The following is a 57,671-nucleotide window of genomic DNA, read 5'->3' as shown; positions in this document are numbered from 1 at the left end:
CAGAAGAGCATCGAGAGAGTCGGCTTCCAGCAGATTAGCCCCACTGATCGCCATGTGGATCGATTGAAATAAGGCATTACGAAAAAGAGGATGATCGTCCGCGATGATAATGTTGTATGTCGAATCCATGACAATAAGTTCACTGTTTAAGTAACAATGAACTTATTATTGACTGGTTTACTTTGAGTCTCAACACAGCAAGTACAAAAGTCTGAACCATATCCGACTTTTGTCTAATACGTATCCGTAATGAGTTGGTTTTTGCTCAGATGTTGCAAGAAATCTTGTGCATTCATAAACCCAGTAATACGAGCTTGTGAAAGGTAGTTGCCTTGGGGATCCCAAAACTCGATGGTGGGTAAACCAAGCACGTTCATTTTTTGCATCAAAGCAATATCATCGGCGGTGGCGGCGGTGACATCCACTTGGATCAGCTCAATATTAGCTAATTGAGCGGAGACTTTAGGATCGTGGAAAGTGTATTTCTCAAATTCCTTACAGGCGACACACCAATCGGCATAAAAATCAAACATCACGGCTTTATTGTCTGCCTTTGCTTGTGCCAAGATTTGCTCTAACTCATTCACGGTTTTGATACGAGTAAAGGCGACTTGATTTTGCGTGGTGGCATGGTTGGAGGTCGCAGTCGGTAAGATGCCCGCCAGTTGTAAGCCAAAGTAGGCTGAAAAAACCAATCCAAGGGTCGCAACAATGCCTAACAAGCTTTGTTTCCAATTGCCTTGTTGCATGGTGTTTTTGACATGATAGAGCCAACCAAAGGCGGCGAGACCTAGTATAACCCACAAGGCTTGTGCCCACAGCTCAGGTAAGATGCGTTCTAACAAGAATAGCGGCGCTGCCAATAAAATAAAACCAAAGAAAACCTTCACTCGGTTCATCCATTCGCCAGCTTGAGGCAGTAATTTGTTGCCAAAAACAGCGACCGCAATTAAAGGAATCCCCATCCCAATCGCTAAAGCGTATAAAGCGATGGCACCGGTTAATAGATCGCCACTTTGTGCCACATACAATAAAGCGCCAGACAAGGGGGCGGTGGTACACGGTGAGCACACCAGACCGGAAATAATGCCCATCACAAACACCCCAGTTAAGTTGCCACCTTGCTGTTTATTGCTTTGGTTGTTAAGCCAAGTTTGCAGACGGCTGGGTAATTGAATGGTGTAGAGACCAAACATCGACAACGACAATAAAACAAACAACACACTTAACACAATTAATACTGCCGGTGACTGAAGTGCAGCCTGAAATTGTACGCCAAGCGAGGCCACAACCAGCCCCAGTAGCATATACGTCAGTGCCATACCTTGCACATAAACAAAGGAGAGCTTAAAGGCTTTCTTAGCTTCTAAGCGGCCGCCACCTAGGACGATTCCGGTTAAAATAGGGTACATAGGTAAGACACACGGGGTGAAGGCAAGCCCTATTCCTAAAGCCAAAAAGAGTAATGGAGTCCACCAATGTTGTGCCAGTTGATCGGCAATATTGGCATCGCGTGAGCCCGCCGCTTGAGGGTTGGCCTTGGTAGCTGAAGAGTTTGTGGCACGCGCCGTTGCGGTTGTCGTCTGAGCGTCAGCTGATGGGGTCTGCGCAGTCGAGCTTACTGGCGTCGTATTTAATGAAGCAGTCTCTAGTGGAACTGTCTCTAATGGAGCCGTATCTAACGGAACAATACGAGTTTCAGGTGGGTAGCAAAATCCGGTCGTAGCACAACCTTGATATTGTACGATCAGTTCGGCGTTATCTTTAATGTTATCCAGTTGAATATCGACAGAGACTGGCTCAGTAAAAATATGCACATCACCAAAAAATTCATCGTTATGAAAGGTGCCTTCGGGCAGAAGGGTATTCACGATCTGGGCATCTTTGGTTTGGAATGAAAACCGTTCGCGATATAAGTAGTAACCCGGCTTAACCTGCCAATCTAAGGTAATAGTGGCACCGTGCTGAATAAAGTTGAAAGGAAAAGCTTGGTCAACCGGTACGAAACGATTATTGGTCATTGGGGAAGAGGCAAAATCGGCCAACGGATTTTCTGCTGAGTCAAAATTGACCGCTTGAGCAGAGCTAGCTATTAAGCTCAATAAAAGCATAAACGAAAAGCGTAACAAAGACATAAGGTTTCGAGCTTCCAACAAAAAGAGTGATTGTGAGTGTCAGACCACGGAGATGAGGCTGGGTTTCATGACGAGTATATCATAGCCAGTTTTATAAGAAGGTTTGAAGAGCAGAAACGAAAAAACGAGCCCGAAGACTCGTTTTATTTTTATCAGTCAGTGTATTGAAACATTAAAGAATCAAGCCACCAAATACAAAACCGAAAGCAACGGCTGTCGCAATCGTGATCACACCTGGGATCATGAATGGGTGGTTAAAGACCCATTTACCAATACGGGTTGAGCCAGTGTCATCCATTTCTACCGCTGCTAATAGTGTTGGGTAGGTTGGTAGAACAAACAATGCGCTGACAGCTGCGAAAGAAGCAATCGCCGTTAGAGGTGAAACCCCAATCGCTAACGCCGCTGGCATTAATGCTGTGGTTGTTGCACCTTGTGAGTAAAGCAACATAGAAGCAAAGAATAGAGTAATAGCCAACATCCAAGGGTATTGTTGTAGCAAGTCACCAGCAAACTCTTTGATTTCAGTTAAGTGAGCAGACACAAAGGTATCACCAAGCCATGCAACACCAAGTACACAGATACAAGCACTCATACCAGAACGGAAGGTTGCCGCCGTTGTGATTTTGTTGGTATCCAGCTTACAAAAGGTCACCATCGCAGCCGCTGCGGATAGCATGATCGCCATAATTGCTTGGTTACGGTCAATGTGAGGGTTGGTGATTACCCCAATTGAATCACTGATTAACGTGGCGTAAATCACTACAACCGTAATCGCAATTGCAAAGATATAAACGGACAGTTTGGCACTTGCAGTCGCAGCAACTTGTTTTGATTTTTTCAGTTGAATTTGACCTTTTGCCATTTTCTCTTGGTAAACCGCATCATCTTTTAGTTCACAACCCATGAAGTTGGCAACAAAGGCACCGACCATACAAGCAAGGAAAGTGGTTGGGATACAAATAAGAAGTAGGTGTAAATAGCTAACGCCAAAAGGTTCAAGCAAACCGGCAAAGTAAACAACGGCCGCTGAGATTGGAGAAGCGGTAATCGCAATTTGTGAAGCGATAACAGCAATTGAAAGCGGACGAGAAGGACGAACGCCTTGTTCTTTAGCTACTTCAGCAATAACAGGTAAGGTTGAAAACGCCGTATGGCCTGTCCCTGCTAATAAAGTCATAAAGTAAGTTACGATAGGCGCATAAAAGGTGATACGTTTTGGATTCTTACGTAAAAATTGTTCAGCTAACGTGACTAACCAGTCCATACCACCAGCAACTTGCATGGAAGCAATGGCTGTGATCACCGATGCGATGATCAAAATAACATCAATTGGAATCGTACCAGCGTCTAAACCAAAAATCATGGTTAGTACCACCACGCCAGCACCGCCAGCAAACCCTATGCCTATGCCACCCATCCGGGCTCCGAGATAGATAAAGAGAAGTACAATAAAAAGTTGTATGAGCATGTTATATCGCCTTTTTTATATTCTTAAAATTAACCTGAAATAGAGATGCGTCTAATGTTGGGTAGGCATCTCTATCTCACGTTAATCTTTGTGTCGTTCAAAAGAGAGGGAACGCTTAACGTTCCCTCTTTATAATGATAGCGACGATTAGTTGTAACGTTTCGCTTTGTATTGTGGGTGCATTAGGTTTTCAGGTGAGAAGATCTCGTCAAGTTCTTCTTCAGTTAGCAAGCCACGGTCAAGAACGATTTCACGTACACTCTTACCAGTTTCAGCACAGATTTTACCCACGATGTCACCTTGGTGGTGGCCAATGTATGGGTTTAGGTAAGTGACGATACCGATAGAGTTGAATACGTATGCTTCACACACTTCTTTGTTCACTGTGATGCCGTCAACGCATTTATCACGTAAGTTAACACAAGCATTCTTCAGGATTTCTAGTGATTCAAACATACATTGTGCAATCACAGGTTCCATTACGTTCAACTGTAATTGACCGCCTTCAGCTGCAAAAGAAAGAGCAGTATCGTTACCTAGTACTTTAAAGCACACTTGGTTAACGACTTCTGGGATTACTGGGTTTACTTTTGCAGGCATGATTGAAGAACCAGCTTGTAGCTCAGGTAGGTTCAATTCATTTAAGCCAGCACGAGGGCCAGAAGATAATAGACGTAAGTCATTACAGATTTTAGATAGTTTAACTGCAAGACGTTTTAGCGCGCCGTGTGCCATAACGTAAGCACCACAGTCAGAGGTTGCTTCGATTAAGTCTTCGGCAGGTACACACTCAAGACCAGTCACTTCTGATAGGTGTTTTACGGCTAATGCTTGGTATTCAGGTGCTGCGTTTAAGCCAGTACCGATAGCAGTTGCGCCTAAGTTCACTTCAAGCAATAGTTTTGAGATGTATTGTAGGTTACGCACTTCTTCTTTTAACGTAACAGACCAAGCGTGGAATTCTTGACCCACTGTCATTGGTACGGCGTCTTGAAGTTGGGTACGACCCATTTTAATAACGGTGTCGAACTCAGTGCTCTTAAGATCTAAAGAACCACGTAGGTATTCTACGGCATCAATAGTTTTCATGATGCTATTGTAAACTGCTACACGGAAACCAGTAGGGTAAGCACAGTTAGTTGATTGGCTCTTATTGACGTGATCATTTGGGTTGATGAAGTCATATTGACCTTTTTCTTTACCCATTAGCTCTAGTGCTAAGTTGGCAATCACTTCGTTAGCATTCATGTTCACAGAAGTGCCTGCGCCACCTTGGAATACGTCAGAAGGGAATTGGTCCATGCATTTGCCAGTGGTTAAGATAACGTCACAAGCTTGAATGATGTAATCACTGATGTCTGCTGGTAAAACGCCGATTTCTTTGTTTGCAAGTGCAGCGGCTTTTTTAGTCATTACCATGCCACGAACGAATTCTGGTACATCAGAAATAGTGGCCGTTGAGATATTGAAGTTCTCTACAGCACGTACAGTGTGGATACCGTAATATGCTTCAGCTGGTACTTCACGAGTACCCAATAAGTCTTCTTCAATGCGGAATTGTTGGACAGGTGTATCAATAGTTACTGTAGTCATTGGATGGATCCTATAAGCATGAATGCTAATAAAAAAAAATCTTTGGTCAGTTGCTAGAATCCATTCACTGCAGACTGGCTTGCTTTTATGTATGGCGGTAATCATACCCCTTTAGAGTTAGAAAAATAGATCATAGATCAAGTTTTTCGCCCTGCTTGAAATCTTAATAATAGATTCCCTCTATTTGCAAATGAAATGTATCTTAGTTGTTTGTTTTTCCAAGATGGTTACGTTTTGAGATGGTTAAAATTTGAGGTAAAAAGGAGGAAAGCCTACACTAAGGTATAACTATTGGAGGTGTTTGTGTTTCCTATTCTTGTGATTCTATTTATTTGTGTTCCGATCATTGAAATCGCGCTATTTATTCAAGTCGGTGGAGTGATTGGTCTGTGGCCGACAATTGCGATTGTATTATTAACGGCATTTTTCGGAGCCTCATTAGTCCGCTCTCAAGGGATTCAGACAGTAATGTCGGTTCAATCTCGTTTACAACAAGGTGAATTACCCGCGCAACAGATTATTGAAGGCGTCATGCTGGCCGTCGCTGGGGTGCTGCTACTGACTCCTGGCTTCATGACTGACTTATTGGGGATGATTGTGTTATTGCCTGCGCCCCGTGCTTGGTTAGCTCAACAAGCAATGCAACGCGTGAAAGTTAATGCGTCATCGACTCATTTCCATAGTCAGTATGGTGATAACCCATTCCAAAACTCAGAACATGATCAGCAAGGGGATATTTTTGAAGGCGAGTTCGAAAAGCAAGCCGATGAAGATAAGAGGATAGATAAATAAAGGGTTTCTAGTCCCTAGTTTCTAGGAAGAGCGTTTTCGGATTTCGTGACTCGGGCGCTCTGCTGCTCGTGGCTTGAAAGAGTGAGAAGATGATAACGAGATGCGTGAACGCTTCGCTCCGAGTCCTTCATCTGAGCGATGATACTTTCGCTCTTACGCGCAACCCGAAACTCGTCACCCGCAACAAAAGCGCTTTTCGGCTCTCGAGCGAAGCGTCCTCGAGTCTCGTTTCTTTCTTTTCTTAGCTCTTGTCTTTTGCTTCTCCTAGGGACCAGGAACCAGCAACCTAGTTCCCTTTACTCTTAAACCGCCCCTTCAAATCCCATTTGTCGCCACGCTTCAAAAGCAATAATAGCAACCGCATTGGACAAGTTTAGGCTACGGCTTTCAGGCATCATAGGAATACGGATGCGTTGTTCCATCGGTAAAGCCTTGATTAAATCAGCTGGCAAGCCTCGGGTTTCTGGCCCAAATAATAACACATCGCCTGGTTGATATTGAGCATCCACATGATGGCCTGTGGTTTTAGTGGTACAAGCAAAAATACGGAAATTGTCACCACGTTGTTGGCGTAAGTATTCTAAAAAGGCGGCGTAATCTTTATGGCGCTTTACTCGCGCAAGATCATGATAATCCAACCCAGCTCGGCGTACTTTCTTTTCTTCTAAATCAAATCCCAGCGGCTCAATCAAATGTAAGTTAGCGCCACAGTTTGCGCATAAGCGAATGATGTTGCCTGTATTAGGCGCGATTTCGGGTTCATATAAAGCAATATCAAACATGATGAGCCTGCATAGTCAGTAATAGAGTCATAAAAATGGAGCCAGTATCATAGCAGCAACCGCCTAGAGGTTGAATTACAAATCCAAAGGCAAGGTAATTTGGACGGCTAACCCGCCGTGTTGACTGCGCAGGGCGGTGATTTGTCCATTATGTTGGGTGATCACGCTATGAGTGATCGCCAGTCCTAAGCCTGCTCCTCCACTGTGCCGTTCTCTGGCGGTTGAAACTCGATAAAAGGGGCGGAAAATAGCTTCTAGTTCTTCTTTGTCGACTCCAGGGCCATCATCTTCAATGGTAATAATTAAACTCGATTGTTGCTTCACAGTGACCTGTTTAAAGTCAACCCATACGGAATGCTCACAATAACGAATGGCATTGCGGATCACGTTCTCGACCGCGCTGATCAATAAATTTGGATTGCCAGTCATCACGGCCTTGGGAATGGCGCTACAAATGAGGCTTTTCTTTTGTTGCTCGGCTTCAAATTTGCCATCTTCAATGGTTTCCGCCCACAATTCGGCGACCGAGAGATTTTGCTGTATTTGGTGTGAGTCGATTTGCTGACGCGATAATTCCAATAATTCATTGATCATCAATTCAAGGCGCTCGGCTTCCATATCAATGCGAGCAAGTTCGGCGCTGTCTCCTTGTTTACGAATTGCGAGTGCGTTAGCCATGCGTAACCGGGTTAAGGGAGAGCGTAATTCATGTGAAATATTGGACAATAAACGTTGCTGCTCAGAAATCTTGTTATTAATCGCCATCACCATTTGATTAAAACTGGCACCGGCTTGTTTAAATTCGCTAGGGCCTTTTTCTAATTCGGGATCCAATTCAATGATGCCACGAGCAACTTTTTGCGCTGCCTTTTCTAAGCGCATGGCCGGTTTACTTAATGCCCAAGCAAGCCAGAGTAAGAGTGGGGTGCTGGCGAGCATTACCGCCAATAATAATTGTAAAGGTCGATCGAGCAGTTGTAATAAAAAGGGCGGCGGCTGATGCCAGCGAATAGCAAAGTACATGTTCAGTTCATGTTGAGCAATCACGACCGGTAAGGGGCCTGCAATCATCAAGCGTCCATAAAGGCGTTGCTGAGGAAAGTTGGACTTATCGGATTGAGTAATGAAGTTGTTTAAGGCGCGCGCTCTCATGCCCGAGGGTGGGTTTAACCAGTGACCTTCCGTATCGTTAAAATAATAATTTAAGCGGCCACTATCGACATTACTACGCTCAATTTGTTTGATGCTAGCTCTGATGGATGAACTATTTTGGTAGTTACTGGTGATGGTTTGGGCTTGATTTTGCAAGTCTTTCAACGAGTTTGCAGGGACATCATGCAGCTGTCTTGGGTCAAGTTGAGAAGCCGCTAGAACGGTAATGAGCACCAAAAGCATCGTCAGCCAAAAAATGGCAAAGATTCGGCCATATAAGCTAGAAAACTTCGGCAGGTTCATTATTGATCCTCAATCATTAAATAGCCTTTACCACGTAAGGTTTTGATTAAATTCAGCTCGCTGTGTTCTGATAATTTTTTACGTAGGTTAGAGACATGCATATCAATCGCGCGATCAAAAGGACTGAGGCGTTTACCTAAAACTTCTAAACTGAGATCTTCTTTACTGATCGATTGTCCTAAATGTTCCAAGAAATACTGTAATAGAGAAAACTCCGTAGTGGTCAAATCCAGTAACTGCTCGTGGTAATAGGCTTCTTGTTTGCCCGGAAAGAGTTTTAAACCATGTGGGCTCAATCCTTCCTCGTCCTCTTGTTTATGCGGCTGAGTCCGACGCAAAATTGCGCGGATGCGTGCCATTAACTCTCGATCACTAAACGGTTTGGGTAGATAGTCATCGGCCCCGAGTTCTAAGCCGATCACGCGATCTACTTCTTCGCCTTTGGCGGTCAACATCAACACCGGAGTCTGCCAGTGCTGTCTTAATTGCTTGAGCATCTCCATTCCGTTCATTTTCGGCATCATGATATCTAATAAAATAAGGTCGATATCAGCATTAATGGCATCTAACCCTTGTTGCCCATCATTGGCTTGAGAAACGGTAAAACCTTCTAAGGTGAGGATATCTTCAAGTAATGCTGTTAATTCAGTGTCGTCATCGACTAAGAGAATATGTGTCATAAGTAACCGCCTTATAAGGAGGATAGGAGTAATCTAAGGATAACATTATCTCTGTTTTTTAGAGAAAAACGACATCGCTGACACGGATTTACATTGTTTTACGTACTCGATACACCCTTTTACATTCCATCCTCTATTCTAAATAACATCATTGAAGCGCAGCAGATAATAAGTTGGCTGCAATTAACCTCCAAACAAAGGTAGAACATTATGAAATCATTAATCAAAAAAAGTGCCCTAGTATTATTAGCCGCTCCTTTAGCATTCGGTTCAGTGTCTGCCCTAGCAGCAGGCATGGGTGGTCATGGTGATAAAGCTCCTATGCATGGTAAGTGTGGAATGGGTATGGAGCGTGGTATCTGGAAAAAATTGGATTTGACGGATGCACAGAAAACACAATTAAAAGAATTGCGCCAAAAAGATCGCGAAGCGATGAAGACGGGTTTTAAAGCGAATATGCAAGAAATGCGTATTGATCGTCAGGAAATGCAAAAATTAGTAATGGCTGATAATTTTGATCAAGCGGCGGTTCAAAAACTGGCACAAAAAATGGCGGATCAACGTGTTGAAGGCCAAGTAAAAATGGAAAAATCACGCCATGATATGTTCAGTGTATTAACCCCTGAGCAAAAACAAGAATTTGTTAAGCTACAAGGTGAAAAGCATCAACAATGCATGGAAAAATGGGAACACATGAAAGATCGTATGGATAAAAAAGCCGCCGATAGTGATGTGATGCCAAAATAAGATAATGAGTATGCTTGATATCATCATCAGCGAGTAAGGAAGAGGCAGCGAAAGCTGCCTTTTTGCTTAAGCCTTTTGCTACACCATTTCTGACTATCTACTGAGTGTCACCCTCTACTCAGTGTCATTGGTATGAAGTTTATCCACGAGAGCAACGTTTGTCAGAGATAAAAAAGAAAAACCCCGAGGGCAAAGCCCTTCGGGGTTATAGTCTTACTCGCAGCAATCCGGCTACTATAAAGTGCTCCATGCATCAAATCCTTGATAGCAGTGCTGTATCCTTCAGCGTATTCCTTTTCATCGCCATCCTAGCGGTGTCCTTGGCCTTATCCTAGCCTGCTAATTGTTCCTAATTAGCTCGCATCACTTGTTCCCTGAGCGGTGTCCCTTACATCATCCTGATGTTTGTTCCTTGCCTCTATCCAGAGGTGTCCATTGTCTTTCCTTAGTCATTACCATCCTAGTAATGATTGCGTCCATTCAATGTCCATTCGCTCCATGCTGATTACCCATCCTAAGTAACCAAATCTTCTTCCTGAAGATGACCAATCCTTGGGTCTTTCCTGTTCCTGTCAGCATCCTTCCGACAGGGTTAATATTACCGATAAACCGAACATCGACAATGGAGTAAGTTCAATTTAATTTATGAAAAATGATGAAAAAATCACGTGATTAGTTATTTTTCAAAGGGTTATGATTATTTTGAGTGCTATTTCTTATTAAAATATAGGGATTTTCCTAATGATTTGTGCGAGATCTCTTACACGCTGTGGGTAGGAAGTCTGCAAGCTTTCTTTAGCCTGTCATCAATATCATTATAAAACAGCTTATGGAGGCAAATAAGAAAGGCGAGTCATCGCAGTAAAAAGCTCACGAGATGGCCTTTGTGAGCTTTAAAACTTGCCGAAAAAATTGATGAAAGACAACCGGTAAGCGTAAAAACACTTGTGAGTGGTTAGCGCGTTTGGTTTGTCTGGGCCAAGCGTTTTTTATTATTGGCATTATTTTTTAATCCATCCCAAGTGAACGCAATTAACGCCGCCCAAATACAGGCAAAAGTGATGATTTTGTCGGCACTAAAAGTTTCACCATAAACAAAGACGGCCAGTATGAACATCAAACTGGGGCCAATGTATTGGATAAAACCAAGAGTGGCTAAACGTAACCTTACGGCCGCGCCAGCAAAGCAAAGTAAAGGCAATGTCGTCACGATGCCCGCGGAGATTAGCAGGAGGTTTAAGGTCATTGGATTGCTGGTCAAATGGCTGGTGGCGCTGTCTGCCAAGAACAACAAATACAGCATGGCGACCGGTAATAATACTAAGGTTTCAATAAATAGCCCGGTGAAGGCGTCTAAATTGACTTTTTTACGTAATAAACCATAGAGACCAAAAGTGGTGGCAAGGAGAATCGCAATAATTGGTACCGAACCAAAGACCACCAGTTGCACGATCACGCCAGCGGTGGCTAGAGCGACTGCAACCCACTGCAATCTTCTTAGTTTTTCATTTAAAAACAGCATCCCCAGCACGACATTAAACAAGGGGTTAATGTAGTAACCTAAACTGGCATCCAGCATGTGACCGATGCTGATGGCCCAAATAAACACCAGCCAATTAGCGCCAATAGTAATTGAAGTAACGAGTAAATACAGTACTTGAGTCTTATTGGTTAGAGTAGCTTTCACTCTAGGCCAGCCTTTGGTGACGTATAGCAGTGCCGCGAGGAAACCAAAAGACCAAATGATGCGATGGCAAAGAATCTCAAACGGGGGGACTTCACCTAAGGCTTTAAAATAAATTGGGGCAATTCCCCACATCACATAAGCAAGAACGGCGAATAATACGCCTTGTTGAGTACGCTTTAATTCATCTTCCATGAAGGATTTCTTTTTAATTGGTTTAACAAGAGCCGAGTATAAAATTCTCGCTATGATTTAGCTAATAAATTCACTGAATATCGTTAAGGGATTCGATTTCTAACTAGGGTTTTATTCTCGTTGAAACTCGCATCTTAAGGTGACTTGGGTATACAATGGGCGGCTATTTTTTCGCGCCCTTTAACCACATTGAGATGACATGTTTTCCACTGAAGCAGCACAAACATTGACGCCATCGATAGCCACTCCGGCGCAAATCCTGCGTGAGGTATTCGGTTATCAGGATTTTCGTGTGGGCCAACAACCGGTCATCGACAGTGTGTTGCAAAACCAAGATAGCTTGGTCATCATGCCAACTGGTGGCGGTAAATCATTGTGTTATCAAGTGCCTGCATTATTATTGCCGGGGCTAACCATTGTCATTTCTCCTTTAATTTCGCTCATGAAAGATCAGGTGGATCAGCTAAAAGCGAATGGTGTAGCAGCGGAATGCATCAATTCCAGTATGCCAAGAGAAGACTTGATCCGTGTGTATAACCGCATGAATAGCGGCCAACTTAAAATGGTGTATATCTCACCTGAACGCATTCTCAGTCGTGATTTTAGTGAGCGCTTGGAGCATTTATCCATCAGTATGATCGCCGTCGATGAAGCGCATTGTATTTCTCAATGGGGGCATGACTTCCGCCCGGAATATGCTCAACTCGGACAAATTAAGCAACGTTTTCCACATGTTCCGGTGATGGCCCTAACCGCAACCGCCGATGATGCGACTCGCAAAGACATCATTGCTCGTCTGAATTTAAACCAACCATTTGAATATCTTGGCAGTTTTGATCGGCCTAATATTCGTTATACCTTGCTTGAAAAGCACAAACCAATTTCTCAAGTGATCCGATATTTAGCCACTCAAAAAGGTCAATGTGGGATCATCTATTGCGGTAGCCGCAAAAAAGTCGAAATGGTGACGGAGAAGCTGTGTAATAACCACATTCGTGCCGCTGGCTATCATGCTGGTATGGATAATGATGAACGGGCGTATGTGCAAGAAGCGTTTCAAAAAGACGATATACAAATCGTGGTGGCGACCGTCGCCTTTGGCATGGGGATCAACAAACCCAACGTACGCTTTGTGCTGCATTTTGATATTCCAAGAAACATTGAATCATATTACCAAGAAACAGGCCGCGCGGGGCGTGATGGTTTGCCAGCCGAAGCCGTCATGCTATATGACCCTGCGGATATGGGGTGGCTGCGTCGCATGCTGGATGAAAAAGAAGAAGGACCACAAAAACAAGTGGAAACCCATAAGCTCAATGCGATGAATGCGTTTGCTGAAGCGCAAACTTGTCGCCGCCAAGTGCTGTTGAATTATTTTGGTGAATACAGCCATAAGCCTTGTGGGAACTGCGATATTTGTTTAGATCCACCCAAGCATTTTGATGGCACGGAAGCGGCGCAAAAAGCGTTATCCTGCGTGTATCGGGTAAATCAAAGTTATGGTGTCGGTTATGTGGTGGAAGTGCTACGTGGCATGCAAAATATCCGTGTGCGAGATAATGGTCACGATAAAATCAGCACCTATGGCATTGGCAAGGAACACAGCCATGATTACTGGGTGAGCATCATGCGTCAGTTGATTCATAAAGGATTATTGACGCAAAACATCACACGTAATTCCACTTTACAATTGACCGAAGAAGCTCGCCCCTTATTGCGTGGGGATATGAGCATAGAACTGGCGGTGCCACGCTTGGATACGGCGGCTCGAGCAGCCAAAAACGACAAACTGGTGACTAAAAATTACGATAAAAAGCTCTTTGCCAAATTGCGTAAACTGCGTAAAGCGATTGCCGATGAAGACGGTTTACCACCTTATGTGGTGTTCAGTGATGCGACCTTGGTGGATATGGCCGATATTTTACCGACTTCTTATGGCGAAATGTTGGCAGTTAATGGTGTCGGCCAGCGTAAGTTAGAAAAGTATGCCGATGCCTTTTTAGATTTGATTCAGGAGCACCTAACATTAGGTGAAATATAATCATGTCGATGTATGGTTTAAAAGAATTTGATGTACAAGCCGGCCGCCTTATTTTGACTCATCCTAGCTTTGATTTTGATTCTTTTTCTGAGGTGGCTAAGCCTTTGGTGAATTTATTATCGGCCACAGTGACAGAGCAGCAAACCGATGCGGATTTACATTCGTGGTTAATTGATTTTGAAGGTTGCCCACTCTTTTTGCGTGGTGAGCACTATTCAGAAACGATGTGGATAGAAACCTTGTCGCCACAAGAAGGTAACGAAGAGCTGCAGTATTTAGCGAAATTATGTTCTTTAGGGATAGGCTAGTGCTATTTTTGCGCTAAAAATGCACAGTTGAAGTGACTCGACATATCTGTATAATCGCCCACCTCTGATGTTTAGCTGACTGCGAAGTCAATAAGCGAGTTGTCATCAACTCAGTATAAAATCAGACATAAAACTTACGTCATTATGGGTTCCCTCGCCCCCATACATTAAAAAAAGGTCACAATATGACTCATTTAAATTCTGCTCCGCAGGCGGCATTATCGTCTGTTCAATATACTCGACCACAACAAAATAAGGCCTTGTTTTGGTTGGTGATCTTTCACTTGATCGTGATCGCATCTAGTAACTACTTAGTTCAAATCCCTTTTACTCTGTTTGGTTTACATACCACTTGGGGCGCATTTACTTTTCCATTTATCTTTTTAGCGACGGATTTAACGGTACGTATTTTTGGTGCGGGCATGGCGCGTAAAATTATCTTCTGGGTCATGTTGCCTGCTTTAGCGATTTCTTATCTGTTGTCTGTGGTGTTCTTTGAAGGGACATTCCAAGGCTTTAACCAATTAAGCGTATTTAATTTATTTGTTGCTCGGATTGCCATCGCCAGCTTTATGGCTTATTTGTTAGGTCAAATCATGGATGTGCATGTGTTTAATCGTCTGCGCCAATTGAAACAATGGTGGGTAGCTCCAACTTGTTCAACCTTATTTGGTAATGCACTTGATACGATCGCATTCTTCTCGATTGCTTTTTACATGAGCAGTGACCCATTTATGGCGGAGCACTGGACCGAAATTGCTTTAGTGGATTACAGCGTAAAACTGATTATCAGCTTAGGCTTGTTTGTGCCTATGTACGGCGTGCTGCTTAATTACCTGATGAAGAAGTTAACCACGGTAGCCGAAATTTCCTCTCAACAGGAAGTGAAAGCGTAAGCGTGATTCGTTGCTCGGGCGCTGCGCTTCTTGTTTCTTGGAAAAGCGAAAAAGCAAGCGTACCTCGTCTTATTCTGTTTCAAGCCACGAGCTTTCTTTTATATCGAATCTCCTACCACATATTAGACTCAAACCGTGGTGGGAGATCCTGAACTGCGCTCCTTCGTCGCTTTCAGGATGATGATTTTTTATCACGAACTCAATCCTTTCCGAGTAACGAAACTCCCTTTCCTAGAAAGCAGCTACTTTTAACTAGAAACCTATTTTCTTTTTCGAGTTACGAGCAGCGTAGCGCCCGAACCCCGAGCAACGATAAAATGCCATCTAGAACCCAAAGATAAAATAATAATAAAAATCAAAACCTTAATTTAAACTCTTCACTTTTTTCTAAAATAAATGATATTTTTTCTCATTTAGGGCTTGAACATTCAATGAGAATGATTATTATTAACCGTGTCGAAGGGAAAAAGAATATCTTGTTAAGCACTGTATTCTTCGCTTCTTTAAGACACGACATTGCTCACATTGCTTCCAGTGTATTTAAGCTTTCATGGTAGGTGAACTTGTTTTACATCTCACCATATTTTGCTAAGCGACATCGATTCGGTGTCGCTTTCTTTTTATCCTGCACCGAATTATTAACTTCTCATTATCATTTTTAACGAAAGATCCCCTGTTATTAATTGTTTTCCACAAAAGATCTTACCTGCCACATTTTGTCTCGCATGATCCTTTATTTGCTATCTTATTGTTTTTAAAAGTATTGTTTATTTTTATGATAATGATCTTGATTTTTTATTTTTTTTATTGAAAAAGTTAACAACAAAGTTATCCACAGAAGGTTCAACGGAATCTTGCCAGTTATGAATAGATTCAAAAAGCCAGACGTGGCATCCTAGGCAGATCATAGGTTCTCCTTAGCTTAGGTATTAGACATTATGGCAACAATTGCTGACAACTCATTGATTCTTATTGATGGATCTTCTTATTTATATCGCGCTTTTCATGCTTATCCTGAAAGTATGAATAATGGCAATATTCAAACCAATGCAGTGTACGGTGTAGTGAATATGCTACGCAGTATGATGAAACAGTTTGCTTCTGAGCGCATTGCTGTGGTGTTTGATGCCAAAGGAAAAACCTTCCGCGACGAGATGTATGCTGACTATAAAGCGAACCGTCCATCGATGCCGCAAGAATTACGCGATCAAATTGAACCGCTACACAACATCATTCGAGCTATGGGGTTGCCACTGATTTGTGTGCCAGGTGTGGAAGCCGATGATGTGATTGGCACCTTAGCGTCACAAGCTTCAAAGCAAGGCATGCCGGTGTTAATCAGTACGGGCGATAAAGATATGGCGCAATTGGTGGATGAGCACGTCACCTTAATTAACACCATGACCAACGTGGTGATGGATCGCCAAGGCGTGATTGATAAATTTGAATTACCACCAGAGCTTATCATCGATTACTTAGCCTTAATGGGCGATAAAGTGGATAACATTCCAGGTGTGCCTGGGGTAGGTAACAAAACGGCGGTCGCGTTACTGCAAGGCTTAGGTAATCTTGAAACCATCTATCAAAATCTTGATAAGATTGCCGATTTATCCTTCCGTGGTGCGAAAACCATGGCTAAAAAGCTGCAAGATAACCGAGAAAATGCCGAGCTGTCTTATCAACTGGCCACTATTAAATTAGACGTTGAGCTTGAGTGTCAGCCAAGTGACTTATGCAAAGCTGAGCCAAACAAAGATGAACTGATGAAGTTGTTTGGTGAATTAACCTTTAAATCTTGGCTAAATGAATTGTTAGAAGGCGCAGATGGCACCATTGCCGCAGTTGATGGTTTAGCTCAAGTGAAAGCCGAACAACGTGCAGAGACGACGAAATCGGCGACAACGGCCGATGCATTGCAAGTGGATATGAGCCCAGCCAATATTGATCGTAGCCAGTATGAAATCATCTTTGATAAAGACACCTTTAATGCCTGGTTAGATACACTGAAAGCTTCAGAGGTATTTGCATTTGATACCGAAACCGACAGCTTAAATTACATGGAAGCGAACTTAGTCGGCTTATCTTTTGCGGTGGAAGAAGGCAAAGCGGCGTATGTTCCAGTCGCTCATGATTATTTAGATGCTCCAGCTCAGCTTGACCGTGATTGGGTACTGGCCCAACTCAAACCGATTTTAGAAGATGAGCAACAAGCTAAAGTGGGCCAAAACCTGAAATACGATGCCAGCGTTTTAGCTCGTTATGATATCGATATGAAAGGGATCAAGTTTGATACCATGCTAGCTTCTTATGTCTTTAATAGCGTCGGTGGTAAGCATGATATGGACAGCTTAGCATTCCGCTTTTTACAACATAACTGCATCTCTTTTGAGTCATTGGCGGGGAAAGGGAAAAATCAACTGACCTTTAACCAACTTGATATTAATGAGGCGGGTCCTTATGCGGCAGAAGATGCGGATGTGACTTTGCGTTTGCATAATCGTTTGCAAGCAGCGTTAGAGCAAGATGCAGGGTTAAAATCAATTTATCAAGATATTGAAGTGCCTTTAGTTCCGGTGTTATCTCGCATTGAACGTACTGGCGTGATGATTGACGATATGCTGCTAAATGCGCAATCAAAAGAAATTGAAGCGCGCTTAGAAGAGCTAAAAGCCAAGGCATTCGAAATCGCAGAGCAAGAATTTAACCTCAATTCACCGAAGCAATTACAGGCAATTTTATTTGAAAAAATGGGCCTTCCAGTAGTGAAGAAAACCGCCTCGGGCGCACCTTCTACCAATGAAGAAGTGTTGCAAGAATTAGCGTTGGATTACCCGTTACCTAAATTGATTTTAGAAAACCGTGGGTTGGCTAAGTTAAAATCAACCTACACAGATAAATTGCCTAAAATGATCAACCCACAAACGGGTCGAGTGCATACCTCTTATCATCAAGCGGTGACGGCGACCGGACGTTTGTCTTCTACCGATCCAAACTTACAGAATATTCCTATTCGTAATGAAGAAGGGCGTCGTATTCGCCAAGCATTTGTTGCGCCACATGGTTGGAAAATTTTGGCCGTCGATTACTCTCAAATTGAACTGCGGATCATGGCGCACCTATCAGGGGATAAAGCCTTATTAGAAGCTTTTGCGCAAGGTAAAGATATTCACTCAGCAACCGCAGCCGAAGTTATGGGTTGCAGTATTGAGCAAGTAACCTCGGAGCAGCGTCGCCGTGCTAAAGCCGTTAACTTTGGTTTGATTTATGGCATGAGCGCCTTTGGTCTTGCCAAGCAACTGGGTATTCCTCGTGGGGAAGCGCAGCAGTATATGGATGTGTACTTTGAGCGTTATCCAGGTGTAATGCAATATATGGAAGACACTCGCGCGAAAGCAACGGAACAAGGTTATGTAGAAACGCTCTTTGGCCGTCGTTTGCATTTGCCTGAAATTAAGTCGAGCAATGGCATGCGTCGTAAAGGCGCTGAACGTGCTGCCATCAACGCCCCAATGCAAGGTACCGCTGCCGATATTATTAAGAAGGCGATGTTGATTGTTGATGAATGGATTCAAGCCGAAGGTAACGATGAAGTGAAATTGCTTATGCAAGTACACGATGAATTGGTTTTTGAAGTTAAAGAAAGTGAATTAGCGCGTATTGAAATAAAAATACAGTCTTTGATGGAATCGGCCGCAGAACTCAATGTGCCTTTAGTGGCGGAATTTGGTCATGGTGATAACTGGGATCAAGCGCATTAATACGATTGGTATCATTAACCTCAGCTGCGGATAACGAGAAGTCACCTTAAGGGGTGGCTTTTTTTTATGATAAATAAAGTTTTGATTTCATTTGCCAATTCGTTATTTTCATAAAAAATGTGTAAATAAAGAACAAAAAAAACTTGATCTAAGTATCATTTCCGGTAAATTAAGAGGCGTAGGGTACAGAGGTAAGATGTTCTATCTTTTAGACCTTTTGTTTCACGTTATTGGATTAGGCTGTTTCAGCCGCCCCAGTCAGTTTTTGACTGGGGCGTTTTTTATTGGGAAAAATAAAAACCAATAACCAGTTTAACTTATTGATTTTAAATTAAAGTCACTTCTTTTTTAGCTATCCTTTTCTCACAATCAACCCCGCTTTTATTTCAGCTTTGATCAGCAAGTTGTGCTTGTTAGAGTTGTCTTTTATGACCCTGTTGTAAAATAACGAAAAAAATAGTCCTGTAATCGCCAGTTATAAACCGATTCATTCAAGCTTAAAAACAAGCTTGTGAACTGGTACGCGATTTTTCTGTAATGCGTTTGTAATCGGGAGTGGATTTGGTCGCAATGAGATGAGATTGCCGGAGTGGCAAGAAGATGAGGTTAATGAAATATTTGAGTTTTTGGTTATCATCGTCAATGCTTAAAAAACATTAATTAGAAAAAAGTGAAACCTCCATTTCTCTCCGATTGTCCCCATTGGCCGCCAAGCTGCTGGGGATTTTTTTTAACTTAACCTCAACTGCGGGTAAGAGTGTCACAATAACAAGCCTAACCTATTGATATATAGTTGATAAAAATATCTATCAGGCACCTAGGATTGGTTACTTTTTCTCAATGCTGCAATTTGGGATGGATAACAAGGCAAAATCATAAGTCAATAGCTGGCCTATTGCGTTGATTTTAACGAAGTTAGACGCCCAAAGTGCGGTATTGAGTGACTTCTAGTTATCCGCAGCTGAGGTTAACTTAAGTTTTTGAGGGAATCATTGATAAAAAAGAAGGGAATAAGTGAGATAAAAAAGCAGCGGCTTGACCACTGCTTTTATCATGATAGAAAGGGGTTACTCTGAGTCTTCTTGATCTGAGTGGTTAACGATCTCATCTTCTAGTGCAAATTGTTCTGCGAGTTCTTCACGACGAAGCTGGGCTAGTGTTTCTTCTGTCGCTAAAGCTGGGGCAAACCAGCTATCTAATTTTTTACGCAGTTGATCAACGCCAAGGCCTTTTAAGGAAGAGAACACATCAACTTGAACATCACCACAAAACGCCATAGAAGCTTCACGGATTTTTAACAATTGAGCCTTGCGTGCGCCTTGTTTTAATTTGTCCGCTTTAGTGAGTAGCACTTGTACTGGAATATTGACTTCAACAGCCCAGTAAATCAGTTGTTGATCGAGGTCTTTCATTGGGTGACGGATGTCCATCAACACCACTAATCCCTTTAAACATTCACGTTTTTGTAAATATTCACCGAGTGATTTTTGCCATTTCTTTTTCATCTCAAGCGGAACCTGAGCAAAACCATATCCTGGTAAATCAACAATATGGCAGTTATCAGTGACTTTAAATAAGTTAATAAGCTGAGTTCGACCCGGTGTTTTACTGGTTTTCGCGAGGTTCTTCTGATTCGTTAATCTATTTAATGCGCTGGACTTCCCGGCATTGGATCGACCAGCAAAAGCAACTTCGATCCCTGCATCTTCAGGAAGGTGGCGAATATCGGGCGCACTCGTAATAAAGTGGGTATTTTGATAATGGATTTTTTCCATATTTGTTAACTCCATCTCCACTTTTGTAGAGGAATGATTGCTTTTTTGTATAATTGTGTACAATTAGTTTACTTATCTGGGCGAGACTAAATAGAAAGAATGCCCAATTCACTTGGACATAGTGTATCACGAACCTGAGCGTATCGTGGTATTGGAAGCAGATAATTATAAATGGAATGTCATGAAAAGATTAGTCCTCCTTATTAGTTTAGTTGCCAGTAGTTCGGTATGGGCACAAGGTAATATCGATGCTGGGAAAGAAAAGTCGGCAACCTGTGCGGCCTGCCATGGTGCTGACGGCAATGCTCTGATTGCTCAATACCCCAAATTAGCGGGTCAGCATGTTAACTATCTTGAGAAACAGCTGCACGATTTAAAGTTAGGCATGAGTAGTGGTGGTAAACAAGGTCGCTACGAGCCAGTGATGAGTGCGATGGCGATGCCATTAACGGATCAAGATATAGCTGATTTATCGGCTTATTATGCTTCTATCCCTCAAACGGATGGTTCCACTCCTGAAAATGTTGTCGACCAAGGTAAGGCTTTGTATTTTGCTGGTGACGCAGAAAAAGGATTAACGGCTTGTGCGGCTTGTCACGGGCCTCGTGGACACGGTATGGAGTTAGCTGGTTTCCCTAAAATCTCTGGTCAAAATGCTGATTATATTAAAGCTCAACTAGAGAAGTTCCGTTCAGGTGAGCGCAATAATGATATGAATGGCATGATGCAAGATATTTCAAACCAGCTAACGGATGATGAAATCGACATTTTATCGAAGTATGTTGGTGGTTTACATTAATGCGAATGTTTTAACATCAATTTCTTTTAGACCCTCAATTTATATCAATTAAATTGAGGGTTTTTTCTATTAATGGAAAATCTTATTAGAATTGATTAATAAAACTCCACTCCTAACGCCATTTCTGGTATGTTGCGCATCCTTAAGAATAAGGGGATGTATAATGCTAAATTGTCCATTGTGTGAAAGCAAAAAAACGATCCGTTATTATGCAGACAGCCGACGTCAATATTTACAGTGTCAGCAATGCCAGTTAGTGTTTGTTCACCCTGAACAACGTGTTGATGCTGTTGCCGAAAAAGCAGTGTATGATCTGCATGAAAATAATCCACAAGACGCAGGTTATCGTCGTTTTTTATCAAGAATGGCCGACCCTATATTGCAGCGTATTGCCGCAAACTCACATGGATTAGATTTTGGTTGTGGCCCAGGCCCAGCTCTCGCGATGATGCTTGAAGAACAAGGGCATCAGGTGGCGTTGTATGATCATTATTACTACCCTGATAAACAGGTACTAAATCAACAGTACGATTTTGTCACTGCTACGGAAGTGATTGAGCATTTATTTACTCCAAACCTAGTCTGGCAACAGTGGCTTGAGATGCTCAAACCCGGTGGTTGGCTAGGCGTCATGACCAAATTAGTCAAAGATGTTGATGCGTTTGCCACTTGGCATTATCGCCATGATCCCACTCATGTGGTGTTTTTCAGTCGAGCAACGTTTGAATTTTTGGCTCAGCGCGATCAATTACAACTTGAATTTATCGGTAATGACGTCATGTTACTGAAAAAGGCTGAATGATAGAGTCAGCCTTACCATAGGAAAAAAAAGAATGTCACGTAAGAAAAAATCGAGAAAACCGGGTTCAGCGGGTGCCGATGAAGTCATTGTTACTCGTAATCGTTCAGAATCAGATGTAGAAGGTCGCTTACGCAAGCGCCTCAATAAACGTAAAGGTTTGAAATCTGGTAGCCGTCATTCAGATGGTTCTGCGAGCAAACAAGCGCATGCTCAAGGTGGCGCAAAAGATCCTCGCCACGGCAGCAAGAAACCGATTCCTTTGATTGTCGACACCAAAGCGAAACCAAATAAGCAACAACGTCGCTTAAATGCCGAGCAAGAATTAGAAGCGATTCAAAATGATGCGCAACTAAATGTCTTGATTGACCGTTTAGACAATGGTGAAAAATTAGGGGCTGGCTTGCAAGCTTATGTCGATCAAAAACTGGATCGCTTAGAAGCATTAATGAAGCAACTTGGCATTTTTGAAGAAGAGGAAGTGCTAGACTCTGAGCCCGAGCTTGAAGTGAAAGCTGTCTCTGAGAAAAAAGCGAAGAAATCGGCTTCAGATGATGATCTATTATCTCAATTTGAAGATTTGGATCTCAACGATTTTAAATAATCCGGACGCCAATTAAGGAGTGTTATGCCTATCGTATTGTTAGCCATTGTTGGTGCCATCATTATTGTTGCTTTAGCCAGTTATGCTGGATTTTTATTGATCAAAGTAAAAAAGCAAAAGCAACTGATTGAAATTCAACAACAAAGAGCAATTGAAAAGCGTAATGCCAATATCTTTGATAACGTTCATACACTATGTATGGCGGGCATTCATGAGCAGTGCGATTTATCTGAGATCGTAATTCGTGTGTATTGCATTATGGATTACGTTCAAGGTGAGGATCGCATTGATTTTAGTCGTGATTATCCTGCCATTTATGAACTGTATGAGATCGTTAAAGATATGGCTCGTGGTGAGGAAAGGCAGAAGCTTGAAAAGCAGCTCCGAATGAAACAAACCTTAGCACGTCAAAAAGCCGAAGCGCGCCTAACGGACAATATCATCCAAGAATTGACGCAATTAAAAGAGCGTATTGCGCCATTGAATCAACAAATACCGATAAAAATGATGTAGGACAAGATAAGTGCCGTTCTAGCCTTTATGGGTATTTCAATTGTGATACAGAGACGGTATTTATCTGCTCCTTAGAATGAATATCGTCGTAACAGATAAGTGGAAATCATGATGTCAAAAGAGCAAATTGTGTGGGATCAAGCAATGCTGGAGAAATATAATTACTCTGGGCCACGTTATACCTCTTATCCAACGGCAGTTGAATTTCATGAAGCGTTCACGATTTCCGATTTGGATATGGCGTGCGCAGATCATCCTGAACGGCCACTGTCTTTATATATTCATATCCCTTTTTGCCATAAGCTTTGCTATTACTGTGGCTGTAATAAAGTCATTACTCGTCATCAACATAAAGCCGATGACTATCTACAAGTCTTGATTCAAGAAATTCGCGAGCGCGCTCCGTTAATTCAGCAGCGCCAAGTGACTCAATTGCATTTTGGTGGGGGAACGCCGACCTTCTTGACCAAGATTCAAATGACGCGCTTGATGACGGCCTTACGTAGTGAATTTACTTTTACTCCAGATGCTGAAATCAGTATTGAAGTGGACCCTCGTGAAATTGAGCTTGATATGCTTGATCATTTACGTAAAGAAGGGTTTAACCGCTTAAGTATTGGGGTGCAAGATTTTGATAAAGAAGTTCAGCAATTAGTGAACCGAGATCAAGATGAAGACTTTATCGTGGCCATGGTTGAGCGAGCTAAGCAACTTGGTTTCCGCTCTACGAACTTAGATCTGATTTATGGGCTGCCTAAGCAAACCTTAGCGACGTTTTCGCATACCTTAGAGAAAGTGTTGACGATGAAGCCGGGGCGTCTGTCTATTTTTAATTACGCCCACATGCCGCAACTCTTTGCTGCACAAGCGAAATTAAAAGAAGAGCACATGCCGTCAGCCGAGCAAAAAATGGCGATCTTGCAATACACCATTAAAACGCTGACTGGGGCGGGCTATCAGTTTATTGGCATGGATCACTTTGCGTTACCAGAGGATGAACTGGCTGTCGCGCAACGAGCAGGAGTACTGCATCGTAACTTCCAAGGTTATACCACTCAAGGTGACTGTGATCTGATTGGTTTTGGCGTGTCTGCCATTTCTATGGTCGGTAACAGTTATGCTCAGAACCAAAAAGAGCTGAAAAAGTATTACGCACAAGTGGATGAACAGCGTCATGCTTTGTGGCGTGGTGTAGTCTTAAACCAAGATGATTTAATTCGCCGTGAAGTGATTAAGCAATTTATCTGCAATTTTACCTTAGATAAAGCTTGGGTAGAAAAGACCTTTAATCTGAATTTTAACCAATATTTTGCTGAAGATCTGGCGTTACTAAAAACCTTTATTAATGATGAATTAGTCGAAGAAACGGCTACGACCATTAGCGTCACCTTACGTGGGCGTTTATTGATTCGTAATATTTGTATGTGTTTTGATACCTATTTGCGTAACCGAGCACGACAACAGCAATTCTCACGAGTGATTTAAACTCCTCGCTTAACGATTAACTTGTTTATCGATTAGGATGCCGCGTTCTCTAAAAAGAGATCGCGGCATTTTTATTCCAATAACACCAAATAGACGACTAGATAATGAGTGCGATATCTATTCGGTTTACGCTTGAGGTAATTGAAGCTGAGTGGGCCATTGTTGAATAGGGCTAGGGCGACCAAAATAATAACCTTGCCCTTGAGCACAACCAAGAGAGATGAGGATATCCGCTTGTTGTTTGGTTTCGATGCCTTCTGCTACAACCGTGACGCCTTGCATATCTTTGGTTAAAGATAAAATAGCGGCAGTGATCGAGTTGTCATTATTATCTTGGCTTAGCGTGCGGATAAAAGACTGGTCGATTTTTAAATAGTCAAATGGGATGTTTTGTAAGTAAGATAGCGATGAGTAACCGGTACCAAAGTCATCAATGGCAATGCTGACTCCTAAATCGCGAATATCATTAATAGTCGTTAAGACCGTATTATTATTGATTAAATCACTCTCGACCACTTCTAATGTAAGGTTGTGTGGTGGAAGTTGAGTTTTCTCTAATATGTGTTTTAAATCGTCAATAAATTGCTCAGAAGCCAGTTGTATGACAGCGGTATTCACATGCAGATGGAAATCCTCAGGCCAGCGACCGGCTTCAATTTCATTTTTAGTTTCTTGGCAGGCTTGCATTAAAATTTGCTTGCCAATCGGAATTATCAGTCCAACTTCCTCTGCCAGTGCAATAAAAGACATGGGTGAGATTAAACCTTGGGTAGGGGATACCCAACGAGCTAAAGCTTCGGCTCCAACGATGGTATTGGTTTTTAAATCAACCAATGGCTGGTAATAAGGGCAAAATTCTTTCTTTTTCAATGCTTCGGTGATTTGCACTATGGTCTGAGTACGTTGCAATGAAACCGTCTCGAGATCACTGGAGTAAGGCGCTTCTTTTTGCTGATTTTTCTTCGCATGGCTTAACGCAATACTGGCTTGACGTAGCCATCGTTCTATTTCTGGTTTGCCTTGTGCCATACAGGTTCCAATCGCTGGAGACAATAAAATGTTTTCCAGGCCGAGAGATACAGGGGTGGAGAAAACTTTTAAGATCACTGCGACTAAATAATTTTTCGCTCGCTCACTGGTGTGCGGTATCACAATCGCAAACTCACTGCCACCAATTCTAGCCAGAAAGCTACTTTGTGGAGAAAGGTGTTTGATCTTTTGTGCCGCAATGGTTAACAATTGATCACCCTTTAAATAACCTAAGCTGTCGTTGACATCGCGGAAGTTATCAAAGCCAATTACGAGGATAAAACCATTCATGTCTTTTTCACTATGAAGAGCTTCGATTAGACCTTCACGGCTATATAAATGCGTCAGAGAGTCAAAGGCTAACTGTTGGTGTAAATTGGTAAATGCGGCTTGTAAATCATTGGCCATTTCATTAAATGATTTTACTAAGCTATAGGTTTCATAGGTTTGGCCTAAAGTGGGTAGGTTGGTACTCCAATCACGTTGTGCCAACTTTTGTGCAGCTTTAGCCGTTTGTGTGATGGGAGATGTAATACGCGTTAAGAAAATAAATCCACCAAAACAGAGTAATAAGGTACAGACTAAAATGAAGCTATTCATCATTGATTGATGAGTGGAGAGCTTTGCTAAGACCTCTGATTCCGGAATAGATAGCGCAATATGCCAATCTAGGCCATATTTATCTTTAAAGCTGGTGACATAGGCAAACTGCTTTTTATTCCCAATCATGTAACTAAAAACGGTATCTTCTAATTCATTATGTTGAAAATAGGCTTGAGCCGTCGCTTTGATTTCAGGCGAATGACTTTTGAAGATGCTGCGACGGCCACCAAAGGTAGACAAGGGGTTTTTGGCATCGGTTTTAGGGGCATTTTCACTAAATAAGTTATTAATGTTTTCAGACTGAGCGATAAGTCTTTGCTCTGAATCAAAAATAAAAACCGTGCGATCGTGTTTCTGTTTTTGCTCAATCAAAAAACGGTTAAAACTAGAAATTCGAATATCAGCAGCAATCACCCCAAATAATTGTTCTTTATTGAAAATGGGAGTAATGGCTGACAACGTGACTTCTTTTTTCTCGTCGTTATTAATATAAGGTTCTGACCACATTTGTTTACGAGCTTCAACGACTGGGGCATACCAAGGTCGTAAATGCATGTCGTAATCTTTCAATTTATAAATCACAGGGCTATCGGGGGTCGAATCTTCATACACAATCAGTGCGTTATCAGTAGTTTCATCTTTTAATAGCAGTGATAAGGTGTGATCGGCTTCGCGACGATATCCATAATAGTAGCCACTTTCATCTAGTCCAATATTCAGTGTATCGAGTTGTGGTACTTGATCTTTGATGCTGTTGTAGGCATCAAACAAAAAATTAGCCCGAGTTTCAGAAGTGCTATTTTTATTAATAAATTGATGTTTGATGGATTGGCTCAATGCTGAACTGATCATAAAAGTAGGGTAAAGGTAATCACTTAAGTTCACTTTGATGGTTTGCGACATCGTGGTGAGTTCTTTTTGGCTCAGTTCTTCTAAAGTGTTTTTATAGGTGATCGATTGAGTAATAAAGATGACCACGCTCATGATAAGAAATATCAAAGCGAGAGGAAGAATAATCGCGGTACGGAGCGTTAAACGAGGTGCGGTCATTTTAATCAACAGTATTAAAAATAATGTTAATTATAGTGGAAAAGAATCTAAGCTAATAATAAAAATAAAGAAATATGCGCTCTTTAATAGCGTTTTTATTTTTATTCATGAAGTAATGAGATCTTGTCAGGGTTTTTTATATTTAAAAGGTTATCTTTTTTATTTTTTATGTCCTATTTTGTAGATATGTTTGTTAATTATAGGAAAAGGTGAATGGTTTAAATATTCACCTTATGCATGTTGGCGGTCTAAATATTCTTTTTAATAAGGTTATGAGAGGCTTACTTTACTCGATATTTAACTCTTTCAGTTTACGGGTTAAGGTATTTCGCCCCCAACCTAAAAGTTTTGCTGCATCTTGTTTATGGCCGTTGGTGTGTGCCAATGCCGTTTGCAATAGGGTCCGTTCAAATTCCGGCTGTGCAATATTGAGGAGCTCTGACTCGCCAGAGGCTAAGGCGGCTTGTGCCCAGCTTTCTAATTGTTGTTGCCACGAACCCCCAGGGCCGTCTGTGGGTTTGTTGCGTTTTTCTTGGGTTAACTCTGTCGGTAAATCATTGGGCAGCACTTCGCTACCACTGGCCATGACGGTGAGCCAACGACAAATGTTTTCCAGTTGACGGACATTGCCCGGCCAAGGGAGGCGATTTAGTGTTTCAATGGTTGTCGGGTGTAGGGTTTTTACATCCACTCCCAATTCGTCAGCCGCCCGGGCGAGAAAATGAGTCGCTAGTTTTTCAATATCCTGACGGCGCTCTCTCAGGGCGGGGATATGGACGCGAATCACATTCAGACGGTGGAATAAATCTTCGCGAAAATCGCCTTTATTTACCAATTTTTCTAAGTCTTGGTGGGTCGCGGCAATAATGCGTACATCCACACTTACCGGAGCGTGGCCACCAACACGATAAAACTGCCCATCGGCCAACACCCTTAATAAACGAGTTTGAATATCTAAAGGCATGTCGCCAATTTCATCTAAGAATAAAGTACCGCCATTGGCTTGTTCGAAGCGGCCTTGTCGTACGCTGTTGGCTCCTGTAAATGCGCCTTTTTCATGGCCAAATAATTCCGATTCAATCAGATCTTTGGGAATCGCTGCCATATTCAAAGCAATAAAAGGATTTTTTGAGCGTGGGCTATGACGGTGTAAGGCGTGCGCTACTAACTCTTTACCCGTTCCTGATTCACCATTAATCAGTACTGAAATGGAGGAGCGAGATAAGCGGCCAATAGCTCGAAATACTTCTTGCATCGCCGGGGCTTCGCCAAGTATTTCTGGGGTGACTGTTTTGATGCTTTCTTCTGGATTGGCGGTTTGTTTTTGCTCATGGCTATGAGTGATTGCGCGTTCCACTAAGGTCAGTGTTTCATCAATATCAAAAGGCTTAGGTAAATATTCAAAGGCCCCTGTTTGATAAGCGTTAACGGCTGCATCGAGATCTGAGTGTGCAGTCATGATGATAACGGGTAAATCAGGATGGCTAGTTTGTACCTGTTTTAATAAGGTTAAGCCATCCATGCCCGACATCCGAATGTCAGAAATTAACACATCAGGCGTTTCTCTTTCTAAGGCTAAGAGCACGCTTTCTGCATCGGTAAATGTTTCACACTGTATGTGAGCCGATGATAAGGTTTTTTCTAATACCCAACGGATTGAGCTGTCGTCATCAACGACCCATACAAATCCTTTACTCATATCCTGATTCCTTGCGCAAGTAGAATAAAATTAAATAACATAAGGACATACTCCGAGAGCCTCTAGGCTGTTTGAATCGGTAAATAAATCGTGAATACCGTGTGTCCAGGCCAACTTTCAACGTCAATTTTGCCGTTGTGTTGGTCAATAATATTTTGTGAAATGGATAAACCTAGCCCAGTACCGCCTTCCCGACCACTGACCATAGGGTAGAAAAGGGTATCTTGTAATTCACTAGGAATACCTGGGCCGTTATCCATGATCTCAATGCGAGCAACCAGTTTATGTCGATGACCATGAATATTGGCCTGATAAACGGTTCGCGTTTTAATGGTGATTTTGCCATCAGGTTGCGTGGCGAGAATTTGGGCCGCATTGCTGGTGATATTTAAAAATGCTTGTTCGACTTGATCCGCATCCATCACGATATGCGGCATGCTAGGGTCGTAATCTCGCTCAATGAGTACTTGATTACCAAATTCAAGTTCCACTAACTGACGGGCTTTTTCCAATACTTCATGTAAGTTCACTGGAGATTTCTTGCCTGGCTTTTGCGGGCCGAGCAGGCGATCGACTAACGCTCGTAGTCTATCGGCTTGTTCAATAATAATTTGTGTGTATTCATTGAGGTTGGGATCGGGCAGCATGCGACCTAATAATTGCGCCGCTCCCCGTAAGCCACCTAAAGGGTTTTTGATTTCGTGAGCTAATCCTCGCACCAGCAATTTAGCTGCTTGTTGCTGTGCATGTTGGTTTAATTCTTGGCTTAATCGCCGTTGATAATCAATTTTACGCACTTCCACCAACAGCATTAATTGCGAAGGTTTTGTGGATTTAATCGAGAGTGGGCTGGCGGTGACTTCTAATAGCATGGGCTTACCATTAATCACAAAGGTCACGTCACTGTCGGTAATACTTTGGCCACTTTGTAGGGGTTGTGTAAATAGGGCTAAATCCATAGAAGCATGCTGGATCAGTTGAGACAATGGGGTTTTAATTAACCGTTTAGCACTTTGCGAAAATAATTGTTCTGCCGCTGGGTTTGCATAGTGAATGGTTAACTTGTCATCTAATAACAATGTTGCCGTCACCATATTACTTAAAATCGTGGTGGATAGGTCATTATTGTTAAGGTTGCTGTTTGGCATCATGCTAAAGTCCATTTTTAATGCACCAATATAGTGCACCTGAAAGTTTCAGTATGGGGCATGATAAAATTCAACACAAATAAAATAGGCTGGTTACTGGCTCGAAAATAAGCCTATGGTGGCTATTTTGCGATTATTACCGTCTATTTGCTGACTAAATACTTCATCATGCAACTACTTTACTGTGGTTCTATGCAGGTGCACTGTGATTGTTTTAGATGATGCAATAACCTTGCCGTTTTCGACGAGGTTGATCGAAAAAGTGTGTGTGCCTCGGTCGATATTGGTCAATTCCCACAATGATTGAGTTTGTGGTGCACCATAAGGTTGCGCATCCATGAGCAATTGTAATGATTCTCCGATTTGGAGTTTTCGATTAAGTGTCGCTTGCACGGTAATGAAGCCTCGATTACTGCGAATCGTTTGATCATTTTGTAGATTATCAATATGAATGGTGACTGGTTGTGAGTGAACAGGTAGAGCATTTGAGGGCAGCGTTTCTGTTGCAGGTTGAGTGAAAGCGGCAGGTCGCGTTTCATTTGCGGTTGCGGTTGCGGTTGCGGTTGCGGTTGCTGTCGCTGACCGTTGAGCTTGGTCTGGTGATGGAGCGCCATATTGAGGTTGAGGGGCGGCAGATTGAAGGTTAGGTAGCGATAACTCTTCGCTGTGGCGGGCATTTTCTGGTGGTGGCGTATCACTAAAATGCACGACACCATTTGGGTCCGTCCATTTATAAATTGAGGTGGCGAATGCTGTGGGTCCAAAGGTCAAGGTAAGCCATAAGATTGAGAGATGCAGCCATTTCATGTTGTATACCATTCCATAAAGCGTGATGTATTTGTCGCCAGATAAGTGGTATTAGATTAGTTGAGGATGGCGTAACAACAATCAAAAAAAGGCTCACCTGAGAGGCGAGCCTAAAATTTTCTTATGATTTACACTGTTACAGAAAAATTCTGAATCCAGTCATCATAGTTTCAATTAGAGAGTTTGAATTAGACTGAGTAGTACAATTCAAATTCTAATGGGTGAGTGGCCATGTTAACACGCTCAACATCTTTCGATTTAAGTGCAATGTATGAGTCGATGAAGTCATCAGAGAATACACCGCCAGATGTTAAGAACTCACGATCTTCGTCTAGTGCTTTCAGAGCGATTTCTAGAGATTCTGCTACTTTTGGAATCTCAGCCGCTTCTTCTGCAGGAAGGTCATACAAGTCTTTATCCATCGCATCGCCAGGGTGGATCTTGTTCTTAATACCGTCAAGACCAGCCATGAGAAGTGCGGCAAACGCTAAGTATGGGTTTGCAGCTGGATCTGGGAAGCGGGCTTCAATACGGCGCGCTTTCGGGCTTGGTACTACTGGGATACGGATAGAAGCAGAACGGTTACGTGCAGAGTATGCCAGCATAACAGGAGCTTCGAATCCAGGAACGAGACGCTTGTACGAGTTAGTCGATGGGTTAGCAAAGGCGTTGATAGCACGCGCATGCTTGATGATACCACCGATGTAGTACAGTGCCATTTCAGAAAGGCCGCCGTACTTGTCACCCGCAAATAGGTTTACGCCATCTTTCGATAGAGATTGGTGAACGTGCATACCAGAACCGTTGTCGCCAACTAATGGTTTCGGCATGAAGGTCGCGGTTTTGCCATAAGCGTGAGCTACGTTATGAACCACATACTTGTAGATTTGAATCTCATCAGCTTTTTCAGTTAGCGTGTTAAAGCGAGTCGCGATTTCGTTTTGACCTGCAGTTGCTACTTCGTGGTGATGCGCTTCAACGACTAAGCCCATTTCTTCCATGATTAAACACATTGCAGAGCGAATGTCTTGTGATGAGTCAACCGGAGCCACTGGGAAGTAGCCGCCTTTCACGCCAGGACGGTGACCTTTGTTACCTTCTTCGTATGATGTGCCTGTGTTCCAAGCTGCTTCTATGTCATCGATTTTGAAGAAAGAGCCAGAAATGTCATTACCGTATTTGATGTCATCAAATAGGAAGAATTCTGGTTCAGGACCGACAAGAACCGTATCGGCAATACCAGTAGAACGCATGTAATCTTCTGCGCGTTTTGCAATAGAGCGAGGGTCACGGTCATAACCTTGCATAGTTGCTGGCTCTAGGATGTCACAACGGATGTTAAGTGTGGCATCTTCGGTGAATGGGTCTAGTACGGCGCTGGCCGCATCAGGCATCATCACCATGTCGGATTCGTTAATGCCTTTCCAGCCTGCAACAGAAGAACCATCGAACATTTTACCGTCTTCAAAGAAGTCAGCATCGACTTGGTGAGCAGGGATTGAGATATGTTGTTCTTTACCTTTGGTATCGGTAAAGCGTAAATCAACAAATTTAACTTCGTTTTCTGCGATCAGAGAGAGAACATTTTCTACTGACATCTTGGATAACCTCCGGTGTTAACAATATGGTTTGAGTGATCAAAGCGATTTCAAAAGGAATCTAGCTTTAAGCAACTTCGATTAAAAATAAAAATCAACGTTATTAAAACTAAAGCTAAAATCGTGCCAAAAATATAAATCCTTGAAAAACAATAATTTAAAGTTATTAAGACCAATTAAGTGCATTAGGATGCACCATTTTGGAATCGCTTTGCACTAATTTGGTGCGTAATGTTCCATTGTGATGCAAACGGTTAAATAACACTACCTATTCAGCCGAGAATTGCCGAGTTTGTCAATATGATTGATTGGGAAAGCGGATCAGAGAAGGAGAAATACTCGCTATTTGTTGGGGCTTTATGACAAGGTTTGAGGTGGTTAATGGTCACGAAATCGCGTAGAGGTTTGTTATGAATTACACTAAAAAGGTCATCCTAGGGTAATATTTGTCCGTTAATGTGACATATTTCTAGGTTTTTTTCCAAAATCTGGTACATTTACGACCGTTTTTTTAATCAAGTTCGTCCAGTATCTGGGCGTCTTTAATAAGTGAATCGAATTCCATGACTACTCCACAGATTGATAAGTTAAGAAATATCGCGATTATCGCGCACGTTGACCACGGTAAAACGACATTGGTTGATAAGCTTTTACAGCAATCGGGTACCCTTGAATCTCGTGGTGAAGCTGAAGAGCGCGTCATGGATTCAAATGATATTGAAAAAGAACGTGGTATCACCATCCTGGCGAAAAACACTGCCATTAACTGGAATGATTACCGCATCAACATCGTAGATACTCCAGGACACGCCGATTTCGGTGGTGAAGTTGAGCGTATCATGTCGATGGTTGACTCGGTTCTTCTTATTGTTGATGCGGTTGATGGTCCAATGCCACAAACTCGCTTCGTAACGCAAAAAGCCTTTGCTCACGGTTTAAAACCAATCGTTGTTATCAACAAGATTGACCGCCCTGGCGCTCGTCCTGATTGGGTTATGGATCAAGTATTTGATTTATTTGATAACCTAGGCGCTACTGATGAGCAGTTAGACTTCCAAGTGGTTTACGCTTCAGCATTAAATGGTTGGGCAACACTAGAAGAAGGCGCAACGGCTGAAAACATGGAAGCACTATTCCAAGCAATCGTAGATAACGTTGAGTGTCCTAATGTGGATATCGACGGCGCACTACAAATGCAAGTATCGCAGCTAGATTACAACTCTTATGTTGGTGTTATCGGCGTATGCCGTGTTACTCGTGGTAGCGTAAAACCAAACCAACAAGTAACGATTGTCGGTGCTGACGGTAAAAAACGTAACGGTAAAATTGGTACTGTATTGGGTTATCTTGGTCTTGAGCGTCATGAAGTTGACCAAGCAAATGCAGGCGACATCATTGCTATCACAGGTCTTGGTGAGCTTAAAATCTCTGACACCATCTGTGATGTGAACAATGTTGAGCCAATGAAACCACTGTCTGTTGATGAACCAACAGTGACAATGACGTTCCAAGTAAACACTTCTCCGTTCGCGGGTAAAGAAGGTAAGTTCGTGACGTCACGTAACATCCTTGAGCGTTTAGAAAAAGAATTAGTGCACAACGTAGCATTACGCGTTGAGCAAACTGACGATCCAGATAAATTCAAAGTATCAGGTCGTGGTGAACTTCACCTTTCTATCTTGATTGAAAACATGCGTCGTGAAGGCTTCGAGCTAGCGGTATCACGTCCTGAAGTTATCGAGAAAGAAATTGATGGCAAACTAATGGAACCGTTTGAAAAAGTGACTATCGATGTGCTTGAAGAGCACCAAGGTGGCATCATGGAAAACATCGGTATCCGTAAGGGTGAGCTAACTGATATGGCTCCTGATGGTAAAGGCCGTGTTCGCATGGACTTCTACATGCCTTCTCGTGGCTTGATTGGTTTCCAAACTGAATTCCTAACACTGACTTCAGGTTCTGGTCTTCTTTACCATACGTTTGAGCGTTATGACAACCATAAAGGTGGCGTAATTGGTCAACGTAGTAACGGTGTATTAATCTCTAATGCAACCGGTAAAGCACTGACATACGCCTTGTTTAACTTACAAGACCGTGGCCGTTTATTTGCAGAACACGCTGATGAAGTTTATGAAGGTCAAGTTATCGGTATCCATAACCGTAACAACGACTTAACAGTTAACTGTCTAAAAGGTAAGCAGCTAACTAACGTTCGTGCTTCTGGTACTGATGAAGCTCAAACGCTTTCTCCTGCTATCAAGTTCACTCTAGAGCAAGCTTTAGAATTCATCGATGATGATGAACTAGTAGAAGTAACGCCAGAAAGCATCCGTATCCGTAAGCGTTATTTGACTGAAAATGACCGTAAACGTGCAGGTCGTGCTCCTAAGTAAGCCATGCTAGCTTGAGCGCTTATAAGTAATTAAAGCGTTTATACATAATTAGAGCCGATGCTATCAACGCATCGGCTTTTTTTATCCAAGTTATATACTCAATACAGTTTATGGTATAAATAACGCAGCAAAATTTATTAAGAAAATCAAAATATTTAATACCAAGCATACTCGTTATCCGCCGCTGAGATTAATTAGAGAGTCAGATAATTGGTACGATTGGTATAAGTCATTTAGAGATACTTGTTGGCGCTATCGACGTTTCTCCCTTTTCATTGCGCTAACATCAATAGGGATTCTTACTCTATATCTGTAGAGGGATGGTGGTTATGGAAAAAAAACTCAGCGTATGCATTCATTATTTTCTGTATTTAAAAAATCGGATCATCTTGGACCGATTGACAGTCAATGCCGGCTATATGGCGTACATTTCTTTGTTATCACTGGTGCCTTTGATGACGGTGCTGGTGACTGCACTTTCAAAGTTTCCAGTGTTTGAAGGCATTACGGAACAAATTCAAGAGTTTGTGTTTCTCAATTTTATGCCAGCGGCCGGTGATGCGGTCAAAAATGCCTTGAACACCTTTGTGGCCAATACCTCGAGTATGACCGCCATTGGGGGCGCTTTTGTATTTGTTACTGCAATGATGCTGATTTCTACAATCGACAAAAATTTAAACTTTATTTGGCGGGTTAAGCGTAAACGTCGTCGTGCTTATTCTTTTTCTATGTATTGGATGGTATTGACCTTGGGGCCTATTTTTATGGGGGCCAGTTTAGCGTTAAGCTCCTATATCACCTCCGAACAATATTTAAGCAAAGAAGTGGTCAGCGGGATATATCGAATCCTGCCAGTACTGTTGTCGATGTCTGCCTTTGTTGGCCTCTACATGCTAGTGCCGAATATTAAGGTAAAACTGCGTCATGCGTGTGCAGGAGCGTTGGTCGCAGGCTTATTATTTGAGTTATCTAAGAAAGGTTTTGCGATGTACATTACCGCATTTCCTTCTTATCAATTGATTTACGGCGCCTTAGCTGCGATCCCCATTTTATTTGTTTGGGTGTATTTGTGTTGGTTCATTGTTTTGGTTGGAGCGGAAGTCACGGCCAGTTTAGGTGAACGAGAGCATTGGTATAATGAACAGCCTTATCACCCATTAACACGTTTATTGGATAAAAAGAAAAGGAATGATGAGTGATTGCTTTGATTCAAAGGGTCAGTGAAGCCAGTGTAAAAGTCGATGGGCAGATTGTTGGCGAAATAGGGGCTGGATTATTGGTCTTACTTGGGGTTGAAAAAGGCGACGATGAAGCGAAAGCCAAACGTCTGAGTGAGCGAGTACTTGGTTATCGTATTTTTGAAGATGAGCAAGGAAAAATGAATTTGAATGTGAAGCAAATCGAAGGCCAAGTGCTGGTAGTTTCACAATTTACCCTTCCTGCGGATACGGAAAAAGGGATGCGGCCAAGTTTTTCTAAAGGGGCCGAACCTAGTGAAGCTGAAAGGTTGTATGAATGTTTTTCTCAATATTGTCGCCAAGCTGAAGTTCATACGGAAAATGGGCGATTTGCTGCAGACATGAAAGTTGCCTTGGTCAATGACGGACCGGTGACATTTTGGCTGCAAGTATAAAAAACTTTGCTTAGTGTTGAGCGAGGTAATTCAATTTAATCAGTAAGGGATTTACATGTTTAAGTTAGTGACGCCGAAAACCGAATCTGACTTGCAGCAATATTATCATTTTCGTTGGCAGATGTTGCGCGAGCCTTTTCACCTTCCACCTGGCTCTGAGCGTGATGAATACGATGAAATGAGTGCTCACCGTATGATTGTCGATGGTCGTGGACGGATCATGGCAGTAGGGCGAATGTATTTAACCCCCAATAATGAGGGCCAAATTCGCTATATGGCGGTGCATCCGCATCATCGAGGCAAGGGCTTAGGTTCACTGATTTTAGTGGCACTAGAGTCTTATGGTTTGCAGGAAGGGGCCAAGCGCTTAGTGTGTAACTCGCGGCAAGATGCTATTCGCTTTTATGTCCGCAATGGGTTTGAAAGCCAAGGCGAATTAAGTGATGAAGTGGGGCCGGTACGTCACCAACAGATGGTTAAGCGTTTGAAAGCGAGTGCCAATGTGTCTCGTCGTCCAGAATGGTGTGATGAATTACAAAAACGCTGGCGACAAGAAATTCCAATTTGTGCGGCGATGGGGATTCGGATCAGCCAATATACTGGCTATCAATTTGAATGTTCTGCGCCGTTAAATCCAAATATTAATCCTCATGAAACCATGTTTGCAGGCTCGTTATTTACCTTAACCACTTTAACCGGTTGGGGGATGGCGTGGTTATTGATGCGAGAAAAAGGGTTAGAAGCAGACATTATCTTGGCCGACAGTAAGGTACGATTTCGGGCTCCAGTAACAGAGAGTCCGGTTGCGGTCACTTCTCTTGATGGCATCAGTGGAGATTTGGATCGCCTCGTCAATGGCCGCCGTGCACGAATTATCGTCAAGGTCACCGTGTACAGTGGCGAGGTTGCGGCGGTAGAATTTACGGGCACCTATATGCTAATGACCGACTTTTTGGGAGAAGATCCTGTGGTTCGTTAGTGCCTGTTATGACGATCTCTAAACGCCATTGATGTTTTGCAATGGCGTTTTTTTATGTGCGTTTTTCAGGGTTAATGGCAATTATTTTCCACTTGCACCGCATCTTTATTGCCGAGTAAATTAAAAGTCAGAGCTTGGCATTTCCCTTCTAAACGATAATGTAGATTGCCTTTACTCGGAAATAAGAAATCGTAATCGCCACCGAGATGAGCGGAAAAATCAGTTGCCTCAATAGTAAAAGGTTTCAGCGATAATCGACCGCGGTCAGCGACTAAGTGAATATCACTGATAGTGACAGGTGCGGCTTTTTTCTGGTCTTTTGCTTCGGCAGCACGACGCTTATCATTCGCAGCTTTATCCTCTGGTGTTTCTCCTTGATTGCCCGGTTTAGGGGGCGCAAGGGGAGGTAATTCAATGCCTTGATTGCGTAACCATAAGGTTTGGAAATCATCTTGGCTGGTGGCTCGGGTTACGCTCGCGCTTAACTCACCAGTAACGCTATGCTTAAAGATCAATGGATCGCCGTATAAACCTTCCCCCTTGAGGGTAAAGTCGGTAATGCCATCGAGGTGGAGCGGTAAATTGAACCAACGTGAAAAAAAGCGTAATGGGATCCCAGAGGCTTCTAAGTTGAGCTTCCAAGGTTGGCTAGTTTGAGCAAATGCAATATCACCGGTTCCCTTTACCAGTCCGTTATCTAAGGGTACAAACAGCTTATCTAACCAAAAGTGGCCCTGTTCACTGTGCATAGTGAGCAAGGGGTTCTTACTATTGACGCTATCGTAAGTCGCGCTGCTGGCACTGAGGCTGAGCTTGCCTTTCCATAGCCCCCAATGCTTATCTCGTTTTAATTGTACTTGGTCGCCTTCAATACTGAGCCCAGTTGTTTGTAGCGGTGGCGTGGTGGTTAAATCGATAAACTGTAAGTTATTTAACGTTAGCATTTGCGCTTCAATATCATCAAGCTTATCTAAGTAATGCCAGACGAGATGTTTGGTTTCTGGGGTGGGAAACCATTTCATATTATTGATATTAAGCTGATTGAGCATGAGGCTTGAAGGTGTGACCGTACCTTGTAGGTGAAGGTTACCTTGCAGCATTTCTAAAGAGATATCATGAATGGTTGCCCGGTTTTTTTGTAAGCTAAGATCAAGTGCTGGTGCATTTATCGCTTGCCCAAAGAGCCCCATATCCTCTGCTGTGACAAAAATGGAGGCATCTTGCTGTTGCCATAACTGAAAAGGTAACTCGAGATTACTGGCGGTTAATTGGATATTGTTCGCCGTAAAGCGAGGAGTATCTATGCTGGATTGGCGTAGATCCAAATCATGGATTCGCATGGCAAGAGCTTTAAATCCGTCAAGACTGGTTTGGCTAATGCTCTCGAAATCGGCTTGTTGTAAGCGTAATCCGCTAATGGTGGCATGCGGGACTTGCCATTCTTGCTCGTTTTGTTTTTTGGTGGCCTGTGCGGCAAATTGCCCTTGTCGCCAGTGAAAGCGAAGATCGTAGAAAGTGGTATGGGTTGGCGTGATATCGCCATCAAAAAAGACGTTATTTAGCGCTTCACCTTGCCAATAAAGTTGCTCGGCGGAAAGGCGAATTTCACCATAAAAAGGGAATAAACGAGAATCGCGTTTTTGTGGATGCTTGATTTGTAGGCTTACATCTCGGCCAACCCAAGCATCATGCGCAAAATCGAGGTGTGCCAGCGTGATTTGATTGATGTGTAGATACTGGGAGAGGTGGATTTCAGGCCAACCGTCTTGAAGCGTGAGTCCATCGATGATCAGGTTATCGATTTGGAGTTTATTTTGTTGCCACAGCGATGGATGAAGCCAAATATCCATTTGTTCGATTAAAGTTGGCTTAGTTGCTTGGGGTTTAATTAATACCCCATTTAGCTGTAGATGGCTTGGGTCTTGGTAAGAATACTGGACGGAACGGACTTGAACCTTATCTTGATAAGCCAACTTGAGCGCGCCATTGACGACATCCGCCGCATATTTGGTATGTAAAGCCGCATAAGAGGCAACCATAGCTATGATGGCTAAGCATAATAACCCAATGATAATCGCGAACAGTTTTCTCATCTCACATCCTGTTAATTACAAATGATGTCGGTGTAGAGCAATGAAGTATAAGCAGTTATGTGTGTCGGTACAATTTCCATATTAATATCATACTAATCGTACTTATTATCTGATCATCTCATGAGTGTGAGCGCTATAACAGCTTTGAATTGAGGCTATTGGTAAGGCAGTTAAAAAAACGAGAAACCCACTATAGGTTTCTCGTTGTATTAAAGGATATAGGCCTAGTTAGCGGGCTTGAGGACCGGCTTTGACTAAGGCTTTGCCTTCCTCGTTGTCGGTGTATTGAGCAAAATTATTAATAAATAATTGGGCTAATTCATCGGCCTTGGTTTGCCATTGTTCACTGGAGGCATAAGTGTCTCTAGGATCTAAAATGGCTGGGTCGACCTTAGGTAAGGCCGTTGGCACTTCCAAATTAAAGGTTGGAATGATCTTGGTAGGCGCTTGGTCGATAGAGCCATCTAAAATCGCATCAATAATGCCGCGAGTATCTTGGATCGAGATACGTTTGCCACTGCCATTCCAACCGGTATTGACTAAGTAAGCTTCTGCTCCCGCCGCTTCCATACGTTTCACCAGCACTTCGGCATATTGGGTTGGGTGCAGAGTTAAGAACGCAGCTCCAAAGGCGGCAGAGAAGGTCGGCGTTGGCTCAGTAATGCCTCGTTCTGTACCAGCTAATTTGGCGGTAAAGCCGGATAAGAAATGGTATTTCGTCTGCTCTGGAGTCAGTTTCGAAACCGGAGGCAGAACCCCAAAAGCATCCGCAGTTAAGAAAATCACTTTTTGTGCATGGCCGGCTTTCGAAACCGGTTTGACGATATTTTCAATATGATAAATAGGGTAAGAAACACGAGTGTTTTCGGTTTTAGAGCCATCATCAAAGTCGATTTTACCTTCTGGTGTCACTGAAACGTTTTCTAACAGCGCATCTCGACGAATGGCGTTATAAATATCAGGCTCAGCTTCTTTGGACAGTTTGATGGTTTTGGCGTAACAGCCCCCTTCAAAGTTGAAGACCCCATCATCATCCCAACCGTGTTCGTCATCACCAATTAATTGACGTTTAGGATCGGTTGAGAGCGTAGTTTTTCCGGTTCCTGATAAACCAAAGAAAATTGCAACGTCGCCTTGTTCACCGACGTTGGCAGAACAGTGCATCGATGCAATGCCTTTGAGCGGTAAAAGGTAGTTCATCATGGCAAACATGCCTTTTTTCATTTCGCCGCCGTACCAAGTTCCGCCAATGATTTGGATACGTTCGGTTAAGTTAAAAGCAACGAAGTTTTCAGAGTTGAGACCTTGAGCTTGCCAATTGGGGTTGGTTGCTTTCGCGCCATTCATGACCACAAAATCAGGGGTGAAATCTTGTAGTTCTTCTTCACTTGGGCGAATGAACATATTTTTGACGAAATGAGCTTGCCAAGCCACTTCCGTAATCACGCGAACTTTTAAGCGAGATTCGGGGTTAGCGCCACAAAAACAGTCCACCACAAAGACTCGTTTATTCGACAACTGTTCTGTGACTAAGGATTTCAACTCACTCCAGATTGCTTGGCTAATCGGCTTATTGTCATTTTTACCTTGATCAGACCACCACAAGGTTTCTTTGGTGATGTCATCTTTTACGATGTATTTATCTTTTGGCGAACGGCCGGTAAAAATGCCTGTATCGACAGACACGGCACCGAGTTCCGTTACGATGCCTTTTTCGTAACCGGTTAAATCAGATTGGGTTTCTTCAATGAACAATTGCTCATAACTTGGGTTTCTCACAATATCGGTGACATTGTGAATACCGTAAGCGCTGAGATCTAGCGTAGTGTGAGCCATAGCCGTCATAGATGCTCCTTAATAGGAAATTTGTAGGGATAGTTATAATTGTTAATTTATGCACACTTTAACCACTTTATAGGTATGGTTTTTTGATCGTGTATACAACTTTATATTAACAAATAAAAAAATCAGAAAAGTTGTGATCAAGAGCAATATCATTATTATCCAGAAGAAAATAAGTGTTTGTAATGGTGGAGGATAAGGGGAGATACGTTGGGCTGGAGACAGAAAAAAAGCCACGTTTCCGCGGCTTTATCAAAAAATTCTATGACTTATTGTATACAATAAATTAATGAAGGTTTTTCTTAGCTTCGGTAATGATTTCATCAACTTGAGCGGCATCGAAAGCGTAAGTGCTACCACAATAGTCGCAATGTAATGCCACTTCGCCTTCAGAAGCTAAAATATCATCGAGTTCTTCTTTGGCGACCGTCGCAATGGCACCAGCACTGCGTTCACGTGAGCAACCACAGAAAAATTCCACAGGATGAGGAGCAAACAATTGGACTTTTTCTTGGTTGTAAAGACGATACAACACTTCGTTCGCTTCTAGTGAGAAAAGCTCTTCATTTTTGATGGTTTCTGTCAGTTTTTCTAAGTGCTCAAAATCATCTGCAGAACCTGTACCATCAGGCATGACTTGCAATAGCATTCCCGCGGCATGCGCTTGACCTTGATATTCGCCAGTACGGATCCATAAACGGGTTTTTAATTGCTCAGAGCGTTCAAAGTAACTTTCTAAAATGTCAGAAAGAGTATCGCCTTCAAGGCCAACAACACCTTGATAACGCTCTCCTTTATTAGGAGAAATAGTGATCACTAGGTGACCATTGCCAATTAATTCGTGCAGGTTTGCTTCAGCATTAATTTGACCTTTATAACGCGCGACGCCACGCATTTTTTGGTTATGGTCGCCATTGATCACTACCAAGGAGACAGGGCCATCACCTTGTAATTGCAAAGTGATTGAGCCTTCAAATTTTAAGGTGGCTGTGAGCAAGCTGGTGGCAACGAAGAGTTCACCCAATAGAGCCTGAATCGGTTGTGGGTAATCTTTATTCGCAAGAATGTCTTGATACGCGGTATCTAGTTGAACAAGTTCGCCACGAACGGACAAATCTTCAAATAAGTAGCGGTGCAAAAGGTTATTTGCCATGAGTTTAGGACTCCTTCGGGCGGTTACTGATGTTTGAATTTAATGAGATTACGGCGTTGCTTTTTATCTGGACGTCGTTCTGGGCTTGGGCTATATAACGCGTTAAGTTTATGTTTTTGTGCATTTTCTTCACGTTTTTTCACACTAGCTTCAGTTTCTCTATATAATGTTTGGGCCTCAGGGGCACCACGGCGCTGATCGGAAATTTTTTCTATGACAATGGTTTTTTCTTCATTCCCTTGTCGTAAGCGAATTTCAGCACCTAATTCGACGATTTTACTTGGTTTAGTTCGTTGATCATTATAGTGAACTTTACCGCCATCAACCATGCTTCTTGCAATTGAGCGTGTTTTGTAAAAGCGTGCCGCCCAAAGCCATTTATCTAAACGTACTGTTAAAGTTGGTGAGCTCATGTTGAGTTATGGCCTTCAAAATAATCGTAAGGCCGCTTATTGTTTTGTGCGGCCTACCTGAAAATGACATCCAAGCATGCTATCAAATAGCATTTATTGGAAACAGAATGTGTCTGGAGAGAAAATGGTGATGAGAAGCAGAAAATTCAAGTCAATGAGAGAAAAACCCTCGTTAATGGGATTTTTCTTGTGATTTTGTAGTCTGTTAGTGGGGCCTTGTTCAAGCAAGGTGTGTTTGATTGAGATGGATTAAAAAAGTACAAAAAGCTCATATTAGAATAAAACAATCGAGATAGGCTCAAAAAAGTCAATTTTGTTGGTGGGAAGAAGGGATTTTATTTGGTTTAATCCTAGTTAGCCTTTAAGGTGAGTATGTTACAAATAACACTGAATGGAATCGAATAAGGTATCATTATACATGATGTTAAAAGGCAATTGGCCGCAGCACTGGTCACAATTATCGAACCGATGGGTACAACATCAGGCTCAACTTAGCTTTTTGTGTACTTTGATGTTGGTAGCTTTAAGTGCATGGCTGGTTGGTATATTGATTTGGTCATTATTTTCAGCGCCACCGAGTGTTGCTCGATGGTCTGCACCGCAAGTCTCTCATCAAACGTCTAACACCTCGTCATCCTCGGATCATGTGTCGTCACTGCTCAGTGCTAATTTATTTGGTTTGTATAATCAAACGGAAGTCAGTCAGCCGGTGGCGAAAGATGTTCCGCAAACGCGCTTGAGCTTAACCTTAGTGGGAGCGGTGGCAAGTAGTAATGACAAATTGAGTTTGGCGATCATTGCTAATCAGGGTAAACAGGCGACCTATGGTTTAGGCGAAACGATTGAGAATACCCGAGTCACGTTACAAGCGGTGTACGTTGACCGCGTGATTATTCGTAACCAAGGGCGAGATGAAACCTTGATGTTGCAAGGTATTGATTACAGCGCTTCTCCGCAATTATTAAGCGATAACAGTGGCAAACAAGCCACCGAAGAGTCTGCCGATTCGCGCAACGATTTAGATGAGGTTCGACAAGAAATCGCCGCGGACCCACAAAAGATTTTTCAATACATACGTCTTTCGCAAGTGATGGACGATGGCCAATTAAAAGGTTATCGCGTTCGCCCCGGTAAAGATCGCGCTTTATTTGATCAAGTGGGGTTGAAAGATGGTGATATTGCGACCGCTTTAAATGGTCAAGATTTAAAAGATTCCTCGCAAATGGCACAACTGTGGAAAAGTGCCTTAGATTCTTCTGAGTGGAATCTAACGGTTGAACGAGATGGTCAGCCTTATGATATTTATATTCAATTTTAAAGCGAATGTGGCATTTGCTTTCAGGACAGTACAATCACCTCGAGTGAGCAGGAGCATGGTGTGAAAAAGTGGTTGAGCAAAGTCTCACTAATCGTAATGACCAGTTTTGTGTCGATTCCAGCGTCAGCGGAAGATTTTAGTGCCAGTTTTAAAGGTACCGACATTCAAGAGTTCATTAATATTGTTGGGCGTAATTTAAATAAGACGATCATTGTTGACCCGACGATTCGTGGCAAAATTGATGTGCGCAGTTACGACGTGCTCAATCAAGAGCAATATTATAAATTCTTTTTAAATGTCCTTGAAGTTTACGGTTATGCGGTCGTGGAAATGGACGATGGCATTTTAAAGGTCATTAAAGATAAAGACGCCAAAACTGCGGCAGTGCCTGTGGTTGGTAATGATTCTAAGATTACAGGCGATCAAGTGATCACCCGCGTCGTGCCGGTAAAAAATGTTTCAGTACGCGAGTTGTCACCTATTTTGCGTCAGCTTAATGACAATGCTGGTGCGGGTAACGTGGTTCATTATGACCCTTCTAATATCATCTTGCTGACCGGCCGTGCGTCCGTGGTTAATCGCTTAGCGGAAATCATTAAACGTGTCGATCAAGCGGGCGATAAAGAGGTGGAAGTCGTTGAGCTGAAAAATGCTTCTGCCACCGAAATGGTGCGAATTGTCGATGCGCTAAATAAAAGCGCCGATGCCAAAAATACTCCTGAATTATTGCAGCCTAAATTGGTGGCCGATGAACGCACCAATTCTATCTTAATTTCTGGTGACCCTAAAGTCCGTCAACGCTTGAAAAAACTGATTAGCCAACTTGATGTGGAAATGGCCACCAAAGGTAATAACCGAGTGGTGTATTTACGCTATGCCAAAGCGGAAGACTTGGTGGATGTGCTAAAAGGAGTGTCAGATAATCTGCAAGCGGAAAAAGATTCAAAATCAGCCACTATTAGCACCAGCACTAACAAGGTGATGATCACAGCAGACAAAGGCACTAACTCCCTAGTGTTAACCGCTCCGCCTGACATTATGCAAGCGTTGGAAGATGTGATTAACCAATTGGACATTCGTCGTGCTCAAGTGCTTATTGAAGCGCTTATCGTTGAAGTTTCTGAAGCCGACGGGATTGAGTTAGGCGCGCAATATGCCAACCTAGAAACCGGCTCTATGGTGCAATATTCCAATGCCAATGCGCAAATTGGTCAAGTTGCAATTGGTATTGAAGAAGCCAAAGACACCACTTCAACCACCGCAGTCTATGATGATGACGGGAACTTCTTGCGTAACGAAACCACTACTGAATCTGGTGATTATTCGACCTTAGCTTCAGCATTAAGCGGGGTTAATGGCGCGGCGCTGAGCATTGTCAAAGGAGACTGGGCGGCGTTAATCAGTGCGGTTGCCACCAATACCAGCTCCAATATTCTTTCTTCACCGAGTATCACGGTGCTTGATAACACCGAAGCTTCATTCATTGTAGGTGAAGAAGTGCCAGTAGTGACCGGGTCGACGGCAAGTTCTGATAATTCAAACCCATTCCAAACGGTTGACCGTAAAGAAGTGGGTATCAAGCTGAAAGTCACACCTCAAATTAATGAGGGTGACTCAATTCAAATGAATATTGATCAGGAAGTGTCGAACGTCTTAGGGGCGAATGGTGCGGTTGATGTTCGTTTTGCTAAGCGTCAAATTACTACGTCGGTCATGGTACAAGATGGTCAAATGATCGTGCTTGGCGGCTTGATGGATGACCGCGCTCAAGAAAGTATTTCTAAGATTCCTTGGTTGGGAGATATCCCGTATTTAGGCACCTTATTCTCTTATACTTCAACCAGTAAAGAGAAAAAGAATCTGATGGTCTTTATTAAACCAACCATTATTCGTGATGGGATGGCGATCGATGGTCTGTCTCGCCGTAAATATAACTATATTCGTGCAGAGCAATTATACCGCGCGCAAAAAGGCTTAAAATTGATGCCAAATACTGAAACACCGGTATTACCAAAATTTGGCAATGAGGCACGTCAACCTGCCGAAATTCAAGCCTTTTTAGATCAGATCAGCCAACATGAAACACAAGGTGATCAAGAATGATGTCGCCGCTCGAACCATCATCACATCACGCCTATCAGGATGTGGAGGCGCGGACGATATTTCGTTTACCCTTTGCTTATGCCAAGCGTCATCAAGTGGTGTTGGAGCAGCAGGACGCTCAGTTAATACTGTATTTTGTGGGCACATTGACGCCACAAGTATTACTCGAAATTCGCCGAGCCTGTGGGCAAGCTTTTAAGCCGCAACCGTTAACCGCGAGTGAGTTTGAAAATAAACTCACTCAAGCCTATCAGCGTGATTCTTCTGAGGCGCGTCAGTTAATGGAAGACATTGGCGCGGATGACGATTTCTTTTCGTTGGCAGAAGAATTACCGGAAAATGAAGACTTGCTTGAATCGGAAGATGATGCGCCGATCATTAAATTGATTAACGCTATGTTAGGTGAAGCGATTAAAGAAGGTGCCTCGGATATTCATATCGAAACCTTCGAGAAAGTGTTGTCGATTCGCTTCCGCGTTGATGGGGTGTTACGAGAGGTGTTATCGCCAAGTCGTAAATTGGCTCCGATCCTAGTATCTAGGGTTAAGGTAATGGCCAAACTCGATATTGCTGAAAAACGCGTGCCACAAGATGGACGTATTTCCTTGCGCATCGGCGGACGTGCGGTGGATGTGCGGGTTTCGACGATGCCTTCTTCTCATGGCGAACGAGTGGTTATGCGTTTGTTGGATAAAAATGCCACCCGTTTGGATCTACACAGTTTAGGCATGACCAACAAAAACCACGAAGCATTCCGTCATTTGATTGCCCGTCCACACGGCATCATCTTGGTTACTGGCCCAACTGGTTCGGGTAAATCCACGACCTTATATGCTGGGCTGCAAGAGCTTAATAGCAGTGAGCGCAATATTCTGACGGTTGAAGATCCGATTGAATTTGATATTGATGGTATCGGCCAAACTCAAGTCAATCCTAAAGTCGACATGACCTTTGCTCGAGGTTTACGCGCCATTTTACGTCAAGACCCAGACGTGGTGATGGTTGGGGAGATCCGTGACTTAGAAACTGCGCAGATTGCAGTGCAAGCCTCGTTAACCGGTCACTTAGTGATGTCAACGTTACACACCAATACCGCGATTGGTGCGATCACCCGTTTGCGTGATATGGGTATCGAGCCATTTTTAATTTCTTCTTCTTTATTAGGAGTTTTGGCTCAGCGATTAGTCCGAACTCTTTGTCCGAGCTGTAAGCAACCTTATCAAGCGGATAAGCAACAAAAGAAACTGTTTGGTTTAAAGAAAAGTGATGAATTAGAACTCTTTAAGCCCCAAGGTTGTGAGCATTGTAATTATAAAGGCTATCGTGGTCGAACCGGTATTCATGAGTTATTGATGATTGATGATGAAACTCAAGCATTGATCCATTCAGAAGCGGGAGAGCAAGCCATTGAACACGCGATTCGCTCGAAAACGCCGAGTATCCGTGATGATGGTTTAGCAAAAGTACGCCAAGGCATTACGACGTTAGAAGAAGTGCTGCGTGTGACCAAGGAAGGGTAAAGCATGGCCGCATTTGAATATAAAGCGCTGGACGTAAAAGGAAAGCTGAAAAAAGGGGTTTTGGAAGGCGATAATGCTCGCCAAGTTCGCCAACGCTTAAAAGAAAAAGGGTTAATGCCCACAGAGGTGATTGAAACCAAAGCGAGATCCCAGCGCAATCGTCGCTCTGGCTTGAGCTTTCAGCGTGGGATCAGCACCAATGAATTGGCCTTAGTGACTCGCCAGTTGTCCACCTTAGTGCAAGCGGGAATGCCTTTAGAGGAGTGTATTCGCGCGGTTGCTGACCAAACGGAAAAACCACATATTCGCAATATGTTGGTGAGTATTCGCTCACGAGTGGTGGAAGGCTATACCTTATCGGACAGTATGGCGGAATACCCAGCCATTTTTGATGATTTGTTTTGTGCCATGGTAGCTGCCGGGGAGAAATCAGGGCATTTAGATGCAATTTTGGATCGCTTGGCTGATTATGCTGAAAATCGTCAAAAGATGCGCTCTAAACTGCAACAAGCCATGATTTACCCCATGATGCTGACCATTATTGCCATTAGTGTGGTGGCTTTCTTGCTGGCTGCGGTAGTTCCTAAAATTGTCGATCAATTTGTTCAAATGGGCCAAGGGCTGCCGATGTCGACCCAGTTCCTATTGCTGGCGAGTAATTTTGTGCAGCATTGGGGATTACTGGTGTTGGCTTTACTGGTCATCACGGTGATCTTGCTTAAATTGGCTTTGAAAAAACCTGATTTTAGAATGAAGTGGGACCGACGGATTTTATCCTTACCCGTTATAGGCAAAGTCGCCAAAGGGCTGAATACCTCGCGCTTTGCTCGTACTTTAGCCATCTGTTCCTCCAGCGCCATTCCGTTATTAGATGGGATGAGAGTGGCAGCCGATGTCATGAGCAATCAGTATTTTAAAGCCCAAATTTTAGAAGCGGCCGATAAAGTACGTGAAGGGACCAGCTTACGTAAGTCTTTAGAATATACCAAGCTATTCCCCCCTATGATGTTACACATGATCGCCAGTGGGGAACAAAGTGGTGAACTCGAGCCGATGCTGATTCGTGCGGCGGATAACCAAGACCGAGATTTTGAGTCGCTCGTGAATATGGCATTAGGTATTTTTGAGCCATTATTGATTGTGTTTATGGCTGGTATTGTCTTGTTTATCGTTACCGCCACCTTAATGCCAATCTTGGAGTTGAATAATTTGGTAACGCAGTAGAAGAGAGGTTCCTGGTACCTAGTCCCTAGTTTCTAGGTAGAGCATTGAATCGAGACTCTACGACATTACTCTCGATAGTCGAAAAGATTATGAGGTGTTGCCAGTCTGGTGTACAAGAAATAACGATCACGGTCCGCTTTTTCTAGGGACTAGGAACTCGAAACTAGGAACTCTTATTTGCATCACGAGAGACGCAATACGAATTACGAAAATCAAAATTTGAGAAACGAACTCATCTATGTAGGAGTCACAATGACTAGAAAATTGAATTTATCAACAAATAAACAACGCGGCTTCACCTTGCTTGAAGTGATGGTCGTGGTGGTGATCTTAGGTATTTTAGCCAGCTTTGTTGTTCCTAACCTATTGGGTAACAAAGAAAAAGCCGATCAGCAAAAAGCGGTAACTGACATTGTGGCATTAGAAAATGCTTTAGACATGTATAAGTTAGATAACAGTGTTTACCCAACGACCGATCAAGGGTTAGAAGCGTTAGTGTCTAAGCCAAGCGGTAGCCCTGAACCACGTAATTATCGTGATGGCGGCTATATTAAGCGTTTGCCGAAAGACCCTTGGGGTGGCGATTATCAATATTTGAGCCCTGGCGATCACAGCACAGTGGATGTGTTTACTCTTGGCTCCGATGGTCAAGAAGGCGGTGATGATGGCGCACAACGCGATATTGGTAACTGGAATATTCAAGATTTTCAGTAAGAGCAGGGTTTTTAGTTGCTAGGAGATGAGGTGCTAGGCTCTGGTTCCAAAAGAGGGGCCCTAGTTCCTGGCTCCTAGTCCCTAGGTGGCTGACGCTGAATATTTTTCGTAATAAATAGATGTTTGCACTTGCTTTAATATGGTTGTCACAGAAAGCTGTTCTTCAGGAACCAGGAACCAGGAACCAGGAACCAGGAACCAGGAACCAGGAACCAGGAACCAGGAACCAGGAACCAGGAACCAGGAACCAGGAACCAGGAACCAGGAACCAGGAACCAGGAACCAGAAACCGACTTTGCTCTTATTCGCGTCACGAAGCGGAGCGCTCTCGCAACCCGTAACAAAACCTAAGGAACACAATGCAGCGTCAGCGTGGTTTTACTTTATTAGAAGTGCTTTTAGTGGTGGTGTTAATGTCACTGAGCGCCTTAGTGGTGGTGCAAACCTTGCCGCAAAATAAAGAGGATCAAGCGAAAGAGCAATCTCAGCGTTTTTTTCAACGCTTGCAACTGCTCAGTGATGAAGCCATGTTAAGTGGTCAAGATTATGGGTTGTTTATCGACACTCAAAAATCTCATTATCATTACATGACGCTCACTCAAAAAGGCTGGGAGATTATTCAAGAGAGCCGATATTTTGTGGCAACTGATTTGCCCGACGAGGTGAGCTTAAATGTCGAGTTAGGCAGTGAAGCTTGGAATCATAAAGACTCCTTATTTAAACAAGAAAGCTTTTATGCCGACCTTTTTGAGGATGACGAAGACAAAGCGCAGCCACCGCAAGTCTATGTATTGTCTAGTGGAGAGATCACGCCTTTTACTTTGGGGTTTATGTCGACTTCGAATCAAAACATCACTCAAAGCTGGCGAGTTCAAGTTACCGAAACGGGTGAGGTGCATATATTGGCACCAGGAGAGGTGATGGATGAAACGCCTTAACCGTCAGCGTGGCATGACACTACTTGAGGTGCTGATTGCCTTAGCGATTTTTGCGACTGCGGCGATCAGTGTGATTCGTGCCGTGACGCAACACATCAATACCTTGACCTATTTAGAAGAAAAAACCTTTGCCAGCATGGTAGTGGATAATCAACTGGCAATGGTGCATTTATCATCCTCGTTTACGGCCACGAAAAAAGGTGTAGAAGAATTTGCCGGACAAAAGTGGTATTGGACGGCGACACCGGTGAAAACGGGAGTGAGTCTGATTCAAGCGGTGGATGTCAGTGTCTCGCTCAATGAAGATCGCAAAAATAACCTGATGACGGTGAGAACCTATGTTAGACCATAAGGTGCGATTCACCGTAAATCAAAGCCGTAACAAGCGCCGCACTGGCTTTACCTTGATTGAAGTGTTGGTGGCGATCATGGTTTTTGCCAGCCTGAGCATTGCGGCTTACCAAGTAGTGAATCAGGTGCAGCGCAGTAATCAACAATCGGCCGAAAAAACTCAGCGTTTACAGCAACTCCAGCGGGCCATGATTGTATTAGAAAATGATTTTCGCCAAATGGCTGGACGAACCTTTAAAGGGGATGCAGACGCGAGTCACTCACGCTTTTTGTATGTGGCTGAATACTTATTAGATTCCGATACTGATGGGATCGTATTTACTCGCCTTGGATGGCAGAACCCCCAACAGGCTTTTCCTCGAGGAGAAGTGTTGAAAGTGGGCTATCGACTAGTGAGTAATCAATTACAGCGAGTATGGTGGCGTTACCCAGATACGCCAACCGGGCAAGTGCCGTTACAGAAAACCCTGCTCGATAAGGTCGATAAGATGTCGTTTCGTTTTTATGATGACGGCCAATGGCAAGCCTCGTGGGAACAAGATAAGCGCTTACCGGCAGCGGTAGAAATAACGCTGACGTTACAAGATTATGGCGATATCCGGCGAATCTTTTTAATCGCTCAAGATACCTCGTCAGCTAATGTCAGTAGCGAGGATGAAAGTAGCGATGAGGTGACGCAATGAGCCTGCGACCTCAACCTAAGAAACCTTTTAAACGTCAACGAGGCGTAGCGTTGATCTTTGTTTTACTGTTGGTGTCGGTCTTAGTGGCGATGGCGGCGACCATGACCGAAAGAATGTCGACGCAGTTTTATCGCGCCAGTCACTTATTGCATCATCAACAAGCGTATTGGTACAGCATGGGGGTTGAAGCATTGGCTCAAGCGGCGATTGAAGAAACCTATAAAGATAACCCAGACACCATCAACTTAAGTCAAGCTTGGGCGATTGAAGGTAACCAATACCCATTAGAAAATGGTATGGCGTTGGGGAGTATTATTGATAAGCAAGCATGTTTTAATATCAATGCGCTGGCAAGCTTAGCCGAAACCAACAGTGCGCAACGGCCTTATTTATTAAAGGCGCTAGTGTTTATTTTACAAGAGCAAGGTCAGGCGATTGGCTTGGACAGTTATACCGCCGAAATGATTGCTGATTCCATGAAAGAATTTGTTGATAGCAATGATCAAGTGAGCACCCCTAGTGGTGTTGAAAGTGCAACTTATGAAGGCTTGCAGCCAAGCTATGCCGCGCCCGATGATTTGATTATCGATAATAGTGAGCTTAGAGCGGTGTATCAAATGACAGCACCGATGATGGCGATGTTACAACCGATAATGTGTGCCTTGCCAACCACGGACTTGTACATCAATATCAACACACTAAAACCTAATCAAGCGGTACTGTTGGCTGGGTTATTTCAACCGTCATTAAGTGTTAGCGATGCGCAACAATTGATAGAGAATCGCCCGCAAGATGGTTGGGGCAGCATTGATGAGTTTTTAAATGAAGGGTTATTGAATAAAGTGGCGGCTAATATTAAAAGTGACGCCACGGCATTTTTGGCAGTAACCAGTCAATATTTTGAATTAGATACCCAAATTAAAGTGGAAGATTCACGAGTGAGATTACGCAGTTTAATCTACAGTGCAGATAAAAAAACGACGCAAGTGATACGTCGTCGTTTCGGAGGGATCAGTGAACGAGTTTCTGACAATCAAGCTGAGCAGTAACCCAACCGATCCAATACCTTGGTTAGTTTGGTCAAATAGCTTAAATGACATCATCGCCTCAGGCGAATTAGCAGACCGAGATCAGCTCTCGGAGTTGGTTGATTATAGCGTGCAGCGTCAAGTGATCGCTTTATTGCCCAGCAGTGACGTCTTGATCACTCCGATCAAGATCCCAGCTGGAGCAGGCCGTCAACTGTCGGCGATGCTGCCATTTTTAATGGAAGATGAGTTGACGCAAGATATTGAAAAAATGCACTTTAGTGTGATTCAGCGTCAAGGCGATCAAGCGATCGTGGCAACCGTGTTGCATCAATATCTTGCCGATTGGCTGTCATTATTTAAATCTCATGGCATTACGTTGAAGAAGGTATTACCCGATTGTTTAGCGTTGCCATTAAAAGATAATCACATCAGCGCCATGCAGATTGATCAGCAATGGTTATTGCGCAAAAGTGATGTTAAAGGGGCGGCGGTTGATGAAGATTGGCTCGACACCTTTTTAGCATCGGGTTGGTTAGCACCGGATGGTGATGCGCTGCATTTTGACGATCTTTTACAAGACCATCGCCAAGCGGGTGAGCCTGCTCAAGACCATGAAGGGCTAAACCCTGATTCTGAGGCAATAGATGCAGCACGATTAAGTACTCAATCTTTGAATAGCCAAGCCTTGAATAACCAAGCTTGGGATAATCAAGACTTGACCACTCAAGCGACTGACAACGATGACGCGCCCCTTTTGGATGGGAGCACCATTTATTGTTACAGTGACTTGCCAGAACATCATCAGCACTTACCGGGGAAATGGATTGCTGCTCCGCAAGAGATGATGATGAAGGTGCTGTCTCAAGGAGCAATTGCTGCGCAAACCAACTTATTAACTGGGGTATTTAAGGCTCAATCTTCTTGGTGGAAGCATTGGCGTACCTGGCGTAAAGTGGCTGTAGCTGCGAGTGTTTTTTTGGTGTTATTGTTTATTGAACAAACCTTGCAAGTGCAAAAAATGGAAGCGCAAACTCAGGCTTACCGTATGGAAAGTGAACGGGTTTTTCGTTCGGTATTTCCAGATCGGCAACGCATTCCAACCGTGAGTTACCTCAAGCGCATTATGCAAGATGAAGAGCAAGCTTTGGCCGGTGGAGGGGATCAACAAACCTCGGTTTTAGGCTGGGTAGCTCAATTGCCTGCAGCTCTGGAAAGCACCAAAACGGTGTCGATTCAAAGTATTCAGTTTGATGGTAATCGCCAAGAAATTCGCCTTAATGCCCAAAGCCGAGACTTTCAATCTTTTGAGACATTCCGAACTGAACTGGCTAAGTCATTCGATGTCTCTCAAGGTCAGCTCAATAAACACGGTGATGTCGTCCAAGGTAACTACGTGATTAAAGCGAAAGGGGCGGGAAATTAATATGAATGAAAACATCAATGCCGCCTTCAAAACCCTCACTCAACGATGGCACAGCATTTCCAGTCGAGAGCAACGTTTATTGTTAGTGTGTGGCGGATTACTAATCATTGGTTTGTTGTATTGGGGGCTGTTGCAACCTTTGCATGCACGTACCGAGCAAGCCCAGATGCGTCTTAATACTGAAAAACAGTTATTGGCTTGGGTGCATCACTCCGCCGATAAGATTGTGACCTTACGTGCGCAAACAGGTTCGAAAGGGGTACAACGTCATCAACCGATGAATCAGGTGATTTCGTCTACCGCCTCACGTTACCAAGTGGAATTGATCCGCATGCAACCTCGAGATGAGATGTTGCAAGTGTGGGTACAGCCTTTACCGTTTAATACCTTGATTAATTGGTTAGCTCAATTACGTGATCAGTATGGTTTGCATGTGCAGTTTTTAGATATTAATCGTGCTGAGCATTCCGGTACGGTTGAAGTCAACCGCTTGCAATTTAAACGAGGTTAAAAGGAATATGAAAGGATTAAAATGGTACCTCACTGTTTTTATATTAATCTTAGTGGTCAGTTTGGTCGCACATATTCCGGCGAGTTGGGTTTATCAACAGCTTCCGCAGCGTTCGGGGGTTGAAGCGACAGGGATTTCTGGCACGATTTGGCAAGGGCAATTACAGCAACTGAAAGTGAATCGCCAAGATTTTGGAGCGCTCTCTTGGCAGTTTCAACCCAGTAAACTGTTTGCCGCCAAGTTGCAATATCAAGTACGTTTTGGTCAAGGTAGTAGTATGCGTTTAACTGGTAAGGGGCTACTGGGAGTGGGGCTATCCGGTTTTTATGCGCAAGATGTGCTCGCTTCATTACCGATTGAACAGGTACTGCCTTATGTTCCCATGCGAGTGCCGGTAGATTTAAAAGGTCAATTAGAGCTATCGTTGCGTTCATTCCGTTATGCCGCGCCATGGTGTGAACAAGCAACAGGAAGCCTCGCTTGGAGTGGGGCCGAAGTTGACTCACCTGTGGGACAACTGGCGTTAGGGCCAGTGATTGCCGATGTACAATGCCAATCACAACAGATTGATATTCAAGGTAAACAGAATAACCAACAAGTCAGTAGTGAGTTTAGTGCCTCGCTTAATGAGCAAGCCCGTTATCAATCCATGGCTTGGTTTAAACCGGGGGCCAGTTTTCCTGCTACGCTGGGAGAGCACTTGAAATGGCTCGGTGAGCCGAATGCACAAGGTCGCTATCAATTTAGCTTTGCTGGAAAATTGTAATTTAGGAGCCGCGAAATGACCAAGTACAAACATCCTGAAATTTTATCCACTTCGGTAGTCGCGCAGTCACGTTTATTTGCGATTGAATCGTTAGAGCTGCGTTTTTCCAATGGCGAAGAGCGTACCTATGAGCGGATGAAGCCGAGTAACCGTGGCGGGGTCATGATCGTGCCTGTCACAGAACAAGGCGATTTACTGCTGATTCGTGAATATTCTGCCGGTACTGAGCGTTATGAGCTAGGCTTTCCTAAAGGGCTGATTGATCCCGGGGAAGAGCCACAACAGGCGGCTAACCGAGAACTTAAAGAAGAAATTGGCATGGGAGCTGATAAGTTTGTGCTATTAAAGCAAGTGGTATTAGCACCTTCGTATTTCTCAAGTCGTATGTCATTATTTTTAGCCACAGGTTTGTATCCAGAACGGTTACAAGGCGATGAACCAGAAGAGTTAGAAGTGGTACGTTGGCCGCTGCAACAAGCAGAAGAGCTACTGACTCACTTAGACTTTTGTGAAGCACGTAGTATCAGTGCATTAATGTTAGCGCTACGAGAGCTCAATAAGGAAGCATAAATGATGGCGATGCAGAGCGATCTTTCTCATCTTATCCCGCAAGTGATTCATATCGCTCGCCAAGCGGGGCAACGTATTCTCGAAATTTATCACAATAAAGACTATCAAGCCTTTGTGAAAGAAGACGATACTCCGGTGACCACCGCCGATTTAGCGGCACATAAAATTATCATGCAAAGCTTAGCGGAACTGACTCCAGATATCCCTGTTTTGTCGGAAGAAGATGCCAATATTAGTCTCAAAACCCGTTCTCAATGGGAGCGTTATTGGCTGGTGGACCCGCTTGATGGCACTCAAGAGTTTATTGCTCGCAGTGGCGACTTTGCCACAGTGATCGCTTTAATTGAAAATAACCACCCAGTGATGGGCGTGGTTTACGCGCCAGTGTCTGGGGTTACGTATTTTGCTTATCAAGGTAAAGGTGCGTGGAAGATCCCTGAAATGGATGACAGCATTCGCATTCATACCTTAAAGCACGACAGTGAAGAACAAGCGATCGCCATTGCCATCAGTCGCCGTCAGAATATCAATAAAATCACCGAAAAACTGTCTCCTGCGCGCAATTATGAATTGGTGCCTCTAGGCTCTGCGGCCTTAAAAGCTTGCTTAGTAGCAGAGGGCGCGGTGGATTGTTATATCCGTTTAGGGCCGACTGGGGAATGGGATACAGCAGCGACACAATGTATTGTAGAAGAAGCCGGTGGTCGTATTCTCAATACCCAGCTTGAGCCGTTATCGTATAACGAGCGAGATACACTCGAAAACCCAAACTTTATTGTGTTAGGAGATGAAGGGATAGGTTGGGAGAATATACTGAAAGAAGGATTATAGTTCCTAGTTCCTAGCTGCTTTGCTTATAGAAAAAGCTGTTTGTGGTTTACAACTGTACAAATAAAAAGCCAGAGCGTTCGATGATCCCTCTGGCTTTTCAATAAATTAGCAACGATATGAGTTCTGCTTTTCCTAGGTACCAGGAACTAGAAACCCCACGCCTTAGTTACATATAAGAATGCTCACCGGCTTCGTGATCGGTGGAATCGCGTACTGCCGTTAATTCACCAGCAAACTGTTCCACTAATTGTTTTTCAATGCCTTCTTTCAAGGTCACATCTACCATGGAACAACCATTACAACCACCGCCGAATTGAACTAAAGCGACGCCATCATCTGAAATACTGATCAGGCTAACGTGACCGCCGTGGCTCGCGAGTTGAGGGTTCACTTGGGTTTGAATGGCGTATTCAACACGTGCCATTAAAGGTGCGTCATCATCCAACTTGCGCATTTTGGCATTAGGCGCTTTAAGCGTGAGTTGCGAGCCCATTTTGTCGGTTACAAAATCGATTTCTGCTTCTTCTAAGAAAGGCAAGCTGAGTTCATCGACATAAGCATTGAAGCCTTTAAATTCAAAAACGGTATCGGAAGCTTCTACAGATTCTGGTGGGCAGTAAGAGACACCACACTCGGCGTTAGGTGTACCAGGATTGACCACAAAGACACGAATGTGGGTTTCATTGGATTGTTGTTCAAGCAATTTTGCAAAGTGTGCTTGAGCACTTTCTGTAAT

The 57,671-nt window shown here is 43.3% G+C and carries 48 protein-coding genes (2 of these 48 cut by a window edge); 29 read left to right on the top strand and 19 right to left on the bottom strand.

The window, feature by feature from the left end:
• The 4 genes from VCA1004_RS10710 to aspA form a co-directional block, all read right to left on the bottom strand.
• Positions 1-129 carry the start of a response regulator gene (locus VCA1004_RS10710; protein ID WP_086981744.1) on the bottom strand. 507 nt of this gene lie to the left of the window's left edge, so only the first 129 of its 636 coding nucleotides appear in the window; its start codon is at positions 127-129; the stop codon falls past the left edge of the window.
• Positions 130-233: 104 nt separating this feature from the next.
• The gene (locus VCA1004_RS10705; protein ID WP_086981743.1) at positions 234-2,135 is read right to left on the bottom strand and encodes a protein-disulfide reductase DsbD; all 1,902 of its coding nucleotides are present in this window, start codon (positions 2,133-2,135) and stop codon (positions 234-236) included.
• 172 nt (positions 2,136-2,307) lie between these two features.
• On the bottom strand, positions 2,308-3,606 hold the full coding sequence (locus VCA1004_RS10700) for an anaerobic C4-dicarboxylate transporter (protein WP_086981742.1): 1,299 nt from the start codon (positions 3,604-3,606) through the stop codon (positions 2,308-2,310).
• A 147-nt stretch (positions 3,607-3,753) separates the two neighbouring features.
• Positions 3,754-5,199, bottom strand: coding sequence for an aspartate ammonia-lyase (gene aspA, locus VCA1004_RS10695; RefSeq protein WP_086981741.1), 1,446 nt, complete (start codon positions 5,197-5,199; stop codon positions 3,754-3,756).
• Between the two features lie 303 nt (positions 5,200-5,502).
• Here aspA and VCA1004_RS10690 point away from each other — a divergent pair, with 303 nt between their 5' ends.
• The gene (locus VCA1004_RS10690; RefSeq protein ID WP_086984581.1) at positions 5,503-5,991 is read left to right on the top strand and encodes an FxsA family protein; all 489 of its coding nucleotides are present in this window, start codon (positions 5,503-5,505) and stop codon (positions 5,989-5,991) included.
• Between the two features lie 302 nt (positions 5,992-6,293).
• Here VCA1004_RS10690 and trmL read toward each other — a convergent pair whose 3' ends face one another.
• From trmL to VCA1004_RS10675, 3 genes are all read right to left on the bottom strand, one after another.
• Positions 6,294-6,773 carry a tRNA (uridine(34)/cytosine(34)/5-carboxymethylaminomethyluridine(34)-2'-O)-methyltransferase TrmL gene (gene trmL / locus VCA1004_RS10685; protein ID WP_086981740.1) on the bottom strand — a complete coding sequence of 160 codons (480 nt, stop codon included), beginning with the start codon at positions 6,771-6,773 and terminating at the stop codon, positions 6,294-6,296.
• A 75-nt stretch (positions 6,774-6,848) separates the two neighbouring features.
• Entirely contained in the window at positions 6,849-8,228 is a 1,380-nt protein-coding gene (gene cpxA / locus VCA1004_RS10680; RefSeq protein ID WP_086981739.1) for an envelope stress sensor histidine kinase CpxA, read from the bottom strand.
• Positions 8,228-8,908, bottom strand: a complete 681-nt coding sequence (locus tag VCA1004_RS10675) for a response regulator (protein ID WP_086981738.1) — start codon at positions 8,906-8,908, stop codon at positions 8,228-8,230. The genes cpxA and VCA1004_RS10675 overlap by 1 nt, the downstream gene beginning before the upstream one ends.
• 210 nt (positions 8,909-9,118) lie before the next feature.
• Between VCA1004_RS10675 and VCA1004_RS10670 the strand changes: the two genes are divergently transcribed.
• Positions 9,119-9,655: a CpxP family protein gene (locus VCA1004_RS10670; RefSeq protein ID WP_086981737.1), complete on the top strand. Its 537-nt coding sequence runs from the start codon at positions 9,119-9,121 to the stop codon at positions 9,653-9,655.
• Between the two features lie 955 nt (positions 9,656-10,610).
• Here VCA1004_RS10670 and rarD read toward each other — a convergent pair.
• Positions 10,611-11,534 carry an EamA family transporter RarD gene (gene rarD, locus VCA1004_RS10660; protein WP_086981736.1) on the bottom strand — a complete coding sequence of 308 codons (924 nt, stop codon included), beginning with the start codon at positions 11,532-11,534 and terminating at the stop codon, positions 10,611-10,613.
• Positions 11,535-11,733: 199 nt separating this feature from the next.
• On the opposite strand from rarD, the gene recQ reads away from it, so the two are divergent.
• The 4 genes from recQ to polA all read left to right on the top strand — a co-directional run bounded on the left by recQ (position 11,734) and on the right by polA (position 18,537).
• Positions 11,734-13,575 (top strand): ATP-dependent DNA helicase RecQ, encoded by a 1,842-nt coding sequence (recQ, locus tag VCA1004_RS10655; protein WP_086981735.1) that lies wholly within the window; start codon positions 11,734-11,736, stop codon positions 13,573-13,575.
• 2 nt (positions 13,576-13,577) lie between these two features.
• The gene (locus VCA1004_RS10650; RefSeq protein WP_086981734.1) at positions 13,578-13,883 is read left to right on the top strand and encodes a DUF3630 family protein; all 306 of its coding nucleotides are present in this window, start codon (positions 13,578-13,580) and stop codon (positions 13,881-13,883) included.
• Between the two features lie 185 nt (positions 13,884-14,068).
• Positions 14,069-14,779: a 7-cyano-7-deazaguanine/7-aminomethyl-7-deazaguanine transporter gene (locus VCA1004_RS10645; protein ID WP_086981733.1), complete on the top strand. Its 711-nt coding sequence runs from the start codon at positions 14,069-14,071 to the stop codon at positions 14,777-14,779.
• A 938-nt stretch (positions 14,780-15,717) separates the two neighbouring features.
• Positions 15,718-18,537: a DNA polymerase I gene (gene polA / locus VCA1004_RS10640; RefSeq protein WP_086981732.1), complete on the top strand. Its 2,820-nt coding sequence runs from the start codon at positions 15,718-15,720 to the stop codon at positions 18,535-18,537.
• Between the two features lie 1,067 nt (positions 18,538-19,604).
• On the opposite strand, the gene yihA is transcribed toward polA, so the two are convergent.
• Complete coding sequence (gene yihA, locus VCA1004_RS10635) at positions 19,605-20,312, bottom strand: ribosome biogenesis GTP-binding protein YihA/YsxC (RefSeq protein WP_232012600.1); 708 nt, start codon at positions 20,310-20,312, stop codon at positions 19,605-19,607.
• A gap of 181 nt (positions 20,313-20,493) precedes the next feature.
• On the opposite strand from yihA, the gene VCA1004_RS10630 reads away from it, so the two are divergent.
• The 5 genes from VCA1004_RS10630 (at position 20,494) to hemN (ending at position 24,512) form a co-directional block, all read left to right on the top strand.
• A complete protein-coding gene (locus VCA1004_RS10630; protein ID WP_086984580.1) occupies positions 20,494-21,111 on the top strand; it encodes a c-type cytochrome in 618 nt (205 codons plus the stop codon).
• 163 nt (positions 21,112-21,274) lie between these two features.
• Positions 21,275-21,913: a class I SAM-dependent methyltransferase gene (locus VCA1004_RS10625; RefSeq protein ID WP_086981730.1), complete on the top strand. Its 639-nt coding sequence runs from the start codon at positions 21,275-21,277 to the stop codon at positions 21,911-21,913.
• 31 nt (positions 21,914-21,944) lie between these two features.
• Entirely contained in the window at positions 21,945-22,514 is a 570-nt protein-coding gene (yihI, locus tag VCA1004_RS10620; RefSeq protein ID WP_086981729.1) for a Der GTPase-activating protein YihI, read from the top strand.
• 24 nt (positions 22,515-22,538) lie between these two features.
• Positions 22,539-23,027: a DUF2489 domain-containing protein gene (locus tag VCA1004_RS10615; RefSeq protein ID WP_086981728.1), complete on the top strand. Its 489-nt coding sequence runs from the start codon at positions 22,539-22,541 to the stop codon at positions 23,025-23,027.
• A 111-nt stretch (positions 23,028-23,138) separates the two neighbouring features.
• On the top strand, positions 23,139-24,512 hold the full coding sequence (hemN, locus tag VCA1004_RS10610) for an oxygen-independent coproporphyrinogen III oxidase (protein ID WP_232012651.1): 1,374 nt from the start codon (positions 23,139-23,141) through the stop codon (positions 24,510-24,512).
• Positions 24,513-24,638: 126 nt separating this feature from the next.
• Here hemN and VCA1004_RS10605 read toward each other — a convergent pair whose 3' ends face one another.
• The 5 genes from VCA1004_RS10605 to glnA all read right to left on the bottom strand — a co-directional run bounded on the left by VCA1004_RS10605 (position 24,639) and on the right by glnA (position 32,446).
• A complete protein-coding gene (locus tag VCA1004_RS10605; RefSeq protein ID WP_086981726.1) occupies positions 24,639-27,194 on the bottom strand; it encodes a bifunctional diguanylate cyclase/phosphodiesterase in 2,556 nt (851 codons plus the stop codon).
• Between the two features lie 286 nt (positions 27,195-27,480).
• Positions 27,481-28,893 (bottom strand): nitrogen regulation protein NR(I), encoded by a 1,413-nt coding sequence (gene glnG / locus VCA1004_RS10600; protein WP_086981725.1) that lies wholly within the window; start codon positions 28,891-28,893, stop codon positions 27,481-27,483.
• 62 nt (positions 28,894-28,955) lie between these two features.
• Positions 28,956-30,044 (bottom strand): nitrogen regulation protein NR(II), encoded by a 1,089-nt coding sequence (gene glnL, locus VCA1004_RS10595; RefSeq protein ID WP_232012599.1) that lies wholly within the window; start codon positions 30,042-30,044, stop codon positions 28,956-28,958.
• A 171-nt stretch (positions 30,045-30,215) separates the two neighbouring features.
• A complete protein-coding gene (locus VCA1004_RS10590; protein ID WP_086981724.1) occupies positions 30,216-30,848 on the bottom strand; it encodes a DUF4124 domain-containing protein in 633 nt (210 codons plus the stop codon).
• 188 nt (positions 30,849-31,036) lie between these two features.
• A complete protein-coding gene (gene glnA, locus VCA1004_RS10585) occupies positions 31,037-32,446 on the bottom strand; it encodes a glutamate--ammonia ligase (RefSeq protein ID WP_086981723.1) in 1,410 nt (469 codons plus the stop codon).
• Between the two features lie 563 nt (positions 32,447-33,009).
• Here glnA and typA point away from each other — a divergent pair.
• The 4 genes from typA (at position 33,010) to VCA1004_RS10565 (ending at position 37,451) form a co-directional block, all read left to right on the top strand.
• A complete protein-coding gene (typA, locus tag VCA1004_RS10580) occupies positions 33,010-34,839 on the top strand; it encodes a translational GTPase TypA (RefSeq protein ID WP_086981722.1) in 1,830 nt (609 codons plus the stop codon).
• 320 nt (positions 34,840-35,159) lie between these two features.
• Entirely contained in the window at positions 35,160-36,038 is an 879-nt protein-coding gene (locus tag VCA1004_RS10575; RefSeq protein ID WP_408646856.1) for a virulence factor BrkB family protein, read from the top strand.
• On the top strand, positions 36,035-36,472 hold the full coding sequence (dtd, locus tag VCA1004_RS10570) for a D-aminoacyl-tRNA deacylase (RefSeq protein ID WP_086981720.1): 438 nt from the start codon (positions 36,035-36,037) through the stop codon (positions 36,470-36,472). The genes VCA1004_RS10575 and dtd overlap by 4 nt, the downstream gene beginning before the upstream one ends.
• Before the next feature lie 55 nt (positions 36,473-36,527).
• A complete protein-coding gene (locus VCA1004_RS10565; protein WP_086981719.1) occupies positions 36,528-37,451 on the top strand; it encodes a bifunctional GNAT family N-acetyltransferase/hotdog fold thioesterase in 924 nt (307 codons plus the stop codon).
• Between the two features lie 71 nt (positions 37,452-37,522).
• Here the strand turns inward: VCA1004_RS10565 and VCA1004_RS10560 are convergent, their stop codons facing one another.
• The 4 genes from VCA1004_RS10560 to hslR form a co-directional block, all read right to left on the bottom strand.
• The gene (locus tag VCA1004_RS10560; RefSeq protein WP_086981718.1) at positions 37,523-39,544 is read right to left on the bottom strand and encodes an AsmA family protein; all 2,022 of its coding nucleotides are present in this window, start codon (positions 39,542-39,544) and stop codon (positions 37,523-37,525) included.
• Positions 39,545-39,772: 228 nt separating this feature from the next.
• Entirely contained in the window at positions 39,773-41,389 is a 1,617-nt protein-coding gene (gene pckA / locus VCA1004_RS10555) for a phosphoenolpyruvate carboxykinase (ATP) (protein WP_086981717.1), read from the bottom strand.
• A gap of 283 nt (positions 41,390-41,672) precedes the next feature.
• Positions 41,673-42,539 (bottom strand): Hsp33 family molecular chaperone HslO, encoded by an 867-nt coding sequence (hslO, locus tag VCA1004_RS10550; RefSeq protein WP_086981716.1) that lies wholly within the window; start codon positions 42,537-42,539, stop codon positions 41,673-41,675.
• 23 nt (positions 42,540-42,562) lie between these two features.
• On the bottom strand, positions 42,563-42,952 hold the full coding sequence (hslR, locus tag VCA1004_RS10545; RefSeq protein ID WP_086981715.1) for a ribosome-associated heat shock protein Hsp15: 390 nt from the start codon (positions 42,950-42,952) through the stop codon (positions 42,563-42,565).
• A gap of 418 nt (positions 42,953-43,370) precedes the next feature.
• Here hslR and gspC point away from each other — a divergent pair, with 418 nt between their 5' ends.
• The 14 genes from gspC to cysQ all read left to right on the top strand — a co-directional run bounded on the left by gspC (position 43,371) and on the right by cysQ (position 56,935).
• Positions 43,371-44,270, top strand: a complete 900-nt coding sequence (gene gspC, locus VCA1004_RS10540) for a type II secretion system protein GspC (protein WP_086981714.1) — start codon at positions 43,371-43,373, stop codon at positions 44,268-44,270.
• A 96-nt stretch (positions 44,271-44,366) separates the two neighbouring features.
• The gene (gene gspD, locus VCA1004_RS10535; RefSeq protein WP_086984578.1) at positions 44,367-46,373 is read left to right on the top strand and encodes a type II secretion system secretin GspD; all 2,007 of its coding nucleotides are present in this window, start codon (positions 44,367-44,369) and stop codon (positions 46,371-46,373) included.
• Positions 46,373-47,893 carry a type II secretion system ATPase GspE gene (gene gspE / locus VCA1004_RS10530; RefSeq protein ID WP_086984577.1) on the top strand — a complete coding sequence of 507 codons (1,521 nt, stop codon included), beginning with the start codon at positions 46,373-46,375 and terminating at the stop codon, positions 47,891-47,893. Before gspD ends, gspE begins: the two co-directional genes overlap by 1 nt.
• A gap of 3 nt (positions 47,894-47,896) precedes the next feature.
• The gene (gene gspF / locus VCA1004_RS10525; RefSeq protein ID WP_086981713.1) at positions 47,897-49,117 is read left to right on the top strand and encodes a type II secretion system inner membrane protein GspF; all 1,221 of its coding nucleotides are present in this window, start codon (positions 47,897-47,899) and stop codon (positions 49,115-49,117) included.
• Between the two features lie 252 nt (positions 49,118-49,369).
• Positions 49,370-49,831, top strand: coding sequence for a type II secretion system major pseudopilin GspG (gene gspG / locus VCA1004_RS10520; RefSeq protein WP_086981712.1), 462 nt, complete (start codon positions 49,370-49,372; stop codon positions 49,829-49,831).
• Between the two features lie 359 nt (positions 49,832-50,190).
• Positions 50,191-50,769: a type II secretion system minor pseudopilin GspH gene (gspH, locus tag VCA1004_RS10510; RefSeq protein ID WP_086981711.1), complete on the top strand. Its 579-nt coding sequence runs from the start codon at positions 50,191-50,193 to the stop codon at positions 50,767-50,769.
• The gene (gene gspI, locus VCA1004_RS10505; protein ID WP_086981710.1) at positions 50,756-51,121 is read left to right on the top strand and encodes a type II secretion system minor pseudopilin GspI; all 366 of its coding nucleotides are present in this window, start codon (positions 50,756-50,758) and stop codon (positions 51,119-51,121) included. The genes gspH and gspI overlap by 14 nt, the downstream gene beginning before the upstream one ends.
• A complete protein-coding gene (gene gspJ, locus VCA1004_RS10500) occupies positions 51,108-51,803 on the top strand; it encodes a type II secretion system minor pseudopilin GspJ (protein WP_086981709.1) in 696 nt (231 codons plus the stop codon). The genes gspI and gspJ overlap by 14 nt, the downstream gene beginning before the upstream one ends.
• A complete protein-coding gene (gene gspK / locus VCA1004_RS10495) occupies positions 51,800-52,852 on the top strand; it encodes a type II secretion system minor pseudopilin GspK (RefSeq protein WP_086981708.1) in 1,053 nt (350 codons plus the stop codon). Before gspJ ends, gspK begins: the two co-directional genes overlap by 4 nt.
• Positions 52,818-54,257, top strand: a complete 1,440-nt coding sequence (gspL, locus tag VCA1004_RS10490) for a type II secretion system protein GspL (protein ID WP_086981707.1) — start codon at positions 52,818-52,820, stop codon at positions 54,255-54,257. The genes gspK and gspL overlap by 35 nt, the downstream gene beginning before the upstream one ends.
• A gap of 1 nt (position 54,258) precedes the next feature.
• On the top strand, positions 54,259-54,768 hold the full coding sequence (locus tag VCA1004_RS10485; protein ID WP_086981706.1) for a type II secretion system protein M: 510 nt from the start codon (positions 54,259-54,261) through the stop codon (positions 54,766-54,768).
• Positions 54,769-54,775: 7 nt separating this feature from the next.
• Complete coding sequence (locus tag VCA1004_RS10480; RefSeq protein ID WP_164520855.1) at positions 54,776-55,534, top strand: type II secretion system protein N; 759 nt, start codon at positions 54,776-54,778, stop codon at positions 55,532-55,534.
• A gap of 15 nt (positions 55,535-55,549) precedes the next feature.
• The gene (gene nudE / locus VCA1004_RS10475) at positions 55,550-56,104 is read left to right on the top strand and encodes an ADP compounds hydrolase NudE (protein WP_086981705.1); all 555 of its coding nucleotides are present in this window, start codon (positions 55,550-55,552) and stop codon (positions 56,102-56,104) included.
• 3 nt (positions 56,105-56,107) lie between these two features.
• The gene (gene cysQ / locus VCA1004_RS10470) at positions 56,108-56,935 is read left to right on the top strand and encodes a 3'(2'),5'-bisphosphate nucleotidase CysQ (protein ID WP_086984575.1); all 828 of its coding nucleotides are present in this window, start codon (positions 56,108-56,110) and stop codon (positions 56,933-56,935) included.
• A 166-nt stretch (positions 56,936-57,101) separates the two neighbouring features.
• On the opposite strand, the gene nfuA is transcribed toward cysQ, so the two are convergent.
• Positions 57,102-57,671 carry the 3' portion of a Fe-S biogenesis protein NfuA gene (gene nfuA, locus VCA1004_RS10465; RefSeq protein WP_086981704.1) on the bottom strand. It continues 18 nt past the right edge of the window, so the window shows 570 of its 588 coding nt (coding positions 19-588); the start codon falls outside the window, past its right edge — the gene reads right to left on this strand; it ends in the stop codon at positions 57,102-57,104.

Source organism: Vibrio aphrogenes (assembly GCF_002157735.2).
GTDB lineage: Bacteria > Pseudomonadota > Gammaproteobacteria > Enterobacterales > Vibrionaceae > Vibrio > Vibrio aphrogenes.
The sequence above is the reverse complement of the archived record's forward strand: the minus strand, read 5'-3'. Positions and strand labels throughout refer to the sequence as shown.

Bases quoted from the DNA above. Each gene is read 5' to 3' on its own strand.
- VCA1004_RS10705 (WP_086981743.1), bottom strand. From the start codon at position 2,135: ATGTCTTTGTTACGCTTTTCGTTTATGCTTTTATTGAGCTTAATAGCT.
- VCA1004_RS10700 (WP_086981742.1), bottom strand. From the start codon at position 3,606: ATGCTCATACAACTTTTTATTGTACTTCTCTTTATCTATCTCGGAGCC.
- aspA (WP_086981741.1), bottom strand. From the start codon at position 5,199: ATGACTACAGTAACTATTGATACACCTGTCCAACAATTCCGCATTGAA.
- trmL (WP_086981740.1), bottom strand. From the start codon at position 6,773: ATGTTTGATATTGCTTTATATGAACCCGAAATCGCGCCTAATACAGGC.
- cpxA (WP_086981739.1), bottom strand. From the start codon at position 8,228: ATGAACCTGCCGAAGTTTTCTAGCTTATATGGCCGAATCTTTGCCATT.
- VCA1004_RS10675 (WP_086981738.1), bottom strand. From the start codon at position 8,908: ATGACACATATTCTCTTAGTCGATGACGACACTGAATTAACAGCATTA.
- VCA1004_RS10670 (WP_086981737.1), top strand. From the start codon at position 9,119: ATGAAATCATTAATCAAAAAAAGTGCCCTAGTATTATTAGCCGCTCCT.
- rarD (WP_086981736.1), bottom strand. From the start codon at position 11,534: ATGGAAGATGAATTAAAGCGTACTCAACAAGGCGTATTATTCGCCGTT.
- recQ (WP_086981735.1), top strand. From the start codon at position 11,734: ATGTTTTCCACTGAAGCAGCACAAACATTGACGCCATCGATAGCCACT.
- VCA1004_RS10650 (WP_086981734.1), top strand. From the start codon at position 13,578: ATGTCGATGTATGGTTTAAAAGAATTTGATGTACAAGCCGGCCGCCTT.
- VCA1004_RS10645 (WP_086981733.1), top strand. From the start codon at position 14,069: ATGACTCATTTAAATTCTGCTCCGCAGGCGGCATTATCGTCTGTTCAA.
- polA (WP_086981732.1), top strand. From the start codon at position 15,718: ATGGCAACAATTGCTGACAACTCATTGATTCTTATTGATGGATCTTCT.
- yihA (WP_232012600.1), bottom strand. From the start codon at position 20,312: ATGGAAAAAATCCATTATCAAAATACCCACTTTATTACGAGTGCGCCC.
- VCA1004_RS10630 (WP_086984580.1), top strand. From the start codon at position 20,494: ATGAAAAGATTAGTCCTCCTTATTAGTTTAGTTGCCAGTAGTTCGGTA.
- VCA1004_RS10625 (WP_086981730.1), top strand. From the start codon at position 21,275: ATGCTAAATTGTCCATTGTGTGAAAGCAAAAAAACGATCCGTTATTAT.
- yihI (WP_086981729.1), top strand. From the start codon at position 21,945: ATGTCACGTAAGAAAAAATCGAGAAAACCGGGTTCAGCGGGTGCCGAT.
- VCA1004_RS10615 (WP_086981728.1), top strand. From the start codon at position 22,539: ATGCCTATCGTATTGTTAGCCATTGTTGGTGCCATCATTATTGTTGCT.
- hemN (WP_232012651.1), top strand. From the start codon at position 23,139: ATGTCAAAAGAGCAAATTGTGTGGGATCAAGCAATGCTGGAGAAATAT.
- VCA1004_RS10605 (WP_086981726.1), bottom strand. From the start codon at position 27,194: ATGACCGCACCTCGTTTAACGCTCCGTACCGCGATTATTCTTCCTCTC.
- glnG (WP_086981725.1), bottom strand. From the start codon at position 28,893: ATGAGTAAAGGATTTGTATGGGTCGTTGATGACGACAGCTCAATCCGT.
- glnL (WP_232012599.1), bottom strand. From the start codon at position 30,044: ATGATGCCAAACAGCAACCTTAACAATAATGACCTATCCACCACGATT.
- VCA1004_RS10590 (WP_086981724.1), bottom strand. From the start codon at position 30,848: ATGAAATGGCTGCATCTCTCAATCTTATGGCTTACCTTGACCTTTGGA.
- glnA (WP_086981723.1), bottom strand. From the start codon at position 32,446: ATGTCAGTAGAAAATGTTCTCTCTCTGATCGCAGAAAACGAAGTTAAA.
- typA (WP_086981722.1), top strand. From the start codon at position 33,010: ATGACTACTCCACAGATTGATAAGTTAAGAAATATCGCGATTATCGCG.
- VCA1004_RS10575 (WP_408646856.1), top strand. From the start codon at position 35,160: ATGGTGGTTATGGAAAAAAAACTCAGCGTATGCATTCATTATTTTCTG.
- VCA1004_RS10565 (WP_086981719.1), top strand. From the start codon at position 36,528: ATGTTTAAGTTAGTGACGCCGAAAACCGAATCTGACTTGCAGCAATAT.
- VCA1004_RS10560 (WP_086981718.1), bottom strand. From the start codon at position 39,544: ATGAGAAAACTGTTCGCGATTATCATTGGGTTATTATGCTTAGCCATC.
- pckA (WP_086981717.1), bottom strand. From the start codon at position 41,389: ATGACGGCTATGGCTCACACTACGCTAGATCTCAGCGCTTACGGTATT.
- hslO (WP_086981716.1), bottom strand. From the start codon at position 42,539: ATGGCAAATAACCTTTTGCACCGCTACTTATTTGAAGATTTGTCCGTT.
- hslR (WP_086981715.1), bottom strand. From the start codon at position 42,952: ATGAGCTCACCAACTTTAACAGTACGTTTAGATAAATGGCTTTGGGCG.
- gspC (WP_086981714.1), top strand. From the start codon at position 43,371: ATGATGTTAAAAGGCAATTGGCCGCAGCACTGGTCACAATTATCGAAC.
- gspD (WP_086984578.1), top strand. From the start codon at position 44,367: ATGACCAGTTTTGTGTCGATTCCAGCGTCAGCGGAAGATTTTAGTGCC.
- gspE (WP_086984577.1), top strand. From the start codon at position 46,373: ATGTCGCCGCTCGAACCATCATCACATCACGCCTATCAGGATGTGGAG.
- gspF (WP_086981713.1), top strand. From the start codon at position 47,897: ATGGCCGCATTTGAATATAAAGCGCTGGACGTAAAAGGAAAGCTGAAA.
- gspG (WP_086981712.1), top strand. From the start codon at position 49,370: ATGACTAGAAAATTGAATTTATCAACAAATAAACAACGCGGCTTCACC.
- gspH (WP_086981711.1), top strand. From the start codon at position 50,191: ATGCAGCGTCAGCGTGGTTTTACTTTATTAGAAGTGCTTTTAGTGGTG.
- gspI (WP_086981710.1), top strand. From the start codon at position 50,756: ATGAAACGCCTTAACCGTCAGCGTGGCATGACACTACTTGAGGTGCTG.
- gspJ (WP_086981709.1), top strand. From the start codon at position 51,108: ATGTTAGACCATAAGGTGCGATTCACCGTAAATCAAAGCCGTAACAAG.
- gspK (WP_086981708.1), top strand. From the start codon at position 51,800: ATGAGCCTGCGACCTCAACCTAAGAAACCTTTTAAACGTCAACGAGGC.
- VCA1004_RS10485 (WP_086981706.1), top strand. From the start codon at position 54,259: ATGAATGAAAACATCAATGCCGCCTTCAAAACCCTCACTCAACGATGG.
- VCA1004_RS10480 (WP_164520855.1), top strand. From the start codon at position 54,776: ATGAAAGGATTAAAATGGTACCTCACTGTTTTTATATTAATCTTAGTG.
- nudE (WP_086981705.1), top strand. From the start codon at position 55,550: ATGACCAAGTACAAACATCCTGAAATTTTATCCACTTCGGTAGTCGCG.
- cysQ (WP_086984575.1), top strand. From the start codon at position 56,108: ATGGCGATGCAGAGCGATCTTTCTCATCTTATCCCGCAAGTGATTCAT.